The sequence below is a fragment of the Paenibacillus arenosi genome (genome assembly GCF_014841135.1).
GTDB classification, from domain to species: Bacteria; Bacillota; Bacilli; order Paenibacillales; family Paenibacillaceae; genus Paenibacillus_B; species Paenibacillus_B arenosi.
Genome location: NZ_JACYTN010000031.1, coordinates 1 through 44,307, shown reverse-complemented (window position 1 = coordinate 44,307; position 44,307 = coordinate 1). Strand labels below are relative to the sequence as shown.

44 protein-coding genes are annotated in these 44,307 nt (G+C 42.0%); 32 read left to right on the top strand and 12 right to left on the bottom strand.

Annotated elements, in window-relative coordinates:
* Positions 1–355: 355 nt before the first annotated feature.
* Complete coding sequence (locus tag IFO66_RS21850) at positions 356–538, top strand: GapA-binding peptide SR1P (RefSeq protein WP_192027150.1); 183 nt, start codon at positions 356–358, stop codon at positions 536–538.
* Positions 539–595: 57 nt separating this feature from the next.
* Positions 596–2,152 carry a phosphoenolpyruvate carboxykinase (ATP) gene (gene pckA, locus IFO66_RS21845; protein WP_192027157.1) on the top strand — a complete coding sequence of 519 codons (1,557 nt, stop codon included), beginning with the start codon at positions 596–598 and terminating at the stop codon, positions 2,150–2,152.
* A 101-nt stretch (positions 2,153–2,253) separates the two neighbouring features.
* Here pckA and IFO66_RS21840 read toward each other — a convergent pair whose 3' ends face one another.
* Positions 2,254–2,727: a DUF2975 domain-containing protein gene (locus IFO66_RS21840; protein ID WP_192027149.1), complete on the bottom strand. Its 474-nt coding sequence runs from the start codon at positions 2,725–2,727 to the stop codon at positions 2,254–2,256.
* A gap of 217 nt (positions 2,728–2,944) precedes the next feature.
* On the opposite strand from IFO66_RS21840, the gene IFO66_RS21835 reads away from it, so the two are divergent.
* The 7 genes from IFO66_RS21835 to IFO66_RS21805 all read left to right on the top strand — a co-directional run bounded on the left by IFO66_RS21835 (position 2,945) and on the right by IFO66_RS21805 (position 10,735).
* Positions 2,945–3,613: a M48 family metallopeptidase gene (locus IFO66_RS21835; RefSeq protein WP_420488692.1), complete on the top strand. Its 669-nt coding sequence runs from the start codon at positions 2,945–2,947 to the stop codon at positions 3,611–3,613.
* A gap of 158 nt (positions 3,614–3,771) precedes the next feature.
* Positions 3,772–4,362, top strand: a complete 591-nt coding sequence (locus IFO66_RS21830; protein ID WP_192027148.1) for a sigma-70 family RNA polymerase sigma factor — start codon at positions 3,772–3,774, stop codon at positions 4,360–4,362.
* Complete coding sequence (locus IFO66_RS21825; protein ID WP_192027147.1) at positions 4,337–5,410, top strand: hypothetical protein; 1,074 nt, start codon at positions 4,337–4,339, stop codon at positions 5,408–5,410. Before IFO66_RS21830 ends, IFO66_RS21825 begins: the two co-directional genes overlap by 26 nt.
* Positions 5,411–5,674: 264 nt before the next feature.
* A complete protein-coding gene (locus tag IFO66_RS21820) occupies positions 5,675–6,361 on the top strand; it encodes a response regulator transcription factor (protein ID WP_192027146.1) in 687 nt (228 codons plus the stop codon).
* Positions 6,354–7,355 carry a sensor histidine kinase gene (locus IFO66_RS21815; protein WP_192027145.1) on the top strand — a complete coding sequence of 334 codons (1,002 nt, stop codon included), beginning with the start codon at positions 6,354–6,356 and terminating at the stop codon, positions 7,353–7,355. Before IFO66_RS21820 ends, IFO66_RS21815 begins: the two co-directional genes overlap by 8 nt.
* 87 nt (positions 7,356–7,442) lie before the next feature.
* Entirely contained in the window at positions 7,443–8,126 is a 684-nt protein-coding gene (locus IFO66_RS21810; RefSeq protein WP_192027144.1) for an ABC transporter ATP-binding protein, read from the top strand.
* On the top strand, positions 8,123–10,735 hold the full coding sequence (locus IFO66_RS21805) for an FtsX-like permease family protein (RefSeq protein WP_192027143.1): 2,613 nt from the start codon (positions 8,123–8,125) through the stop codon (positions 10,733–10,735). The genes IFO66_RS21810 and IFO66_RS21805 overlap by 4 nt, the downstream gene beginning before the upstream one ends.
* Positions 10,736–10,880: 145 nt before the next feature.
* Here IFO66_RS21805 and IFO66_RS21800 read toward each other — a convergent pair whose 3' ends face one another.
* The 6 genes from IFO66_RS21800 to IFO66_RS21780 all read right to left on the bottom strand — a co-directional run bounded on the left by IFO66_RS21800 (position 10,881) and on the right by IFO66_RS21780 (position 14,892).
* Positions 10,881–11,456: a cupin domain-containing protein gene (locus IFO66_RS21800; RefSeq protein ID WP_192027142.1), complete on the bottom strand. Its 576-nt coding sequence runs from the start codon at positions 11,454–11,456 to the stop codon at positions 10,881–10,883.
* Between the two features lie 203 nt (positions 11,457–11,659).
* A complete protein-coding gene (locus tag IFO66_RS21795) occupies positions 11,660–12,202 on the bottom strand; it encodes a DUF6022 family protein (RefSeq protein WP_192027141.1) in 543 nt (180 codons plus the stop codon).
* Positions 12,203–12,389: 187 nt separating this feature from the next.
* A complete protein-coding gene (locus IFO66_RS21790) occupies positions 12,390–12,854 on the bottom strand; it encodes a DinB family protein (RefSeq protein ID WP_192027140.1) in 465 nt (154 codons plus the stop codon).
* 103 nt (positions 12,855–12,957) lie between these two features.
* Complete coding sequence (locus IFO66_RS24270; RefSeq protein ID WP_337913551.1) at positions 12,958–13,143, bottom strand: hypothetical protein; 186 nt, start codon at positions 13,141–13,143, stop codon at positions 12,958–12,960.
* Between the two features lie 237 nt (positions 13,144–13,380).
* Positions 13,381–13,878: a DUF2165 family protein gene (locus IFO66_RS21785; RefSeq protein WP_192027139.1), complete on the bottom strand. Its 498-nt coding sequence runs from the start codon at positions 13,876–13,878 to the stop codon at positions 13,381–13,383.
* Positions 13,879–14,043: 165 nt separating this feature from the next.
* Complete coding sequence (locus IFO66_RS21780; protein WP_192027138.1) at positions 14,044–14,892, bottom strand: SDR family NAD(P)-dependent oxidoreductase; 849 nt, start codon at positions 14,890–14,892, stop codon at positions 14,044–14,046.
* Positions 14,893–15,110: 218 nt separating this feature from the next.
* Between IFO66_RS21780 and IFO66_RS21775 the strand changes: the two genes are divergently transcribed.
* The 8 genes from IFO66_RS21775 (at position 15,111) to IFO66_RS21745 (ending at position 20,786) form a co-directional block, all read left to right on the top strand.
* Entirely contained in the window at positions 15,111–15,662 is a 552-nt protein-coding gene (locus IFO66_RS21775) for a TetR/AcrR family transcriptional regulator (protein ID WP_225445977.1), read from the top strand.
* Positions 15,663–15,955: 293 nt separating this feature from the next.
* Positions 15,956–17,236 carry a helix-turn-helix domain-containing protein gene (locus tag IFO66_RS21770; RefSeq protein ID WP_192027136.1) on the top strand — a complete coding sequence of 427 codons (1,281 nt, stop codon included), beginning with the start codon at positions 15,956–15,958 and terminating at the stop codon, positions 17,234–17,236.
* 18 nt (positions 17,237–17,254) lie between these two features.
* Entirely contained in the window at positions 17,255–17,380 is a 126-nt protein-coding gene (locus tag IFO66_RS24155) for a hypothetical protein (protein WP_273015781.1), read from the top strand.
* Positions 17,381–17,615: 235 nt separating this feature from the next.
* A complete protein-coding gene (locus IFO66_RS24415; protein WP_420488691.1) occupies positions 17,616–17,804 on the top strand; it encodes an aspartyl-phosphate phosphatase Spo0E family protein in 189 nt (62 codons plus the stop codon).
* 379 nt (positions 17,805–18,183) lie between these two features.
* Entirely contained in the window at positions 18,184–18,672 is a 489-nt protein-coding gene (locus IFO66_RS21760) for a hypothetical protein (RefSeq protein WP_192027134.1), read from the top strand.
* A gap of 247 nt (positions 18,673–18,919) precedes the next feature.
* Positions 18,920–19,339 carry a MarR family winged helix-turn-helix transcriptional regulator gene (locus IFO66_RS21755; RefSeq protein ID WP_337913549.1) on the top strand — a complete coding sequence of 140 codons (420 nt, stop codon included), beginning with the start codon at positions 18,920–18,922 and terminating at the stop codon, positions 19,337–19,339.
* 205 nt (positions 19,340–19,544) lie between these two features.
* Positions 19,545–20,159 (top strand): hypothetical protein, encoded by a 615-nt coding sequence (locus IFO66_RS21750; protein WP_192027133.1) that lies wholly within the window; start codon positions 19,545–19,547, stop codon positions 20,157–20,159.
* A gap of 78 nt (positions 20,160–20,237) precedes the next feature.
* Complete coding sequence (locus tag IFO66_RS21745; protein WP_192027132.1) at positions 20,238–20,786, top strand: hypothetical protein; 549 nt, start codon at positions 20,238–20,240, stop codon at positions 20,784–20,786.
* 185 nt (positions 20,787–20,971) lie between these two features.
* On the opposite strand, the gene IFO66_RS21740 is transcribed toward IFO66_RS21745, so the two are convergent.
* Positions 20,972–21,400 (bottom strand): peptidase M56 BlaR1, encoded by a 429-nt coding sequence (locus tag IFO66_RS21740; protein ID WP_192027131.1) that lies wholly within the window; start codon positions 21,398–21,400, stop codon positions 20,972–20,974.
* 856 nt (positions 21,401–22,256) lie between these two features.
* On the opposite strand from IFO66_RS21740, the gene IFO66_RS21735 reads away from it, so the two are divergent.
* A complete protein-coding gene (locus IFO66_RS21735) occupies positions 22,257–23,705 on the top strand; it encodes an aryl-sulfate sulfotransferase (protein ID WP_192027130.1) in 1,449 nt (482 codons plus the stop codon).
* Positions 23,706–23,725: 20 nt separating this feature from the next.
* Here the strand turns inward: IFO66_RS21735 and IFO66_RS21730 are convergent, their stop codons facing one another.
* Positions 23,726–24,685 carry a reverse transcriptase domain-containing protein gene (locus tag IFO66_RS21730; protein ID WP_192027129.1) on the bottom strand — a complete coding sequence of 320 codons (960 nt, stop codon included), beginning with the start codon at positions 24,683–24,685 and terminating at the stop codon, positions 23,726–23,728.
* A 994-nt stretch (positions 24,686–25,679) separates the two neighbouring features.
* Between IFO66_RS21730 and IFO66_RS21725 the strand changes: the two genes are divergently transcribed.
* The gene (locus tag IFO66_RS21725) at positions 25,680–27,503 is read left to right on the top strand and encodes a glycoside hydrolase family 3 protein (protein ID WP_192027128.1); all 1,824 of its coding nucleotides are present in this window, start codon (positions 25,680–25,682) and stop codon (positions 27,501–27,503) included.
* Between the two features lie 362 nt (positions 27,504–27,865).
* On the opposite strand, the gene IFO66_RS21720 is transcribed toward IFO66_RS21725, so the two are convergent.
* Positions 27,866–28,321 (bottom strand): class I SAM-dependent methyltransferase, encoded by a 456-nt coding sequence (locus IFO66_RS21720; RefSeq protein WP_225445976.1) that lies wholly within the window; start codon positions 28,319–28,321, stop codon positions 27,866–27,868.
* A gap of 376 nt (positions 28,322–28,697) precedes the next feature.
* Here IFO66_RS21720 and IFO66_RS21715 point away from each other — a divergent pair, with 376 nt between their 5' ends.
* The 7 genes from IFO66_RS21715 (at position 28,698) to IFO66_RS21685 (ending at position 35,513) form a co-directional block, all read left to right on the top strand.
* Positions 28,698–29,762: a FecCD family ABC transporter permease gene (locus IFO66_RS21715; protein ID WP_192027127.1), complete on the top strand. Its 1,065-nt coding sequence runs from the start codon at positions 28,698–28,700 to the stop codon at positions 29,760–29,762.
* A gap of 21 nt (positions 29,763–29,783) precedes the next feature.
* Entirely contained in the window at positions 29,784–30,803 is a 1,020-nt protein-coding gene (locus IFO66_RS21710; RefSeq protein WP_420488694.1) for a FecCD family ABC transporter permease, read from the top strand.
* Between the two features lie 147 nt (positions 30,804–30,950).
* On the top strand, positions 30,951–32,912 hold the full coding sequence (locus tag IFO66_RS21705; protein ID WP_192027125.1) for an AraC family transcriptional regulator: 1,962 nt from the start codon (positions 30,951–30,953) through the stop codon (positions 32,910–32,912).
* A 27-nt stretch (positions 32,913–32,939) separates the two neighbouring features.
* Positions 32,940–33,692: an alpha/beta hydrolase gene (locus tag IFO66_RS21700; RefSeq protein ID WP_192027124.1), complete on the top strand. Its 753-nt coding sequence runs from the start codon at positions 32,940–32,942 to the stop codon at positions 33,690–33,692.
* A 274-nt stretch (positions 33,693–33,966) separates the two neighbouring features.
* The gene (locus IFO66_RS21695) at positions 33,967–34,302 is read left to right on the top strand and encodes an ArsR/SmtB family transcription factor (protein ID WP_225445975.1); all 336 of its coding nucleotides are present in this window, start codon (positions 33,967–33,969) and stop codon (positions 34,300–34,302) included.
* Positions 34,303–34,440: 138 nt separating this feature from the next.
* Positions 34,441–34,938, top strand: a complete 498-nt coding sequence (locus IFO66_RS21690; RefSeq protein ID WP_225445974.1) for an SRPBCC domain-containing protein — start codon at positions 34,441–34,443, stop codon at positions 34,936–34,938.
* 107 nt (positions 34,939–35,045) lie between these two features.
* Positions 35,046–35,513 carry a hypothetical protein gene (locus tag IFO66_RS21685; RefSeq protein ID WP_225445973.1) on the top strand — a complete coding sequence of 156 codons (468 nt, stop codon included), beginning with the start codon at positions 35,046–35,048 and terminating at the stop codon, positions 35,511–35,513.
* A 238-nt stretch (positions 35,514–35,751) separates the two neighbouring features.
* Here the strand turns inward: IFO66_RS21685 and IFO66_RS24410 are convergent, their stop codons facing one another.
* Positions 35,752–35,982: a GNAT family N-acetyltransferase gene (locus IFO66_RS24410; protein ID WP_420488693.1), complete on the bottom strand. Its 231-nt coding sequence runs from the start codon at positions 35,980–35,982 to the stop codon at positions 35,752–35,754.
* A 116-nt stretch (positions 35,983–36,098) separates the two neighbouring features.
* On the opposite strand from IFO66_RS24410, the gene IFO66_RS21675 reads away from it, so the two are divergent.
* Both IFO66_RS21675 and sigJ read left to right on the top strand, forming a co-directional pair.
* Complete coding sequence (locus tag IFO66_RS21675) at positions 36,099–37,277, top strand: NAD(P)/FAD-dependent oxidoreductase (RefSeq protein WP_192027123.1); 1,179 nt, start codon at positions 36,099–36,101, stop codon at positions 37,275–37,277.
* A gap of 131 nt (positions 37,278–37,408) precedes the next feature.
* Positions 37,409–38,278 carry an RNA polymerase sigma factor SigJ gene (gene sigJ / locus IFO66_RS21670; RefSeq protein WP_192027122.1) on the top strand — a complete coding sequence of 290 codons (870 nt, stop codon included), beginning with the start codon at positions 37,409–37,411 and terminating at the stop codon, positions 38,276–38,278.
* A 704-nt stretch (positions 38,279–38,982) separates the two neighbouring features.
* On the opposite strand, the gene IFO66_RS21665 is transcribed toward sigJ, so the two are convergent.
* Complete coding sequence (locus tag IFO66_RS21665; protein ID WP_192027121.1) at positions 38,983–39,783, bottom strand: arylamine N-acetyltransferase family protein; 801 nt, start codon at positions 39,781–39,783, stop codon at positions 38,983–38,985.
* Positions 39,784–40,173: 390 nt separating this feature from the next.
* Here IFO66_RS21665 and IFO66_RS21660 point away from each other — a divergent pair, with 390 nt between their 5' ends.
* From IFO66_RS21660 to IFO66_RS21645, 4 genes are all read left to right on the top strand, one after another.
* Positions 40,174–41,067 (top strand): helix-turn-helix transcriptional regulator, encoded by an 894-nt coding sequence (locus tag IFO66_RS21660; protein ID WP_192027120.1) that lies wholly within the window; start codon positions 40,174–40,176, stop codon positions 41,065–41,067.
* A gap of 127 nt (positions 41,068–41,194) precedes the next feature.
* Positions 41,195–42,013, top strand: a complete 819-nt coding sequence (locus IFO66_RS21655; RefSeq protein WP_192027119.1) for an NAD(P)H-binding protein — start codon at positions 41,195–41,197, stop codon at positions 42,011–42,013.
* A gap of 168 nt (positions 42,014–42,181) precedes the next feature.
* Positions 42,182–43,135: an ATP-binding cassette domain-containing protein gene (locus tag IFO66_RS21650; protein ID WP_192027118.1), complete on the top strand. Its 954-nt coding sequence runs from the start codon at positions 42,182–42,184 to the stop codon at positions 43,133–43,135.
* Positions 43,132–43,971: an ABC transporter permease gene (locus IFO66_RS21645; protein ID WP_192027117.1), complete on the top strand. Its 840-nt coding sequence runs from the start codon at positions 43,132–43,134 to the stop codon at positions 43,969–43,971. Before IFO66_RS21650 ends, IFO66_RS21645 begins: the two co-directional genes overlap by 4 nt.
* Positions 43,972–44,307: the final 336 nt, after the last annotated feature.

The window sequence follows — 44,307 nt, the reverse complement described above, 5'->3', positions numbered from 1 at the left end:
CAATTTTTAAAGCGGCAATTCTATCCGCTTAGTTTGTTGTGCGCATTTTTCCTTGCTTGCACAAAAAAACAACGGCATAGGGAACTTCACCATGCCGTTTTAGATAATATTTTCTTTTAAGATTTAGTTTATGAGTTTAACTTAATGACATTGCTGTAATGGGAGGTCTTTTTCTGTCGGAATTAGCATGAACAATATGAACATTATGTAATTAAAAAAACAAAAAGATATAATAAAAAAACTTTATGACCAAAAAACCATTATATATTGCGCATCATTAAAAAATGATGTACATTATTTCCACAACAGTCTGCATATAAAATATATTATACGTTATAGGGAGGATGAATGAAGCATGAACGAATCCATGAACGAATTGAACGTAAATATGGGTGTCATCATTTGCAAGCATTGTAACTCTCAAGTAGAAACGTTGAATACGAACAGAATGGTTGTTTATTATGGTGTATGTGATCAACCGGAGTGCCGCCAATTGCACAGAAGTCTCGATGTACCCGTAAATATGTACGCTGAATAATAAGAAGCTGAGGCAAATATAGGAGGAATTACCGTGACCGCGAATAGCAGGGCAAACATGCATGTTGCTGATTTAGATGTAGATACGATGCAAAGGAACTTGCCGGTTGTGAAGCTAGTAGAATCCGCACTTCTTCATGGCGAAGGGCATCTGACGTCAGCTGGCGCGCTGCAAGTCGAGACAGGCAAATTTACAGGCCGCTCTCCGAAGGACAAATTCATCGTGAAAGAAGAGCAGACGATTAATCATATTGCATGGGGTGGCGTGAATCAATCACTGACTCCTGAACAATTTGATCTGCTTCATGAAAAAGCGATCGATTATATGGCCAATCGTAAGCTTTATATTTTCGATGGTTATGCAGGCGCAGATAAAGACTATCGTTTGCCAATCCGAGTAATCAACGAATATGCATGGCAAAATCTATTCGTACATCAGTTATTTATTCGTCCTACCACAGAAGAATTACTGTCACACAAGGCAGAATTCACTGTTATTACATTACCAGGTTTGAAAGCGGATCCAATTACAGATGGAACCAACTCAGAGACCTTTATCGCGATATCTTTTTCTAAAAAAATCGTGCTTATCGGCGGAACTCATTACGCGGGTGAGATGAAAAAATCGATCTTTAGTGTGCTAAATTACTTATTGCCATTCCAAGATGTTATGCCGATGCATTGTTCGGCTAATGTTGGTGAAGCTGGGGATACGGCTTTGTTCTTCGGTTTATCGGGAACAGGAAAGACGACATTATCAGCGGATCCAGAGCGCAGATTAATCGGTGATGATGAGCATGGTTGGTCTGATGCAGGGGTGTTTAATTTCGAAGGTGGCTGCTATGCGAAGTGCATTGGGCTGACTGAGAAGAAAGAGCCACAAATTTGGAATGCGATTCGATTTGGCTCGGTGCTTGAAAATGTGTCTATCGATGCCGCGTCTGGTGAAGCAGATTACAGCAGCAACGAACTAACTGAAAATACACGTGCTGCATACCCGATTGATTACATCGAGGACTCCGTTATTCCTGGAGTAGCGGGTCATCCGAACGTCATTATTTTCTTAACAGCCGATGCGTATGGTGTGCTGCCTCCTGTTTCTAAGTTGACGAAGGAGCAAGCGATGTATCACTTCCTATCCGGCTACACGTCCAAGTTGGCTGGAACGGAGCGGGGCGTTACAGAGCCAGAAGCGACGTTCTCTGCATGCTTCGGCGGACCATTTCTTCCGTTAAAACCAAGCGTGTATGCAGAAATGCTAGGTGACAAGATTACGAAGCACAATGCTCGTGTCTATCTCGTCAATACAGGCTGGGGCGGTGGTGCATATGGCACTGGTAAACGGATAGATTTGGCTTATACAAGGGCTATGATTACAGCCATTATTAATGGAAGTATCGAGGATGCTCAGTTTACGCCGCACCCGATATTTGGGACACATATCCCTGACACAATCCCGCATGTACCTAGTGAGCTGCTCGATCCAAGACAGGTATGGGCGGACAAAGAGGACTATGATCGTCAGGCTAAGCAACACGCACAGCGCTTCCAGCACAATTTCGAGAAGTTCAGTGATGCATCTGAGGCGATACGCGCAGCGGGCCCACAACTATAGAAGGAAGCATGTTCTAGAGGGATTTAGGATGTGTGAGGAAAAGGCAGCCTATGGGCTGCCTTTTTGTGTTAGATATTTTCGTGATGGGGCACTTCGACTTCTTAAACCGTAAGTTCATTTTCTAATTTGAGATGAATGGCGTTTTGCAACAATCGCTCCAGCAGAGCACCGAATACAGCAACGACAAACGAGGCGAGGGCTATAACCAACCCAATCACAACCAGCCCTGGCGCCTCCTCTTCTATAGCCATCATGTACAACACGGGTTCCATTGCCACAAAAATAATGCCTATACTGATGCCGCAGTATTTGATTTTCTGTAATGCGCGGACGGACAGCTCAGAAAAAGCGATATTTTTATCAATATAGCCGAGTAATGTAAATGCCTGATACAGTGCGATGAAATAAGGAATTACGGCTGCGAAATAAACGATATCGACTGCATAAAGTTTGCCTGGAAATTGATCGTTAGTTTCTCGAAACAAAGAGAGAAGCGCCAGTACGCAGACAGCAAGCGCTGGCAAAGCCATTAGAAATACGCAAATCTTTAAAAATAAAGTGGATGCACGTTTCATCCTTAAACACCTCATTTACTTGAAATCAATGTTATTATAATACATTATTTATTGTTTAACAATATATATAGGTTGTTTTAGAATAAAAATATCTTGTTTCATATAAAGGAATCTACTTCTAAACGGTTATGGTAAAATAAATACAGGATATCTGCTCTACTGCTTGGAGCGCAAACAGTGGATGGGCAGTCATCTATCCTAACAAAAGTAGATAGAGATGATGGTGAATATGCAAGTTCAAATAGATAATCAAATCATACATGTTGATGTACAATACGGGCGCAGAAAGAAAACCACGATTCATATGGATTCGTTCGGTCGTGTTTCGATCAAAGTGCCTAAAGAGATGACGGAAGAAACGATACGAAGTGCGGTTGAACAATATAGCAAGTGGATCAGTGAAAATTTGCGGAAAATAGAAGCGGCTAAAGCGGGGCCAACCAAGTGGAGGGAGTACGACGATGCGGGAACCTTTCTTCATTTAGGCAAAGAATACTTGCTGCATGAATTAATAGATATGGACGGTTTATCAGAAGAGGAACTTAAGCTAAAGCTCAAGAAGTTCTACTTCGCTAGCTGTAAAAAAATAATCGGGGAACGGATTAAAATCTATCAAAATGATTTGAAGGTGAAGCCGAAATCCTTCGAAATTGTGGAGTCTAGAACGAAGTGGGGCACCTGCAGTTCTGATAAAAAGTTAACTTTTAATTATCGTCTGGCAATGGCGCCTATTGAAGTGATTGATTATGTAGTCATTCATGAATTATGCCATTTGCATCATATGAATCACGATCGATCCTTCTGGCGGCGCGTAGGTAGCATCATGCCAGACTATAAGGAGAAGGAACAGTATCTAGCAAGACATGGTCAAGCGATGACGTTTTAAGCAACTAACACCCTATCGGTAGAATGAGTAGTTATTAGCTGGGCTAATAAGGAAGATTCTAGCGGGGGTGTTTTTTTGTACTTTTAAATAAAAGTACCGAACCTTTTTTCGAGACAGCGACAATATAGGGTGTAAGCTTATTCAGGAGGGCCCTCTGAATGGAAAGTAAATATTTGTACCAATTGCTTCAACAAATGATAGACGGAGATCAAGAGGCGTTTCAGACCATGTATGAGGCCACCTATCGAGATGTTTATCGAACCGTCTCCTTTCTGGTGGATCATAAGCAGGATCGGGAAGATATTATGAACGAAATTTATATGCAAATGTGGACTTCACTGGTGAACTATGATACGAGTCGTCCTTTCCAGTTCTGGTTGCACGGCCTTGTCATTCGTCAAGTGCAACGATTTCGGGTTAAGCGTTGGAGGAGATTCCGGATTTTTGAACGCATCCGTATTTTCTCCCGGGAAGAGCATCATTGGGATAAGCCCGCTGTGATGACAGAGGGAATGGAACAGGAGATATCGCAGGCAATTCAGTCACTTACTGACAAACAGCGAGCAGTCATTATCCTCCGCTTTTTTCATGACTATGCGCTTGAAGAAATTGCGACTCTGCTCGATATTCCGTTGGGTACCGTTAAATCTAGATATCATGCTGCCATGCAGGCACTTCGAAAACACGTAGGAAATCTCCCGCTGGAAAGGATGGAAACGATCAATGCCTATGGAACACAAAATCCGTGAATATCTGCACAAAGAGGCTGGATCGATGGAGTGCCCCCCGGCGCTTACCCAACGAATTGAACAATCATATTCTAAACACCTACAACGAAAAAGGAGCGATATATTTATGAAAAAACGTTTACTTGGTGGAATGATTGCTGCTGCAATTTTGATTCCGAGTGCAGTCTTCGCTGCACCTCCGTTAATTGAGCTGCTAACAAGAACGCCAATGACAGATGAACAAGTCAAGCTTGATAAAGTCAGTAAAGAAGCCCTAGAGAAGCTGTATGACGCATTTCCCGAAACAAAATCATTTAACATTATTGAAGCAAGCCGCGTTGAAGGAGATGCCGCAAATTCAAAGGATAAGAAAGCGATCCAAACGAGTCTTGTTCTACAGGAAAAGGGCGCTTCCGGTAAAAAAATTAGACTTGATATTGGTGTAGCGGGTGCAATTGATCACATTGATCAAGTAAATTGGGAGCCTCAGGCAAAGCCAGTTGTTTCTTTAACGGAAAAAGAAATGAAGGCGAAAGTAGATACGCTTATTGATAAAATGTATGGTGACAGTGAGAACTACGAGTTTAGAATGGAGCAAATGGAAAATTCGGATAATAAAACGTTTATGTTGAACTACACGAAAAAGGGTGAAGATATAGCGTTCTTCCAGGTCTTCGTTCATAGCAACACGATCAGTCTTTCGCTTGCCGGAGGTGGAACTGCACCTGCTGTAGACGGTTTCTTCTCCTTGGATGGAAAGCCAGATAAGACAGCGGATTATTTTTTAAATGACGAAAACCTGTTTGCTTTACTTGACATGAGTGCAGCGGAATTAAAGCAGGAAATAGCTAAAGGTAAAACGGTAGTCGAGATTGCGGCAGCTAAAAAGGTGTCTAAGCAGCAAGTCGTTGATGTAATTGCAACGACACAGGCTAAAAAGCAAATTCAAGGTGACGAAAAGGAAGGAAGTTCTGTAGATAAGGATACATTACGGCTTATGAAAAAAGCTGTTGAACCAAAGGTAGTACACATAATTGAACATAAAACAGAAACACCGTGGAAAAAATAACGGATTGCTCCGAATGAATCAATGAACAGGAAAAACAGTGTAGTCCAGGACTTTAGTAGTCCAAGATTACGCTGTTTTTATTTTTGTTCAGACTCAACCCTTGAGGCGTGGCACAATTGCGACCGACTTTGTCTAAACAATGAAAGTAGATTATGATAGTTTGCGATACGTATCTCATTTATGATTTACTTTATCCATTACATATCATGAGAAGAATCATTAGCGAAATAGTACCCCATTATATGCAATTGGAGGAAACAAGACATGAAAGTACTAATCGTAGAAGATGACAAAACGATTGCCGATGGATTGCATTATTCGCTTACTAGCGAAGGTTATGAAGTATTTATTTGTGAAAATAAGCAAATGGCATTGGAAACAATCAGATTACAGCATTTTGATATTTATTTACTTGATTTAACTTTGCCGGATGGCAGTGGCTATGAGGTGTGCGAGTATATTAAAGATAATCAGGAAGCTCCTGTTATTTTTCTGACGGCATGCGATGATGAGATCAACGTCGTTCGCGGATTAGATATGGGGGCGGACGATTATATTACCAAACCATTTCGTATTCGAGAATTAACTAGCAGAATGAAATCAGCAATTAAGCATTATACAAAGGCATACGCTTCGAATGATGTGGTGAAGGTTGGAAATATTGTTGTAAATACAAAGCAGGCTAAAGTATACAGAGGGACTGAGGAAGTAGTGTTAACCGCTTTGGAATATCGCTTACTATTAACATTTATGAATAATAAAGGACAAGCTTTAACCAGAAATCAGCTGTTAGAAGGTATTTGGGATTTGGATGGCAGCTTTATAAATGACAATACGCTTTCTGTTTACATTAAGCGATTGCGAGATAAGCTAGAGGATAGCAACCAAAATTCCAAAGTCATCGAAACCGTGCGCGGACTAGGCTATCGTATGGGTGGAAATCATGATTAGAAATAAGAGCATATGGGCATTATTCACTTTTTGCGTAGTTATATCTATTATTGGCACTTCGGTTATCTGGATGATGGACTGGAAAGCAGGAGTTGTAGCCATGGCTACGTTATCCCTGCTCTTTTTCTGTTTCTTTCTGTTTACTCTTAAACGTTTTCGAGACATCAAAAAGTTATCTGACTATTTGGCTTCTGTTTATTCTGGTCAACCCACTATGGATATACGAGACAACAGAGAAGGCGAATTAAGTATATTGAAAAATGATATTTACAAAGTCACGTTAACGTTATCGGAACTGTCTGTTCATTTGAAAAAGGATAAATTATATTTGGCCGAAACGTTGTCTAATATTTCGCATCAATTAAAGACACCTCTCACCTCCATGTTTGTCATGGCAGATTTGTTAAACAACCCTAGTCTACCTCCTGAGAAAAGGGAAGAGTTCGTAGGCAACATACTCAATCAATTGAAGCGTATTGAATGGCTCGTAACTTCATTGCTTAAGCTATCCAAAATTGATGTGCAACGTGTTACGTTCAAAAAGGAGCCTGTATCTGTCAAGAAACTAGTAGACAAAGCATTGGAGCCGCTTCTTATCCCTATGGAATTAAAAAATCAACAGCTTACGATTTCCTGTGATCCAAATCTTATGGTGTCGGTAGATGAAAACTGGACCGTCGAAGCGATCTTGAACGTCATTAAAAATGGGATCGAGCATACGCCAGTCGGAGGCAGGATTACGATTGCTTGTGAAGAGACACCTTTGTATACGCGAATGATTATTACCGACAGTGGTGAGGGCATTGGCCGAGAAGATGCCCCGTACATTTTTGAACGATTTTATAAAGGGAAAAACGCGGGTCCTGACAGTATTGGAATAGGCTTGGCAATGTCTAAATCGATTCTGCAAAGTCAAAGTGCCGATATCGTCATGGAAAGTCAGCTTGGTGCGGGCACAACGTTTACCATCAAATTTTTCAAACAAATGGTTTAGTGACTAAATTGTAAGATAGAATGTCACCGACAAGACATCTTAGCCAAGTAAATTAAAGGTAACAACAAACAATCTAGGAGGTTCAAGATGGAGATTTTACGAGTAGAAAACTTGTCGAAAACATACGGTGACGGTGAGACAGCCGTAACTGCACTAAACCATATTTCTTTTTCCGTACAAAAAGGAGAGTTTGTGGCCATTATTGGCCCATCAGGTTCAGGCAAGTCTACACTCTTGCATATATTGGGGGGCGTTGATATGCCCACATCGGGTAAGGTAGTGGTTGATAACACCGATATATACGCCATGAATGAAACGGCTCTGGCCATATTTAGACGTAGGCAAATCGGGCTTATCTATCAATTCTTCAACCTGATTCCTGTACTTAATGTGGAGGAAAACATCACATTGCCTTTGCTATTAGACGGTAGAGAAGTAAATCAAGATAACCTTTCTAACATTGTAGAAATTTTAGGCCTTCAACAGCGATTAAAGCATTTGCCCAACCAGCTGTCTGGTGGCCAACAGCAGCGTGTTTCTATCGGTCGTGCCTTGATTAACAGTCCAGCTATCGTACTGGCAGATGAGCCAACCGGTAATCTGGATAGCAAAAACAGTGCTGATGTGATAAGCCTTTTGAAAAAGTTACACAAAGAGCGAAATCAAACACTTATTATTATCACCCATGATGAAAACATAGCTATGCAAGCAGACCGGATTATTTCCATTCAGGATGGCATGATTTCAAAAGACGAGGTGATCCGACGGTGAATATCATCAATCAGCTCACCTTGCGTTATATGAAACATAATAAAAGCCGCACGATTGTTACCATCATTGGGGTAATTATTTCGGTGGCCATGCTTACAGCCGTATTTACGATTAAGGCTTCTTTTATGGATATGATGCAAAGAGAAGCTATTCATTTTAGTGGCAAATGGAATGCTGCATTTCTTGATGTTGCAGGGGAAGATGTAGACCGTATTACAAATAAGGAAGAAATTGAAGGGTATGATATAGAAAACGAGCTAGGTGTTGCACGGCTTGCAAACGCTAAAAATAGCAAAAAGCCCTACTTATATATTACGGAACATAGTAATCACGATTTGCTAGCGGTGAGCACCATTGAAGGCCGCTTGCCTAAAACGGAAGATGAACTGGTTATTTCAAAGCAATTTACGCAGACCTCCGGTGTTCGATGGAAGGTCGGTGATGTAGTTACATTGGAATTTGGTGAGCGCAGCAGAACGGAAGAAGGAAAGAAATTAACATTAGATAACAATTATTCCCACTCCATAGATGAAGTTTTTACGCCCGCAAGCCGCAAAACCTACACGATTACCGGCATTGTTCAAGCACCTGCACGAGAGTATGAAGCAGCAGCTGCTTACCGTGCATTTAGCGGCCTTTCTGAGAAGCATTTGAAGGCAGGTTCCCCTTACACCGTAAGCGTTGAATATAAGGATTATAAAAAATGGGGGACCGACGTCTATAAGGTTAGTGACAATATCGCCAGCAACGTACATCGAGTAAAAGACCAAGTGAAATCAAAAGGAGTAAAAATCGAGTATCATCGCAACCTTCTGCTATATTCCGGGATTTCGAATGACGCTAGATTTGTTACAACTATGTATCTGGCTGTTATCACGATTGGTACGATTATTATGATTGGCTCGATATCGCTTATATATAACGCGTTCGCAATCTCGCTATCAGAGCGTAGTCGTGCTCTAGGGATGCTCTCCAGTGTAGGGGCAACCAAACAACAAAAGAGAGCTTCTGTATTTTTTGAGGCGACAGTAATTGGCTTATTCGCCATACCGGTTGGATTGCTATTTGGTTCAATAGGTATTGGTGTTACCTTTGAGCTACTTAGTCCGTTTATTCAAAAAATGTTTTCAGTCAGTGAGCCAATTCGTCTAATACTAGAACCGTTTACCATCATTGCTGTGATCTTGGTTTCTATTGTAACGCTTTTCATTTCGGCATGGTTGCCAGCCGTTAGAGCATCTAGAATTACTACGATAAGCGCGATTAGACAGAACAAAGATATTGAAATGAAAAGTAATGATGTTCGTACATCAAAAGTAACTCGTAAGTGGTTTGGATTTGAAGCGGAGCTTGGATTAAAAAATATAAAGAGAAACAAACATCACTATCGTACAACTGTCTTTTCTCTTGCTATCAGTGTCATTTTATTTTTAGCAGCCTCTTCTTTTTCGCTTTATTTAGAGAAATCTTATAACATGGCACAAGCACCAGTTCCATACGATGTATCCGTCTACGTAAGCGGCGATGATTTGGCAGGAGTGAAGTCATTAACAAACGAATTGATGACTGTCAAACATGTTTCAAGTAAAGTAAAGACTCAAACACTTTCTGCAGCACTAAACCTTAAAGAAGATCAAGTTGCGATGGACATTGCTAAGCGACTAGCACCATACGAGGGTGCTTACACTTTGAATGCCGACATTGTTTCGCTCGATGACACCTCTTTTACAAACTATCTACAAACGATAGGTATAAATAATAATAAGCTCGAGGATGCTAACATCCAGGCAGTACTTGTAAATCGGTTCACCTTGAAAGAAAAACGGATTTTTACAGACATCACTCAATTGAACGTTAGCGAAGGAACGGAACTGCCTTTAAGTATTAATGAAGATGGATCGGAGGTGAAATGGAACATCCGGATCGCATCCATTACGGATAAACGTCCACCATTTATGTATCACTACCAGGAAAGTCCTTCTACTGTAACGCTTGTTGTTTCAGAGCATGGATTTGACAGCATGCTTCAACAAATGGGTAATGTTCATCTGGCTAACTATTTGAACAGCGAGGTTCAATTTACAACCGAACAGTCTACTGCTTTGGAGAATGAAATTGTGCCTATTACAAATGGCTATCCTAGTGTAGATGCCTTTACGAACAATCTGATCGAGCAACGGCAATCTGAGTTGGATCGGGCTACGGTCATATCCGTGTTCTTATATGGCTTTGTCATTCTCATAGGGCTTATATGTACGGCAACCATAATTAATACGATTTCAACAGGCATGGCTTTAAGAAAAAGAGAGTTCGCCATGTTAACTTCGGTTGGCATGACTCCAAAGAGCATGAAACAAATGATACGCTTTGAAGGATTATTTTATGCCATGAAGTCGCTGCTTTACGGGTTGCCTATTAGCTTAGGTGTAATCTATATCATCTATAAGATTTTAAGCCGTAATTTCTCCTTTGATTTTACGCTACCTTGGGTGGATATGATCCTAGCAGTAGTGGGCGTGTTCTTTATTGTAGGCTTGACCATAATCTATGCGACTAGAAAACATAAAGGACAAAATATTGTTGAAGCATTGAAGAACGAAAATATTTAATTCAAATGATGCTATTAAATACGCTAATTTCAACACGTCGATTTCCTAGCAAATGCCACCCTGGAGCGGGTGGCATTTTTTGAAAGGTGAATGACTATACATCAACATCAACATCGAATTCAGTCCTGTATTTTGGAAAGTGAATTTAATACTGGAAAGGAACCCCTTGCTGTAATTGGGCTTGAGTAGCATCCGGCGGACCAATAATGACAGTCTGATTAATCGGCTTAAGTACTTCAGCAAGCTGTGCAGCATTTACGCCGTAAATAATCTGGAACACTTCTGGCGGCGTCTTGCGAAATACATCTGAGCCGAATACCGTTTGCGCAGCATGATTATCGAAAATAGCTAACAAGTGGGTACGATCCGTAAGCGCGATTTCCCAGTGCCACCAGCCCATAGGGATATATACGGTTTGGGGCGGTTTGACGCGATAGGTAAGTACTTGCAGCGTAAAGGGATTAAGTACGGAGACAATCGCTTCTCCTTGTATAACGTATACAAGCTCAGCTGCATTCGGATGCCAATGGGCCTCAACACTGTTTCCTTTGCCCAGGTAAATGTCGAGTAAGCCTAAATTTTGCATCACGGGCAGCTGCTTGGCGAATTGCTGAAGAATAAAGTTTTGGGCATTTTTTTGATAAAATGGCGCTGATCTTAAGTCAAAGGATAAGTTCAAAGAAGGAGAGCTAAGCAAGGCTGTTGTGCTATCGGTAGACATGGGCAATATCCCGCCTTTCTAAAGTGGGTGATTGCCTACTATATTCATGTGCCCACATCGTTGTGATTTGTCCGATATTTGAAATCATTGAGAAGGGAAAGCCGCTGAACACATGAGTGTTGGGCGGCTTTTTCTATGATGGAATGAAGATTACATAAGCCTTTTTAGACTGTAGGAACGGTCATTTGCCATTCCGATTAAGCTTATTCAAGACTTTTCAAGTACAGCTCATACTCAACTGTAAACTCTGGCGCTTGGGCAAATTGAGGGGAGTGAGCGGACAAAACTTCTACTACAGCTTCTTTGCCAACTTCGGTTAATGCTAAAATTTCCGGCTGTTGTGGAACTCGATATTGGGTATGGTCATGATAGATGATCGTGACAATTGTACCAATTGGCTCTTGTTGCGGACCATATACCGTACTCCACATCCAACGCTGTTGATGAGTTTCCTGTTCGTTGCCCCATTCTCGTGAAATCTCAAATTCTCCAGGAAATCTAGGCTCAGGTGTGATGCCAGCCTCTTTTAATTGCCGGTGAACAGGAAGAAACAGCAAATTCAAATACGTGCCATAGGCTGCATCGCCAGCTTCTTCATAGGCTTTTTGCAGCTTCTCCTGATTGTTTACAAGCACGTCCTCCCAATGTTGTGCAACATGCTCCTCTATGAAGCGGGCGATTCCTTTGATGCGAGCCTCTCCGCTCTCCTTCAATATGTCTACTAGACTGCTCGATGATTTTGTCATAATTCTCATCCTTTCACTTCCAACTTTTCATTACCCCCTGATCTTATAACATTCATGCAAATTACAAGGTTATAAGAAATAACAAGCTTTAATGCTTCTAAATAAGCACCTGACATTAGATAGTACTTTAACCTTTTAGCCCAAGTTTAAAATCATTCCATTACTATCAATTGCTCGCTTTGACAACTTATTCAAACAACATGACCTTCGGGTCTTTGTTATAACAGTGAACGAGCATCGCGTGCAATTGCCCTCTATGATGATAGAGATGTGCAATGATTTCTAGCAGCCATTCATATCTGGTGTATGTATTTCCCCAATAGGAAGTCGTTTCCGTAAGCAGCTGTTCATCAGTTAAATTCATATAGTTATGTTTAAGTGCTGCGAAGTTATCAAGTACGCCAGCTTTTATCGAATCTAAAGTAGGGTAAGAAACGCTAGAATAGAAGTCTTCCATTTCAGCTAGCGTCGCCCCTTGAGAGATGCGCCAATCCGCAGCGCAAATGACAGCGATATGCTCCAGCAGCTCACCGATAGAGTGTTTGTCAGGTGTGGGTCTTTTCTGCAAGTCTTCATCTGTTAACGTATCGCATATTTGGATGACGGTTGATACAGCTACTTCGATCTGATGCAGTACACTTGTGCAATTCATAGGAACCTCCTGGATAAGTAAATGAAATGGGCAACTGTCGAGACGCTTAGACATGCATAAAAAAATGCAACTGATATAGTCAGTCGCATAAAGTTTATTTATTTCAAACAATCTCACATTTTAAGGTGTTTCGATTGACTATGATATATTCACCTGTTGATTTATTCATTACTTGTGACACATGCTTGGTATGCGTTATCTCAAACCAATCATTTTGTATATCCACCAATATGTTAATTTCCACTGCATTTTCTCCATACTTTAAACCACTATAAGATAATTTCGTCATCGTCATCATTCCCTGCCTAATGATTAATAGGTTATCAAATAGGAGTATTCAATGTCCTATTTTTGTATCACCTACTTCAATTATACTATACATGAATGAAAATGATAAAATGCAACGATCTTACCTAAAACAGCCAAACAAAAACACCATACTCGGCATGAGCCCATGTGAATGGGTTGATGAACGATACGGTGTTTGATTTCAAATTTTTAGCCGTGGAAGAAGAACAAATACTTCTTACTCGTCATTTTTAAGGGATAGGAAGATAAGCACCCCGAAAATATAACTTACGATGCGATCAGCTGCGCCTAACCCGTTCCATTCGGAAGACATCCACATGGCAAACCATTCTCCACCCACGGTCGTAAACCCGAAAAACCAGATAGTGATAGCGAGACCGAGTGAAACATACGCCCAGCTTTTCGAATTTTGATAAATAGCTCCGCCATTCTTTGCATACTTAAGCAGCTTTACGCCACCAATCCAAGCGGTCACGGCAACTGCAACTTCCGCGATAATAATGATAATATATCCGATATGATGGAAGAGTGGGTTCGTAATCGCGCGGTACATAAGCGTGTTTCCTTCGAACGTAGTATCCATGCTTAATACGTGTTTGACGAACTGGAAGTTGGTGTTGTAATCGGTTATATTTCCGAATGCAATGAGGGAAACAAAGACGGCGAAGAATAGTACAAATGCGGCTTTTAAATAACGAATGATTACGGTATTCATGGCAGAAACCCCTTTCGTTCTTGTGGTTAAAATTGTAAATGAGGAAAACCACATTCAGCGTATATAGATTGCGTAAGATTGTCAATACGCGCGCAAGAACAAAAGAATAAGGGCGTAAAATATTTTGTGTGAATAGATAAATAGAGGCCTAATAATGATCATTACTCATCGCTTCTTAACCTCTTCCAATAATAGAATTGTATCTCTGTAGAGTTTCTGAGCGTTGTCTCTGTCAAACGTTTTCTTCGTCAGACTTACTTTTTTTCGCTGGATATATGCCGTCAAATGAGGCTCTGGTGGCGTGTCCAACAACTCAATAATTGGAATGATGGCTTGCTCAACTGGTCTACCAATTATTTTGAACAAGAATTTCGTGAACAGCCTAAGAATTGGGTTTTCAATTCTCTCCAGCACACCGGTAGTTTGTACAGCCCACGGGTTAAATAGGACATATTTAATCTTTTTGATCGTGTCCATTTCGGCAAAAGCAACGCCGAGCAAATCGTTCAATCGGCTGTTGTGGTTGCGGGCTTTAGAACCGTGATAATTGTTCTTTCTTTGGATATCATTTAGATGAACTGCACTGCTCATACCTGGTGCACAAACATTAACGATGACGGGAGCATCCGCTTGCTCTAAGAGCTCTTTAAAACCGAAACTAAGCACAAATCTGCTCAGATAAGCCAACCCGAAGTTAAACTCCAATCCTTCTTCCGTTTCCGTATATGCGGGTCTAATTATGTGACTGGTCGCAGATAAAACAATCATATCCAACGTAAGAAATTTGCTTTTTACTTCTTGAATGATTCGTTTGTTCTCTTTAACTAAACTTAAATCTGCTTTAAGAAAAAATGCTCTTCCTTCTGTTCCTAATTGTTTAGCTTCTTGTAAGAATAGGTTCCCTTTTACAGCTGAGCTACCTACAGCGATAACGCGATCCCCTTTCTTTAAGTAATGTGTGGCAATTCCTTTTCCGATTCCATCTGTTCCACCTGTAATCAATATTGTTTTCATATTTTGTTCCCTTCATGTTAAACGTGTTATATTAAACTAACATGTGTTGTTTTAATAAACATACAATTATCTTTTTCGTCGAACAACCAACAATGAGACAGGGAATGTTGCTATAGCAACAGTATTGATACATTGTCAGGTTAGGAAAGATGTTAACTTGATTCAAATAAGCTAGTAAGGAAGTGAATGAAGTGGGGACAAAAGTAAGGAATATTCGGATGACTTCAACTAAGCAATCTCTGATTCAAGCATTTGTTAATTTAGTAAATGAAAAGGATTTTGAGAAAATTACAATTGCTGATCTTACAAAAGGGGCTCATGTGAATCGTGCAACCTTTTATGCGCACTTTAATGATAAATATGAACTATTGGATTATATCGTGAGGGAATATATATCGACTGCTATCATAAATCGAACGAAAGGCGAAGTGACATTCGATCAACAGGGCATTGCTAAACTTGTATTGGCCTTATGCGATTTCTATCAACAGCCGAGCATGAATTGTCGCAGCAGCTATATAGCATTAGTCGTACCGCAGTTGACAGACAAAGCGATCATAGAGCTGAGAGCTTACTTGTTAAAGGGACTAGAATCCCTCTGTTCAGCGGAGGAAGTTGCTTTTTATGCACCAATCTTTGCACAAGTGATTCATGAAAGTGCACTACAATGGGCGACGGGGAAAGTTACCTTGGATAAAGAGAAAATGGCCGAAAGAACCGCAGTATTAGTGGTTAACGGATTTCATTCTTCGGTGAGTTCGTTAAGCTAACGGAGAACGTTCGTTCATTTTTCAGGGTCAGTCTAATCTTTTATTTTCTGATGACATGTATAGTTGTACCCCTATATGTTCATTATTAATTCAGCGTGTATAACTAAATGGATATGCATTGACTGCTGGTAAAATTATGCTATAATGAATTTTCAGTTAAGGTTTCCTCGTGATTCAAAAAGAGAAATCCCCCGAAACGATTTTCTATAGATTTGTAATTAAATATCCCTTCTGAGACATTCATAATTCCTATATAGTATTTGATTTATAATGATAAAGGATGTGAAAGTGAGATGATTGTTACTTTTGCAGACATGATCAGACACCGTAGGTCAAATTTAGAATTGACAATGGACAAGTTAGCTGAGAAGGCGAGTATACGCAAAAGCACGATCTCCAAAATTGAAAACGGAGAAGTCAGAAAGCCTGAGTATAAGACAATAAAATCGCTTGCAGAGGCATTGGATATATCTTATGATGATTACATAGGGATTTACATCTCTTTGGAGCGCAATGCAGAGGTCATGCTGGATATACTCCAAGAAGCTATTTCAACTTCTAAGTCTATTTTCCTCATCACAGATATTGCTACAAAGTACTTAGAACTTCCTCACTTAGATAGCTATGACGCTATTAAGCAAATGTTTATCACAGCAAACCATGTAAATGATACTTCCATTAGATTTGCATTATTTAAGACAATAACTAAATATTCGCGTAGTCATGGGGTTATGCCTTTTATTGCACAAGGTATGTATAAGACTTATATGATTGAGCGAAATGATTTTACTCAGCTAGAGAACTCTTATCAAACAGGCAAAAGTGTACTATCCTATGCTGATTTTTTGAATGAAGATGATCAAATAATTTTCTACTTTTCTTTAGCAAATCATTCTTATAGTCTTCTAAGATACAACGACTGTCTTGATTATTGTAAGATTGTTAGTGAAATTGACCAAACCAATAGTCAGTATAGGGCACATGTTACGTTTCTTATGTGTAACTGTCATTATTATTTAAAAAATTATGAAACAAGCAAAATGTTTCTTGCTGAATACAATAATTATTCATTTGAGTTTGTCCAGGGCAATGTTAATTTTATGACGGGCTGTATCAATGGGAGATCTGGTAAAGTAGACCTAGGAATACAGCAACTAGAGCAATATTTAAAAGTTACATCGGAATTTAATCTCGTATATGTTGTTACCATGCTATTGGAATTATACTTAATAAAATGTGATCTTGGTGCCTCTAGAAGACTTCTTGAGTACGAAGTGGCAATGAAAGACTCGTTAATTGACAAGTATACGACACCTGATAAAAAGGCTAGAATGGCTTATTTCTACCAATTGGCTGGAAATGCATTAGTAAGTCAGGATGTAGAAGTTGCTTTTGATTTTTACCTAAAAAGTGCTTCGAAATATATGGAAATAGGATTATACGACAATGCTTTGAAAAGTGTTGTTTTAATAAATGAGGCCATTCTTGAGGATCATTCACGGCTCAGTATTGAGGTTGTAAGAAAAATGAATGAGATCTACAAACAAATAATTAGTAAAAAAATTAATGAATAATAGAAAGGATTGGTTTGCGTGAAAAGAAAATTATTAAAAGCGCCGATTCTTTTAGTCTTAACATTACTTTCAGTAGGGTTTATTCATACGGATGATATGATTACGCCCTTTGGTGGAGGTGTTCCTTGGATTATAGATAAATGAGTCAGTTTTTTTAGAAGGATTAGTTTAATTAGAAATATTAATATCTAAATTACCAATTCTTTTTAAAGAGGCTTTCAAAAAGTAGATGCTGAATTCAGTGTCTACTTTTTTTCTTTTTGTTTCCATACTTTCCATTAGAAGAATGACGTTGGAAACAAAAGATATATTCATTTCAAGGGGAGACCTTGACACATGTGGTGGATGAATTAGGGGGTTCATCCATTACATAGTTACTATGCAAGGACTGATGAGAATGCTTGAAGAGATCGAATTCTTACGGTTCCGAATAAATGAAGCATATCAAAAAGGTTTAGAATTGACCGATGGCAGAATGGTTGAAATGAGTCAAGATTTAGACAAGTTGTTGTTAAAGTACCAAAGGGAGTGTACTTCAAATGATATTAAGATTGAAGTATCTACGTAATGATACATTTGTGGAGGAAAACAAATGTCTTGTACGTAAGTTGGTGGGAGAAGAGATAAATGACGTAGACACAACTAATAAAGCTCATTATTACACTGGGTGTGGTTGTATTTATAAAAAATCTTATTACAAGCGTTTTGACTTCAAGGAAACATTTATTGATGTTTTTGCTTGTTCGTGTGGTGTGTGGATAGTTAATCAAATGAAATGTTGGTAGATTAAGAATGTTTTATAAATATGAAAGAATCTATATTTATACGGGCATGATAAAGGGTGTCCATTCATCATGTACACCTTGCACCAATACTTACGGAGTAATGTCCTTCACATTGGTGGTCATTCATTTTTCCAGACTAATAGGATAGGATGGTAATCAATCATGCAGCAACTCCTCGGAAAGTTTCTAGAAAAACAATTTCCATTAGAATATAAGCTCCATGTAGTTGATGATTTTTTAAGGAGCAGGTATGACGCTACTGAAATCCCGAAGTCCTCAATGGAAGAGTTACAAACAGACCCTCAAGTAAATTTCACTCAAATATATAGATGCTATGATATTAATAACCGCGATATCCTTAATCGCTTATACTCTGATTTTGAAAAATCAATGCAAGAAGAATACAGGCAATCCCACTCAATTACTTACGCCAACAGCGAATGGGAAAAGATACAATCTGGCCAACTCATTCGAGTAATACTGGAAAGCAATAATAATGACACTCTTACCAACTTTACGGTCCAAGGTATGTGTATGACTATAGTACATGATCTCACTATTTTAAAAGGGATACCGTCTTCCTACGTTCATGTAGATAATCTTTATTTCACTCAGTACTTGCAGATATTAAAGGCACGAGGTTATTTATAATTTCTACTGCTAAACATAAAGAGGGTTACTATTTATTATGAGTAGTAATCCTTTTTTTTGCTTAGTATTTTTCATTAAACTGAGCCCTTAGTCCGGAAATGTTTTAAGCACAAAAAAGACTTTCCGCCAACTTGGAGATGTCATCAAATAGTTAGACCAAGAGTGTATTTGACTTGACTGTAACATATTCGTTCTATATATTTTAATGAATAAAATATATGATTATTAAAATATAGGAGGATGTCCAGTGGCGGATAACCATAAAGAGTTTGTAGATATACAAGCCATCATGATGGACATGCGTCTCGTGCAGCAAAAATCAAAAGCTTTCATCGATATACTGACGAGTAATGATGTGTTGTCGCAAAATCATATTACATTGCTGATGGATTTGAAATTGAATGGGAGCATGCGCATTACGGAAATAGCTGAACGTTTCATTATTACAGCTGGTGCGGCAACTTCCATGTGCGACAAGCTAGAAGAACAGCAATTGGTATGCAGAATTCGTTCAAAGGAAGACCGTAGAGTGGTTATGGTGGCTTTAACGAAAGCAGGAGAAGAGAAGGTATATGAGATTTTCACAAGAATTCCAGCTCAAAAACTGCGTACGATCTCCCATGTGTTCAGACAAGTGAATGAACTCATGGCCCAAATTATCGATTAAAGGTAGGCTGCTGCATAGTGATGTGGCAGTTTCCGTATAAATAGGTCAGCCAAAGAGTTGTGGTTGGCCTATTTTTTTGTGTGCATGCTTTATGGGGGTTATTGACAATATAATCTTTTGAAATTATATTAATTATTATATATTTTAATAGTTAAAACATTTATCTTCTAAAATAATCGCAGAGATACTTATGGGGGCGAGTGTAGTGGAGACAGCAGAACATATACGTATTAATGGAGCAGGAACGTATCGTCAAGATATTCAATCCAAAAGCGTACATATAGCAGGTCATGGTCGATTTGAGGGCAGTATTAGCACAGAAAGTTTCAAAAGCTCGGGTTCTTGTCATGTAAAAGGCCATTGCAGTACCAAGCAGATGTCTAGTAATGGTCATGGGCATTTTAACTCCATAACTGCGGATCGAATCGACTGTTCGGGCTCATTTAAAGCTGATCAATCGGTGAATTCACAATCTTTCTCTGCAAAAGGCTTCGTTATGATTGGGGATACGCTGACATCGGGAGATGTACATATCCGATTTCAAGGGGGGACTCCTTCTATAAAACACCTCATAGCGGGGGAAACGATCGATATCGGCAGAGAGAAACTCTTCTTTTTGAATTTACTTTCTTTGGGGAGAAAGAAGTTAATGTGCTCTAGTCTTACGGGGCGTAGAATTAAAATTGACCATGTGGAAGCAGATCTGATCGTTGGTGAGGATATTCGAATTGGCCCGAACTGCAAGATTGGTGAAGTTCGATACACGAATCAGCTGGCTATCGATCCGAGCTCGGTAGTAGAACGTACAGTACAAATTTAAAATGTAGAAATAACTCAAATTTTTATAATTTATAATACTGGATGTTGTATGATGATTACTACTGAAAGGGGAGCAGATATGAACGCAATTGTCCTACTTATTATTGCTTGTGAAGTTGCATTCTGGATCGTGATCGGTGCTGGATTAGTTACCCGTTATTTGTTGAAAAAGGAGCGTTTAGGGTTATTTTTGTTAGCCTTAACACCTGTTGTAGACGTCATCTTGCTTGTAGCTACAAGCATTGATCTTTACCAAGGGGCAACAGCGACAACCGCGCATGCGATCGCAGCCATCTATATTGGTGTATCGATTGCTTTTGGTAAGAGCATGATTGATTGGGCCGATGAGAACTTTCGCTACTATATTACGAAGCAAGGTGAGAAGCCGATCAAAAGATATGGGATGGAGCATGCGAAGCATTACGTGAAGAGTTTCGTTCGTCATGTTGTTGCCTTTATCATTGGTGCGGGACTATTAGTCGGGATGATTTACTACGTGAACGATACAAGCAGAACAGAAGCTTTAATGGGAACGCTTCGAATATGGGGCATTGTAATCGGTATAGATTTATTGATTACGCTTAGTTATTTTATATGGCCAAGAGAAAATAAGAAGTTGGCGAAGTAAAAAGAAGATTATCTTTTAAAAATGGATGGGCCTTTCATTAAAAGTTGATTTGTGATTTTTCTTGTGAACCGTAAATTAAACGATTCCAGTTGGATACGTGATCAGCTCTGGACACCAACAAAACTCCCACTACATGTAGTGGGAGTTTTGTTGGTGATGGTAGAACAGTATAATCGTTTTAAGTTTTATTTGTTATTTGGTGCTCCAGTAATAGCAAATTGGCCTATAATCGTCTTTCCATCTAAATCATAAAGTGGAACAGTACGAACAACTACCGCTTTCCCATCAAAACTTTTGGCCAATAAAGCTTTTTTATGATCTTTCGTGATTGCAACGGCCTCTTCAGGCGTTTTAGGCATCTCTTCTTGAAGATCCTTAGAATAAACATAACCTTTAATACCATCTATGCCCACAGCAGATATTAAATCAGGTTCTGTTTCAACAGAAACGGCATTGGCTGCAGAACCGTAAGTTAATCCACTCTCATTCACAGAATATACAGGAGGTTGCTCAAGACCTCGGTTCCGCAAACTAGATCCAAATACAGGTACTGCCGCTGCACTTATTGTCAAACCTATAATAAATGTTATGGCAGAAATCTTTCTGGTTTTCATAGTTTACCTCCTATCCGTTTTGTTTTGGGCTTTTAAATGTATAATATTGTGAATATCCATTACCATTATATGCAGCCGTGATCCCATACCCATAATACGCTGTTCTCGAAACTGCGGGGTTACGAGTAGCAATGCGGCTATCTAGAACATACGTTGTCTTGTCATTGTATACCCAGGAAGTTTCTGCAATTAATTCATCGTTTCCATTGAATAATCTTGCCTTAGAACCCATATAACCGGCGGGTACATTGTTAGATGAAGATGCAGGGTATGTTTGAACTGTAGACCATGAGTTTGCAAAGGAAGTACCATTAATAGTATCTGTAGCAATAACTGAGTTGTTAGAATAGTTCTTTGAGTTAACAGTAAAATACCCAGTTGAACTAGTAGCGTATCCAGCAAAAACTGTTAAGGAAAATACCGGGAGAACTAATCCCATCGTAAGTGAAGCAACCGGGATTCCGATTCTTGTTAATAGTCTTCCTTTTTTTTCTCAAAAAAATCATCCCTTCTTTGTTATTGTAAATTTTTGTGCGATATACCACTTGAGTATACATTCAATCTATTTATATGTAAACATTTGGATTTTATATAGCTAATTAGCAAACGTAAGCTTTTTTGCTAATGATATTTTCGAGATCACAAAGAGAGGAGAACTTCAAACTCATTGTAAACTGTGAAGTGAAACAATTCAAACTTGACTACTCGGAATAATGTGGATAATATAATTCCAATACATTTTACATAGGCAACAGCCGATTGGATCACCAAAGGCTCATGTATCTTTTACAGCTTTCCAGCTGCTAGAGAGGCATGAGTCTTTTTTATTTCCTGACAAATGAAAGGAGTATGAGATATGGGACACCCTACGATTTATCCAACGGGAACAACGGTGTACAAGCCAGAGCAGGCATGGAGCGGGTACACACTGTATCAAGCAGCAGATACGGGAGCGCTCCTGATTGATATGAATGGCCGAGAGGTTCATCTTTGGAAAGGGCTGCGTGGATTTCCAAACAAGCTGCTGCCTGGTGGTTATGTGCTAGGAAGTACGGCGCAGCGTGATACTAGATACGGGTTTCAAGATGAGAAAAATCTGGTTCAAGTTGATTGGGATGGCAATATCGTGTGGAAGTTCGACCGTTATGAATGGATTGAAGATCCAGACAATCCGCCGCAATGGATGGCACGCCAGCATCATGATTACCAACGTGAAGGCAATCCTGTCGGTTATTATGTACCGGGTCAGGAACCGGAGGTAGATTCAGGGCGTACGCTGCTGCTTGTCCATAAAAATGTAACTTGTCCGAACATTTCGGATAAGCTGCTGTTGGACGATGTGCTTATTGAGGTGGACTGGGAAGGGAATATCCTCTGGGAGTGGGCGTGCAGTGATCATTTCGATGAACTAGGCTTTGATGAGCAGGCGAAGGAAGTACTGTATCGTGATCCGAACACGAGATTTTTTGGTGCAAATGCAGGGGATTGGATGCATATTAATTCCGCTTCCGTCTTAGGGCCGAATAAGTTCTACGATGCGGGCGATGAGCGTTTTCATCCAGACAATATTATATGGGATGCTCGTGAATCTAACATTATTGCTATTATAGACAAGCAAACTGGCAAGATTGTGTGGAAGCTGGGGCCGAATTACGATACAGAGGTAACGAAGCATCTCGGCTGGATTATCGGACAGCATCATGCCCATCTTATTCCGAGAGGATTGCCGGGTGAAGGGAATCTGCTTGTATTTGATAACGGGGGCTGGGCAGGATATGGTGCGCCAAATCCGGAGTCAGCGGACGGATTAAGGGTGGCTCGGCGGGATCATTCTCGTATTTTAGAAATCAATCCTGTAACGCTAGAGATTGAATGGCAGTATACACCGACCGAAGCGGGATTTCAGGCACCGCTCGATTCTTATCGTTTTTATAGTCCGTATATTAGCTCAGCGCAGCGGCTTCCTAATGGTAATACGCTAATTACGGAAGGGGCAGACGGTAGAATTTTCGAGGTGACTCGGGAGCATGAACTCGTGTGGGAATATATTTCTCCCTATAAAAATCAACGAAATGCGAATATGGTCTATCGTGCCTATCGTGTGCCTTATGAGTGGGTGCCGCAGTTAGAACATCCAGAGGAGGTTGCTATTTTGCCGATAGATGTGGCTGATTTCCGCTTGCCGGGAGCGGCACCGCGAGGAGCGGTAAGCACAGTTGAAGTGGAAGGAACGGTAGCAGAATATGTGGAAGGAGCGCTATGCGTGGCAAGAATCGATGAGACTCAGCGTAAGGAAAATAGTTGAATTAAAAATAAATGTAACGGCTACGTTCTCCTGATTGCAGGTAAAGCGTAGTCATTTGTTTTTGGTCCGAAACGAGCGGTGTAGCTGCCGGAGCCGGTTTTGATTTTCTGCGCACAGAAAGTTGTGCCTAGAAAATCGAAATCAACATGAGCATAGTTTCCTTTACGGCTATCATCTTTGCAATATACGATTTTCGTTTTTTCTGGATGAGGAGTAAGCCTGTACCTGGAGAATCTTTGCTGCAGTTGGGCGAGCAGATTTTTTGCGTTCGTTTCATTTTTACAATGGCAAATGATATCATCCGTGTAGCGCTCGAAAGGGATGTCAGGATGTTTCTGCTGCATCCACTCGTCAAAAATATGATGCAAATACACATTGCCTAGTAAAATATTGAGTTTGCTTCCTTGGGCGAGTCCTCTTTTTGATTTGACTATAGTTCCGTCTTTCATTTGAATAGGTGCGATCATCATGCGATGGGTGTATAACAATGCCCATTTGCTTCGAATATGTGTGTTCAACATGTCCATAAGCAGCCGATGGTTAATGTTCTCTCCGAATTTTTTAATATCCATAACAAGTGCCCAATCGTATCGCAAACAACGTTCACCTGCTAGGCGTACGGCATCGTCCCGAGCGGGTCTTTTTTGCTTATAGCCATATGAATTGGGATGAAATAGACGCTCGAATTCAGGGGCAAGTTCATTTTTTAACAGTGTCTGTACAATAAAATCTTTTACCGTTGGAATGCCCATCGGCCGCCATCCACCGCTTTTCTTGGGGATTACGATTCTTCGAACGGGAGAAGGAACATAGCTGCCAGTGTTAAGCTCCATCCACAATTCATGCAGCAGTTTGATTCGATTTTGCTTAAAATCCTCAATGGTCTGACCGTCTATGCCTACAACTTTCGTCTTTTCAGATTGTCGGAATGCTTCCCCCAGAACACTTTTCGGTATGTGAAAGCGCCTCGTCTTCTCCATCGTATCCCCCTTTTCATGTCCGAACAAATGGAATGTTTCAGTTTATGAAAAGGTGCTTATTTCTGCTTGTACGGTCGTCCATTTGGACGAGATGTTTTGTTTTCCGAATACTGTATTTTAAGAAACGATCAATTTGTAGATGATTATCCAAACATGTACGATTTTTTGCGAAAAATATCTCAGGCTACACTGCACTATGGAGGATCTAAGCCAATCAAATTCCGCTAACGAGCGCCATGGACGTTATTTTCGTAAAATGGTTCATTTCAGAGTGCTAACGGTTGTGGTCAGGCTTATTTTAGCAATGATACCGATTGATACCGGTCACACAGACAAATAAGCTCACTGACACTCGTTACATTTCAACATCCATGGATAATCACGGAATAGCCTCCGTGGCAATCGTTAGCGCATCTTTACCTTGCTACGCTGTATCTGGCTGGCTACGCCTTGCCTCGCTTTGCTCTGCTATGCTACGCTTTCCTGCTGCACTTTGCTCGCAGTGCTTTGCCTTGCTACGCTGTATCTGGCTACGCCGCGCTTTCCTCTGCTCTGCTACGCCGGACTTTGCTCGCTGTGCTCTGCCTTGCTTTACTAGGCCACGCCGCACTTTGCTCGCAGTGCTCTGCCTTGCTACGCCTTGCTTTACTAGGCCACGCTGCGCATTGCATTGGCTCTAGGGCATCGACTCTCGCTATAAATCAAGCCGCTGCTACTTTTTTATCTAGGCTGTTCACCTTCTTGTAGGTAGCTATCGAAAAATATAAGGACGAGCTCATAATCATAGGTTCGAAGTGTTTCTATTTTCTGAAAATGTAAAATAACTAGAAATGAATCTCCTAAATCATGGATAAGTATAACAAATAATTGATGTATTATATTGTAAATCTCTTCTCTTCATGATAGTCTACTTCGCAGATCGCAACAACATATAGCATGACAGACAGCAGCAGTATGTATGGCGACCTAAATGAGCGATAAGGAGAAGATTACGATGAACAAGAAAGTCGCTAGTATCATGATGTGCCTCTTAGTATTCACAGCAGTTATTTCGAACGCCTGGAATGTGAGCAGTGCTAGTCCGAATGTTAGCCCTATCCCTCTAGCAGGTAATCAGTCGGAAACGGTGAAAAATGTAACGGTAGAGGCTATTGTTGGCAGCAATATGCCAATCGAGGAGAAGGCAAAAAAGATTGTCACTCTTATGAACGATAAGGAAAAGATCGGCCAGCTCGTCATGTATACCCCTACGAATCAAGCAGATCCCTTCTCTGAGAAGATGATCAAGGAATATAACGTGGGCAGCGCTCTAATAACTGCCATTATGAGAAATACAGTAGAGACAGCAAAGTTCACGAACGACTTACAGGCATTGGCATCGCAATCCCGCCTAGGTATTCCATTATTTATTTCTGGTGATATGGAAAATGGAACGGCGCAGCGAGTTCCTGCTACCGGTATTATTTTACCTAGACAGATGGCGATTGGAGCGACGCGCAGTATAGAGTATGCGGAACAAGCAGCTCGCATAACGGCTAAGGAAGCAAAAGCGATGGGTTTTCAATGGAGCTACTCACCAGTCGTAGATGTAAACTCAAATATGGAGAATCCGGTTATTGGCGTTCGTTCATTTGGAGAGCAGACACAAATGGTTAGTGATATGGCTGTAGCACAATTGAAAGGGTATCAAAGCGAAGGTGTCCTATCCAGTGCGAAGCATTTCCCTGGACACGGGGATACAGATTTTGACACACATACAACGTTATCCAAAGTATCTTACAGTGAAGATGTATTGAGACAAGTGCATCTCCCTCCATTCAAGGCTGTTATCGATCAAGGGATCGAATCGATTATGACCTCCCACATTATTATTGAAGCGATAGATCCTACATTACCAGCAACGTTATCGAAAAAAGTTCTAACCGGATTATTGCGTGAAGATCTAGGGTTTAAAGGGATGATTATTACCGATGCGATGGTTATGGACGCGATATCTAAAAACTGGGGAGCTGGCGAAGCCGCTGTTATGGCGATTAATGCAGGTGCAGATATTGTCATGGCCAATGGCTCTGCAGCAGATCAAATCGAGACGCTGGATGCTCTATATAGCGCACTTCAAGCTGGGAAAATAGAAAAGAGCCGTGTGGATGATGCGGTAACACGGATTATTACTTACAAATTAAAGATGAAGACGTTCGACAACCGTTATGTTGACGTGAATCAAGCTGTAAAAATAGTAGGTAATGAAGATCATTGGAATCGTTCCTACCAGATGGCTTTGGACTCAATTACATTGCTCAAAAATGACAGTGTGCTGCCGTTTAATCCTAGATCTGATGAGAAAACACTTGTCGTAAGTATGGCCTATGCGGAGCGGATCGCAAAGATGGTTAGGGCCGTAAGCAAAGGTGAAGTATTGGCCTATCAGGCGGCACCAGCTATGGGAGAGCCATTGGATGCCACGGAAGAAGCCATTCAAGGCGCTCTTGCAAAGGCGAAGCTAGTAGATCGTATCATTGTGTTTACACAGTCAGATCGCAAAATTCCAAAAGGACAAATTGATCTTGTAAACCAGTTAATCGCGACTGGTAAGCCTGTAGTAACGGTTGCTCTCGGCAACCCTAGCGATATCGTAAGTTTGCCAAATGCGAAGGCTTATATAGCGGCTTATGCGGCAGATACTTGGTATTGGACTACTCCTGTTCCGATTTCTTGGAACGCATCTATCGAAGTCATTTTCGGTACGAACCCTAAAGGGAAACTACCTGTAACTTTAAGCAAAGAGTATCCGAGAGATTTTGGATTGAGCTATCGTTAACTAGATAAAAACGAGTCAAGCATTCGCAGCTTATCGTGTTCATTCAAAGCAGCCTAATTGCAGGCTGCTTTTTCTTATTTGGTTCAGTGTGGCGTGTTTACGATGAAAGATAATTTCCATATGTGAGGTGTTTATTTTCTAGCAAACAAAACAACGAAGTTAAAATATTTATACACACAATCTACTTCTGAAAACCCGATTTTTTGCAGCCAATCGAGCTGTGTTTGCAGCGGGGACATTTTATCGAGTTTCGTTCTTTCATATGCAGCATCCATCTCTTGTCTGGATAATCCGCTCGCTTCCACTTTTTCATTCCAGTCGGTTGTATAAAGAGATTGAATAAACGGAGTATGCCCTAGAACTTAATCAGCGTTAATAAATATACCGCTCGGCTTCAAATGTAAATATATATTTTTATATAAAGTTTGTTTATCGGCATCTGTTAAATGGTGTATCGATAGGCTTGAAATGATAATGTCATATTTCTCAGGTGAAATGAAGTTCGTATAATCATCCACGATGTAAGTGACGTTGGTTGATCCTTTGAATCTTACCTTTGCGATATCTAGCATTTTCTCAGACAAGTCGATAAGGGTGAGATTAGCGTCGGGATACTTTTGCATCATTAGTGACGAGAACAAGCCGGTTCCGGCGCCTAGGTCTAATAGGATCGGAGAACTTGTTGCTGAACTTGCAAGCGATACGGATATACGGTAAAAGTCGTCAAAGCAGGGGATAAGCATTTTTCGTTGCTGATCATACTGTTGAGCAGCTTCATCGAACTGAGACTTCACTTTATGTTGTCCATGTTCATTCATACGTCCACCTCCACGTTTCTGACCCTATCATAGTTTAAGTTTGTTTATCCGTTAAATATATAGAATCTATTTGTGTAATAGAGCTGACCTATAACGTTGGTGAGGAACAGAAATATCTTCTAACGATCATAGAAAAATACAAGAAAGACAATCGATATGTCTATTGTTTTAAAGTCAGATCCTTATTATCGTGATACGTGATGGCTGCATAGTAGCTATTCATATAAAAAATAGCTTCGTGTAAGCTGGACTTTGCAGAATCCATATATGATAATGATAATTATTATCAACAATTCAATAATTAATGAGCAACGATTAAGCGAGTAATGATCCATCATCTATAAAATGAAATCTCGTTACTATTGAGGGAGGCAGCATGGCGTCAGTCGAACAAACGAGTGTTCAAAATGAATTACGTGAATTGTCAGTGAAGCCGATACATAGGAGTCGTCCATGGACTGCTACTGCAATTTTAGTTGGTGGTCCGATATTGATAGCAATCGGGCTTGTTATCGCGGTATCATTTGGTGCTAGAGATATACATTTTTCGGATATATGGGATGCCATCTTTCACTTTAATCCGAAGGTGGCGAATCATCATATTATTCAGGAGCTTAGGCTGCCGCGTGTGCTTGGAGGTGCGATGGTAGGGGCCTCTTTTGCTGTGGCTGGGGCCGTTATGCAGGGCATGACACGCAATCCGTTGGCAGATTCAGGTTTGCTGGGCATAAATGCTGGAGCGGGATTTGCTTTGGCGCTTTGCTTCGCCTTTTTTCCACAGCTGCCGTTCATGTATGTCATTCTCTATTCCTTTCTTGGTGCTGGCCTAGGAGCAGGCCTGGTGTACGGAATTGGAGCCATGGCAAGGGGAGGTCTTACTCCACTCCGCTTGGTGCTTGCTGGAGCTGCGTTAACCGCCTTATTGGGGGCGTTAAGTGAGGGAATTGCGTTGTATTTTGATATCGGTCAAGAGTTGGCCTTTTGGTATGCCGGAGCGCTTGCCGGAACGACATGGGCTCAGTTGGAAGTGATGTTTCCGTGGATAGCAGTGGCGTTCGTTATGTCCGTAGCGTTATCTCGTTCGGTTACGATGCTTAGTATGGGCGATGAAGTTGCAAGGGGATTAGGGCTGCGCATTGGACTTGTAAAAGGGCTATGTGCGGTCGTTGTACTTATTCTTGCAGGCGCAGCTGTCTCGATTGTAGGTGCAGTTGGCTTTGTAGGGCTTATGATTCCACATTTGACCCGCAAATTGGTCGGGGTTGATTATCGCTGGATTATCCCTTGTTCTGCTGTGCTCGGGAGCTTGCTAGTTGTGTTTGCTGATCTAGCTGCGAGAATGGTCAATCCTCCAGCCGAAACGCCTGTCGGCTCGATTATCGCGCTCATCGGTGTACCGTTCTTCCTCTATTTAGCTCGTAAAGAATGGAGGGAGCTGTAGATGGAACTGTTGAAAGTCACCATGGAAAGTTTGGATAGACAGAGAAGGAATCGTAGTATGATGATTATGGGCATTTTGACGATGCTCATTTTTATTGTACTTGTTGTAAGCATGAATACAGGATACGCACGTTTGTCGCCGCTTGAGGTGTTATCTACTTTGTTCGGCTACGGATCAGCCAAGCAGGAGCTTATTTTATTTGAATTTCGTTTGCCTCGAATTATTATCTCTGTATGGATAGGAGCGGGTCTTGCTGTCTCCGGCTGTATTATGCAAGGGGTTTCACGCAATGCGTTAGCAGACCCCGGTATTTTGGGCATTCATGCAGGTGCAGGATTAGCGATTATGTTATTCCTAACGTTTTTTCCAACGACTGCCGCGGCTCCAATTTTTGTGCTGCCTGTGCTTGCCTTTATCGGTGCGGGCTTAACGGCTGTTCTTATTTATGTGTTGGCCTATAAACGTTATAAAGGACTATCACCTACTCGTCTGCTGCTGACAGGTATCGCTGTGGCGGCTGGAATAAGTGCTGCGATGATTGTGTTGACGGTGCGACTCGCTCCCGATAAATTTCAATTTTTAGCGACATGGATGGCAGGGAGTATTTGGGGGACGGATTGGAAGCATGTATGGGCCTTGCTTCCGTGGCTGCTCGTTCTGCTCCCATATGTATTTATGAAGGCGCAAACGATGAATATTTTGAACTTAGGCTATGAACCATCCTTAGGGTTAGGTATTGATGTGTCACGAGAACAGCTTAAGCTGCTTGCGGCAGGCGTCGCCTTAGCTGCGTCCTGTGTAGCCGTTAGCGGTGGAATCGGTTTTGTAGGACTCATAGGACCGCATCTTGCTCGTCGGTTAGTAGGTCCCAGACATCAATTTCTGCTGCCTGTATCGGCATTGACTGGTGGGCTGCTTATTGTCGTGGCAGACACGCTAGGGAGATCGCTGTTTGCACCAGTGGAAATTCCTACGGGAATCATTACGGCTGTCATTGGAGCGCCTTACTTCCTCTACTTGATGGCACGTACTAAGGTATAGCGCGGATAGGACGAACCTAATACAGTGAGTTTGCAAAATGTGATGAATGGCTGTCTTACTCGCGTGATTCGTACGTGATGAAGGCAGCCTCGTTTCACGATGTCGGACGATTAGAGCTTTTATTTTCTAAATAAGGAGGTATGAGTGATGATGGTAAACGAGTATGCGGCACTATGGAGTCATAGTACGCCAAACGTAGTAGATATACGTCATCTTACGTTGGCTCCTGGGGAGTGTATACGATCATACAAGCTGCCTTCTATGATGTTTTTTCTTAGCGTGAGAGGCTCTGCTCACTTGCATGTGAACGGGAGACATTCGACAATGAACGGATTCTTTCTTATGCATGGGGATAAAGGGCATATTCTTCAAATAGATAAAGTGGAGTATGAGCTTGAATGTTACTTAATCTACTATAAGCCTAATGTACAAGCTCATTTTGAGAGGGAGGGCAATGAGTTGGTCTTTGCCTTTGAACCTCGTAATCCATTAGTGCTTCTGGAGAGAATGGAACAGCTCCAGCGCGTATGGCAAGCGAAAGGGGAGGAAGCGACTCGTCTTCTGAGCGTCCAATCACAGTACTATGCGTGGACAGTCGAGGTATTGCGGCAGCTTCAAGATTGGCAAGATCAACTCGCCAAACCTGATATTGTAGAAGGGGCAAAGGCCTATATTCATCAACATTTTGCAAGAGCCATTACCTTGGAAGAAATAGCAGAGGCATTAAATTACAGCGTTCCACACTTGTCGAAGCAATTCAAACAGCGTGTTGGACGTAGTCCGATTGAGTATTTAATTGGTGTACGGATCGATAAGGCACAGGAATGGCTGAGTAAGACAGATGCGGCGCTGCAAGAGGTGGCAGCAGCAGTAGGCTACACGGACATTTCTTATTTTACAAAGTCGTTTAAGAAACATACTGGATTAACGCCTGGTCAATTCAAATCGTATGTGAAGAACATGGATAAAAGATTAGATCGTTACAAAAATCCGATAGCATTCCCCATTGTTGATCGAAGCAGGAGCAGCTACAATACAAATAATAATGAAAATCATTATCATTTAAAGGTGACTGAAGGAGAGAATGCAGAAATGTTGAGGTTGGCTGCAAAAAGTAGATTGGCAATGGTGATGCTGGGACTGACTTTCATGCTTGGTGCCTGTTCAGGAGCGAGCGTTGGAACGAGTGCGACTCAATCAGCAGGGACGTCGGAGGTTGTGAACAAGCCAACGAATGGGGAATCAAGTCCGACTGAGCAATCTGCTAAGTGGCCTAGAACGTATAAAGATGGAACGGGGAAAGAGGTAGTCATTGAGAAGCAGCCGGAGCGTGTGGTTACAGGGCATTTCGCGATGATGGAATATTTCTTTGCCTTAGGTACGCCGCCGATAGCATCCCCCTTATCAGAAAGTATCCTTGCCAAGTTCGAGACGTTAAAGCCGTATGTCGGGCAGACCAAGGTAGCAGATATCGGTCAAGTAAGAACACCGAACTTGGAGTTGATGATCGAGCTTGATCCTGATCTTATTGTAGCCTTTGCAGGAACACATAATGATGTGTTCGAGGATTTGAATAAAATTTCAACGGTTGTGATGATGGATAACACGGAATGGGATTGGAAGAAAACGCTCCGTGAATACGCCTTTTTACTAGGGAAAGAAGACGTAGCTGAAACGTACATTACGAAGCTGGATGGGTTGATGAAAGAAGCGAGGGATAAGCTGCAAGTACATAAGGACAAAACCGTAACGTTCTTGCGTCCAACTGGCAATGGGAACACCTTCTATGTACTTGATGATAACTCTGTGTCGTATATGTATGATGCACAAAATGGTCTTGGGTTAACGGCGCCGGGTGAATACAAGCTGGAAGAGGAAATTGTGTCGTTGGAAGGGGTTGTGACGCTGAATCCAGATGTTATTTTTATCGTTGATTATTTGGCTGATATCGATACGCAGCTGGCACAATTGGATAAGAGTAACGTATGGAAATCGCTGAAGGCCGTGCAAGGTGACAACGTATTTCCTTTGGATGTCTCTATTGATACAGGTGGGCCGCTTGCGATTCAGCATGCGACTGAGCAAGTGCTTCATTTTATGAGCAAGTAAATGGATAGGGGAGTCGGTGGTGATACGATGACGATGATTATACATGAGAAGTTTGGTGACCGTGAATTAACGATTTATTTGCCAGAAGGTTACGAGGAGAGTATGGATAGGTATCCAGTTATTTATTTGCAGGACAATGGGGACTTAGTTGATCCCGAGGATAGTGATTCTCTTTCGCTCATTCGTACCCTTACTGCTAACGGAGAGCTGCCAGCATTCCTATTTGTCGGCATTAAGCCATTCGATCGGAACAATGAATATACACCATTTGTGTCTACCAATGTATTTGAGTCTGGGGAAAAAAAGTTTGGCGGTCAGGCGGCGCAATACGCTGCATATTTGGCTCATGAATTGAAGCCGTATATCGACAGCCGCTATCGAACATTGCGAGATGGCGAGCATACGGGAATTATGGGATTCTCTTTTGGCGGACTCATCTCGCTGTATACGGCATTGCTCTACCCTGATGTATTTGGCAAAATAGGTAGCTTCTCGGGTTCGTTCTGGTTCCCAGGCATTGTAGATTGGGTGGATCAGCTGCCTGCGTGCAGTCATGGACAGCGGCTCTTTATGAATGTTGGACATGGTGAAGGTGCAGGGCGAACGAATGGGCAGCAGTGGATGGTGCCTAACAACTTGGTAGTCTATGAAATATTGCTGGGCAAAGGCTTCACGGCACATACAGCGAAGCAGATCATCTTTGAAAGTGACTCGCATAACTTCGAGAAAGGTGTTTACTATTTGCCTGAAGCGTTGAAATGGTTGTATGTGACGGCGTAGCTGTCTTTCTGAGCTTAGGTGTGTATATGTTAGAATGCGATTAATGAGCAGTTCCTCTTTTGAGATGAGGGAACTGCTCTTTTTCACATTTAGCTGGGCATGCTCGTGGCAGTAGTATGAAGCACAAATTGACCTCGTATTTCGGAAGTGTGAAGGATTTGGAGGGGGCTGTGAGAGAAAGGGATTCCTATGAAAATGGTGCACATTGTGAAAGAAATCAAAAAGCAATAAATATACGTTGACGCATATATACACTTTGGTGTATATATTAATTATGAAAACATTACCAATGCAGATGTTGTTATTTACAATCGCAGAGCCCAACCGATTTAACATTGTAGAGTTGTTAAAGAAAAGGCCGCATTCGGTTGGGGAAATTGTAGAAGAGCTTCATATCGGTCAACCGCAAGTGTCACGGCATTTGCGAATTTTGGGTGAAGCTGGACTGGTAGGTGTCCAGCATAAGGGTCAGCAGCGGATATATAGTCTGGAAGCGAGACCATTTCAGGAGCTGGATGCTTGGTTCGATACCTTTAGCCAGCTATGGGAAGAACGGCTTGATCAGTTCGAAGACTATATGCTCGACATTTATAGGAAGGAGGAGCAGTGACAGCAGCGCGTAATCGAAGATTAGTAACGGAATAGAACAATGATGAACAGCGTGAGTACTTTTATCGTGAAATCATTGTGTTACGGCCAGATGAACATAGATTGTCTATGAACGACGCGATTGCCATTGTGGAGGTATATGATGAACAGGAAGACGACCATTATTAAAAATCATGAGCGGCGGGAACTTATCGTAGAACGGCTTGTAGCTATCCCTCGTACGATTGCTTGGCAAGGTTGGACGAAGCCTGAACATATTACGCATTGGTGGGGACCTCGGAACTGGACGGCTACGGTGTATGAAATGGATGTCCGCCCTCAAGGTGTGTGGCGCTATCGTTTGGATGCTAATGATGGAACGGGTACGGTATTTTGCCAAGCTGTTTATAGCGAAGTCGTTGAGCTTTCTAAGCTTGTCTATGTGGACTCAATGACAGATGAGAATTGGAATGCTATGGACGGCAGTGATATGTTAACGACGGTTACGTTTAGCGATACGGAACAGGGCACGAAAGTTTCAATTACGACCCATTTTGCAAGTGTGAAGCAGCTTGAAGAAGCTGAGGCAATGGGTATGATTGAAGGCTACACAGATACGTTGGAGCGATTAGAAGAGTATTTGCAACTGCATCAATAGGATTTGCGATTCGCAATGATCACATGATGGTTCAGACATAGATACAGAACGGGAACAGCTATATCGAAATGTTACTCATTCACGTAAATATAAGGAGGAATCGTCTTATGACAGATAATCTTATGGAGACAGGTGCATATACAGCGCCAACACCAAATCCTGATATGCAATCGTTGAATCGCTTAGTTGGAAGCTGGAAGGTGAGCGGTGGTGTAGAAGGCATCGTCACTTACAGATGGATGGAAGGCGAATTTTTTCTTATCCAAGATGTTCAGTTGAAACAGTACGGTCAAGATGTGAAAGGGATCGAGATTATCGGTCACGTGCAGCCATTTGGCGAGGAGCCGAGCAAGGACATTAAGTCGCGTTACTATGACAGCATGGGCAATACGTTGGATTATGTGTACGAAATAGATGGTGACACGCTGATGATTTGGGGCGGTGAAAAGGGATCTCCTGCTTATTTCAAAGGCGAGTTCAGTGCTGATGGAAATGTCAATTCAGGCAGATGGGTGTATCCGGATGGCGGAGGATATGAGTCTACAATGACGAGAATCGAGATTGGTGCAGAGTAATTAGGAGTAGTTCAGTAATTCGCAGCATACGCTTTCGTTATTGCATGGCAAGGTTTAATGAATCTGTATTTGAAAAATAGCAGGCATCTCTTATGTTAAAGCCTGAAATGAGGAAACCACCTACGATGGAAAAAGTTCCATGGCAGGTGGTTTTTCGTTTGTTAAATCATTCAATTAATCAATTAATCAATTAATCTATACATCTGTTCATCATGCAGTCATGTAATGGTTCTACGATCTACAACAACTCCCCAACATAGTATTGGAATTCAGATGTAATCGTAAAGCCAGCATGCTGGTAAAGCTGTAATGCACGTTTATTGTCAGTAACTACACTGAGTCGGATGACTGTACACTGTTCTATCAACAGTCTCCTCACCATTTGTATGAGCATGTCCAGTCCAAAACCTTTTCCCTGCTGTGAGGGCAGAACGCAAAAATCATGAATAACAGCGGTAGTCGCATCGATGTAATATTTACTGCTGTAAGGGGGAATTCATGTTCCAATTTCTTTTGAACACGAGGTGTCACAAAAATGAACCCTTTCTCGTTCTATTGTCAAACACGAAAAGGGAGAGGATTGGAATGAAAGAATTGACTTGTGTTGTTGTTGGCGGAGGTTTCGCTGGGATTCATGCAATAAAGGCGATACGTAAAGCATTTCAGGAAAAAGAAGTGGATCGGAAGCTTCGACTGATTTTATTGGACCCACATCCTTATCATGTACGGAAGGTACTGTTGTTCCGTCCGGCTGTGTCCAATGAGCCGATTACGATTCCATGGAAACAGGTTCTTCAAGATGATGCGCAGATCGTTCAAGGGGCGCTGCAGCATGTGGAGAGCGAGAAGAAATGGCTGATGTACAAAGATGCGGAAGGACAGGATCGTCGTGTTCATTATGATCTGCTCGTCGTAGCCATTGGCAGTGTCGCACGTCAGCCGGAACCGGATCAAGGAGGTATTTCGCTAAACGATATTCATACCGCAGAGCGTATGCGGGAGCAGTGGTATACCAATATGAAGCTTGCCGCTGTGACAGGGGAACAAGAACAGGAGCGATTACTAACTGCAGCGGTGGCAGGAGCGGGTATAACGGGAATCGAGACAGCAGCCGAGCTGGCCCACGCGATGCGAACGGAAGCTGTCAACATGGGCATCGATCATGCGAAGGTGAAGGTGCATTTATTGAATGCTCAGGATCGACTATTTAAGGAAGGGCCTGCCAAGGCTTCGCGCAAACTGGAAAGCACGTTGGCTGAAATAGGTGTTATCGTTCATCACCGCGAGAAAGCGATACGCGAAGTAGATAGTCATCTTATTTTGGCCAGCGGTGCCAAACTACCTGTTGGTTTAACGATTTGGGCGCTGGGTCTTATCGCAAATCCAGCTTTGCGCCATATGTCACTGCCTCTTACGAAGGATGGTAAAATTATCGTAGATGAATGCTATCGGGTACCGTCAGCACCAGGCATTTATGCCGTTGGTGATTGTGCGCACATTGTGGATATGGAGAGCGGCAAGGCGGATCAAATGACGTGTAAAGAGGCTATTCCGCAAGCGAAGCGTTTAGGGAAAATTATGTTTGCAGATTTGACGGGGCGCCAAGCTCCTCAGCACAAAAGGGTGCTAGATTCTTACTCGATCGGTCTTGGACCAGACCGTGGCTTATTATGGACCCATAAATGGGGACTTGATATAATCCTCACAGGTAAGTTAGCTTATAAGACGAAGAAAACATTATGGGATTATGTCAGTATGGTGTGAGAACGGTTGATGCTTCATCAATGCTTCATCGAGGTGTAAGTTTAAGCTCTAATTGCCAAGTACCAAGTAGCAAGTATCAAGTGTTAAGTACTAAGTGCCAAGTTCTGAGTTCTCATCAAAGGAGGCAGCCTATGATTGAGCTTTATGAACAATATCGGGGCCTAATGTTTCGTCTTGCCTACCAATTAACCGGTTCTGCCGCTGATGCGGAAGATGTCGTTCAAGATGTGTTCGTCAAAGTACAAAGCGTCGACCCCGATCGATTAAAGGAACCGAAAGCTTATTTGTGCAAAATGATTACGAACCGTTGTCTGGATCTGCTTCGTTCAGCGAGAAAGCGCCGCGAGCAGTATGTTGGCCCATGGCTGCCAGAGCCGATCCCGACGATGGATGATGATAGCTTCGAGGCAGTCGTTCGCAATGACCTGCTCTCCTATGCAATTCTAGCGCTTCTTGAGCGATTGTCGGCAGCTGAGCGGGCCGTATTTGTCCTTAGGGAAGCGATGGGGTTTGATTATCCTACTATTGCTGGGTTAATTGACAAGAGTGAATTAAACTGCCGCAAGTTGATGAGCCGTGCAAGAGGGAAGATGGGCGTTTCGGAAGAGGAACTCATCGGCAAAGGCTGCATCGGAGAAGAATGGGTGCAGCAGTTTCTTGCTGCACTCTCGCTCGGCAAAGTCGATAAAGTATTGTCTATGCTTGCTGATGATGCGGTGCTCTTATCTGATGGAGGCGGTAAAGTAACCGCTGCGATTCACCCAATCGTGACAAGTGATCGCGTCGCTCGCTTCTTGTTAGGGATTCGGCGAAATTGGCCGCAGAACGCAGAAGGGGAAGGTGGCTTTGCAGTGGAGCTGGCACCCATTAGCGGCCAGACTGGAATTGTCATTCGGAGCAATGGAGTTGTACAATCGGTGTTCTTCTTGGATATGAGACAAGGGAAAGTGCAAAACATCTATATTGTTCGCAATCCTGACAAGCTGACACGTATTTCGTAGCGGGAAGGAGCGAACGTAGGGCAGCATTTGTATTGCTATATGACAGGGGGGCCTTTATATAGCCGCTGTTTAACGGGAGATCGATTCTGGAGATCGATACTCTCGATATTTTCGATGATCTCAACAGTCTCAATGATCGGCAAATACGTTAAATGATCTCTCTAACGGTCGTCATAGACGTTATTTTGACGAAATTGGCTCTTGTACAATTCTAATGGTCGTCAGTGAGCTTATTTACGGCAAAATAGCTCAATTCAAGGTTTAATCTAGTAAATAAGCGCTGTGGAAACCGTTACATTTTCAAATAAGCAAATATAGGCTGAATAGCCTCTATGACAACCGTTAGCGTAATGGGGGAGCAGCGAGATATCCTTTTTCCCTCTTTATGCATAACAGAAAAGATGCAATACAGAAGTGAAGATGCATCTCAGATAAGAAATCGATAAAAAACGCTTGGAGATGTCCAAGCGTTTTTTGCGTAACGATGCATTTACACCGCATTTACTCTGCGTGTTCACTCGTATGAACGGTGATTATATGTTGACAATTGTCCACCCTTTTCAAATTCGTGAAACTGGTATAGCCATGATTCCGTGTATGAGGCCTGCGTGAGGTAGTGTAGCGGATTGAATCGATAGAATCCCGACCGCTAGAACCTGAATCTAGCGCGTGTATAGCTTGGTGGCTGGTTGTTCCAATGACAGTCATTGTTTCAATCCAAAATGCTCTTGTAGTAATTTCGAGAATGACTCATCATCGATCTTATCCTTCGTAACGACTCCATTCTCCCATTTTGTAAAGGAACTGCCTGTTAAGGTAACATTGCCTGTACTCGTTAACTTCGTAATGAGTGGGCCTTTGTTAAAATGTGAATCGGGATGTTCGACTACAATTTGCTGTACTTCCGTACATTCAGCTAAGTCAGACAACAGCATAGTAGAATCGAAAATATAATTGATGTGCCAATCGGTATCTTTATGTTTTAACTTAATTTCATATACACAGTCGCCGAGTTCATGTTCAACTTTTGTAACCCGAAACTCACCATTCGTAGACGTAACTGTTTCTCCAGTCAGTGGGACAGGATTCAATGGCACATTCCCGCCGACGCCTGCATCTACCAGATATGTTTGCCCTTCATGTTTAAGTAGAATCGTTACATGTGTTCGACCCCACGCAATGTATTCTTTCGCTTCATTATCGTAAATAATGGCTCTTGTGAATGCGGCATCGAATCCGTTATCGATCAAAAATAAATAAAACAGTGCGTTCAGCTCATAACATATGCCGCCTTCGTTATGGATGAGAATATCTTCAATTAAATGCTCTCTCGTAATATCTCTTGTGCGATTCGTTAATACGCGTAAATTCTCGAAAGGGATTGAAGTCGATGCTAACTCGAGGATCCGGGGCAACTTTTCAAAGGTAATCGTTTCATGTTGGCCTTGCTCAGTGGTGCTGGTATAGCCGATTCTGTTAAGAAATAACGCAGTAAGATTACTCATTCATCATTCCTCCTTGAGTAGAACATGGTGACGAACTCGTGATGTTTGCGTTTCTATTTACCATCATAGATCCAATACACGAACTTCACAACAGATGGTCGTTCGAAGAATGGCGATACGTGTTTCGAGCTCGGGTGGTTAATTTCCGTAATTAAGGTTGCGCGGGTATGTGTGAATTACGGTATGTAAGCTAAACAAATTTAATTTAATCATATCTGAACTAATCCAAGAGGGTAATCCTGTGTTCGTAAGCAGGTAGGGAACCTTTTTTAAATTTTTGTTGTCCATTTTTAAAAGTCGTGATTTAATCCTGACATACAAGATGTCAGGGTTCGTATATTATGATGCCATTATCAGGTGTGAGGATGGCGGTGATGAGGAGAGAGGTTCATGAGACTGGATCGATTGCTTGGCATTACGATGGAGCTAATGTCAAAGAAAAGAGTAACCGCAACCGAGCTATCTGCTCGGTTTGAGGTATCGATTCGCACGATTTATCGGGATATAGAGCTTATTAATCAATCAGGTATCCCTGTTGTTTCATTTGCGGGCACAGATGGCGGCTTCGAGTTAATGGAAGGTTTCTTTTTAACGAAGCAGCATTTTTCGATGCAGGACTTTGCGGTCATTTATAACCTCTTAAAGGGCATGGAGGGGGCATTCGGAGATCAAATCACCTCCTTAGTGAACAAGCTGGGCAGCTTACAGCCTGCGCTGCTTAGTCAAGGCGAGCATGAAAAGCTGATCTTCGCGTTAAACGCCTCAGAAGGTGAGAAAGAAATCATTCAAGCTTTGCACCAAGCGGTCAATGAGCGTAAGATTATTCATTTTTTGTATACGAATGCGACAGGTGAAAGTACGAACAGACAATTGGAACCCGTTCATTTGTATTGGGAGCGTGGGTACTGGTATCTGGAAGGTTATTGCCTCAGTCGCCAGGCGAAGCGATTGTTCCGAGTGTCGCGAATGGAACAAGTAGAGGTCACGGATGTGATGTTCCAACCGAGGGAATTGGTTGATTCCCCTGATGTGGAAGAAGTTCGGGGAACAGTGGCGCATTTACGATTCGATTTATCCGCTCAGCCGCGTGTAACCGAACAGTTTCGAGACGACTGCATTCATCTTGGTACGCACATCGATGTCCATAAGGAATTTTACCTAAGAGAGTATGCAATCTCTGTCATTCTCAGCTATGGCTCCAAAGTTGAAATCCTATCACCTGAAGATTTGAAAATCGAGCTACTGGAAGAGATTAAAAAGATTCAACAACGTTATGAAAAGTAAGGAAAAATTAATTTGTCAGGAACATAGTCTTCGTCTATTGCTAGTTGATCGTGCGGCGAATGGATGATTGAAATGAACGATGGAATATGAGACAACACAAAAACGATTTAAGCGGGAGGAATTTATAATGACAATTTTAGTGACAGGTGCTACAGGTACAGTGGGAAGACATATTGTGAGTCAGTTAGTAGAAAAAGGTGAACCAGTGCGCGCCTTGTCGCGCAACCCAGAGAAAGCGAATCTCCCTGCAGGTGTAGAGGTAGTAGCAGGCGATCTGAATGCACCTGAGACGCTGCAAGCTGCATTGGAAGGTGTTACGGGGCTACACGTCATTACGTCGAGCTTGAGTGCAGATGGTTATTTGCAAATGAATCCTGCCCTGATCGAAATGGCGGAGCAAGCTGGTGTGCGCCGAGTAACGGTATTAGTAGGTTATGAAGGTGAAGTAGAAGAAGCGGTTCAACGCAGCAGCATGGAATGGACGTTCCTTAAGCCAGTGGAAGTGATGGCGAATACACTAATCGACTGGACAGACTCCATTCGCACGGAAGGCGTTGTACGTGAGCCATTCGGTAATGTACCGAGCTCCAGAGTGCATGAAGCGGATATTGCAAGTGTAGCTGTCGCAGCCTTATTAGATGACGGTCACCATAAGCAAAGCTATTTTATTACGGGCCCAGAAGTGCTTACTCGTATCGAAGCGGTGCAAGTAATTAGTGAAGTGATTGGTAAGGAAATTCAATTTATAGAGCTAACGGAAGAGCAAGCTCGTGATCGTTGGAGAGAGCAAGGCTATGAAGAAGGCGATATCGATTTCTTTGTAGAGATGGGCAAAAATCCACCTGAAGTTGGATATACGGTATTGCCAACTGTGGAGCATGTTGTTGGGCGACGCGGCAAGACGTTTGCAGAGTGGGCAACTGAACATAAAGATCGTTTTGTATAAAGGATAAAAGCTAGAACCAAGATATTCGAAGGCTAAAGCGAGTTGAGGCATGCCTCGAACGGTTCGATAACGCAGCCGTTATTTGCTTGTTCGAATGTTTAAGGCAGTCGGCAGTTTAATGGGGAAATAAGGTTTGATTGGTCAATTACAAAGGGGAGGTGGGCGGACATGTCACTTGCTATCGAGGTGAACGGGCTGAGGAAGGCATACAACGGCGTTGAAGTCGTTAAAGGCATAGAATTGCAAGTTGAAAAAGGCGAGTTGTTGGCTCTGCTTGGTCCAAATGGAGCGGGGAAAACGACGATTGTGAATATGCTCAGTACACTTATAAAGCCTGACGGAGGCAAGGCTCTCATTGCAGGATACGATGCTGCGATACAAGCGCATGAAGTACGCCAGAACATAAGCTTGACGGGGCAGTTTGCGGCACTTGATGAGGGGCTGACGGGGCATCAGAACATCGTTATGATTGCGCGGTTGTATGGCTATTCGTCTAAAGATGCATGTGCATTAGCAGATGAGTTGATAGAATCTTTCGGGCTATCAGATGCGAAAGATAGAATCGTACAAACCTACTCAGGCGGCATGCGGAGACGATTGGATATTCTAGCGAGTGTAATCAACCAACCGGAAATCATTTTTCTAGATGAGCCTACAACAGGGCTAGATCTGCAAAGTCGCATGCAAGTATGGGATGTCGTACGAATGCTGCTGAAGCGGGGAACGACGGTGCTCTTAACGACACAGTATTTAGAAGAAGCGGATCAACTGGCAGATCGGGTTGTTATTATCGATAAAGGAAGTATTGTGGCCGAAGGTACACCAAGTCAGTTGAAGGCCTCTACTGGAGGTAAGACGTTGTCAATTCAACTGCAGAATCCGTATCAGGTGAATGCTATCGATATCGAACAATTGCTTGCTAGCCATCATCTTACCTTGCTTCAAGATACAGATCCTTTGTTATTTAAAATACCCGTTACAGAGGCGAGACGTGCGAATCAAATCATTCAGCTTCTACTAGACAATGATATGCAGATTGCTCATTTTTCGCTTAGTGATCCGAGTATGGATGAGGTATTTCTAACTTTGCTTCAATCCTCAAGCAAGGAGGCTGCTTCATGAACAAAACAAACGCGTTGCCACCAACCGCTCCAGACCATTCTCTGTTTTCACGGGAATCGAAGAGTTTAGCAAGCCCTAATGCGGTTACAGCCGTTCGCATCTTTGTATGGAGAACGTGGAAGCACACGAGCAACAATTTGTTTGCCTATGGGATGGATGTGGTTCTGTCTCCAGTTCTCACTCTGTTCATCTTTACTTATTTGTTTGGAGGAGCGATTGCAGGCTCTACGACCGAGTATCTCCAATATTTTTTGCCAGGCTTTCTTCTGCTAACGATACTCCCAATGACGGTTTATAGTGGAACAACGTTATGCCAGGATATTGTGAAAGGAGTCTACAATCGATTCCGCACCATGCCTTTCTGGCAGCCAGCTACGATGATAGGTTCTGTCGTGATGGACAGTTTAAGATATACGAGCGCTGCACTTGTTTCCTTTGGAGTGGGGATGCTGTTGGGGTTTCGACCAGAGGGGGGCGCGTTAGGCGCAATGATGGCGTTGCTGTTTATTGTTTGTTTTGCCTTTAGTGTAAGTTGGATTTTCTCGATGATGGGCGTGTTGGTCAAGAAGCCTGAAACGGTATCCGGCACGAGTATGATGCTGATGTATCCGCTGCTGTTTGCGAGCAATATTTTAGTAGATTCGGATACGATGCCGGATTGGATGGGCGTTATTGTCGAGCTGAATCCGATTAGTATTGCGGCGACGACAGCAAGGGGATTGATGCACGGTACTGCTTCGACCGGCGATATTGCAGCTGGAGTTGGGGTATGTCTGTTATTGCTTCTTCTATTTGTGCCGTTAACGATTCATTTCTATATGAAAAAAGTGAAATGACAGTCTATTATCTAATGGTGGAAACTAGGCAGAACTCGACGATATGAGTGACCAGTCCAGATTTGAATTTTGGACAATTATGCAGTTATTTTATCTGTAAATGTGCATTTCTGGGTCATTATCGGCAAAAATGCAGTTATTTTGGCTCCTTTTCCCTGTTGAGCGCCTAATTGAGGAAAATAACTGCACATTTGTCCTAATCGAGTAGAAAATGGGTCAAGTCCATATTTATGTGTAAATTCCTCGTCGTCAAAATGGTTACTATTTGGTTTGAGGACGTCGCCAAGTATGGTACGCATTGAGATCTACGTACTTTTTCCCTGTCGTCCATTTGTC

Bases quoted from the DNA above. Each gene is read 5' to 3' on its own strand.
- IFO66_RS21840 (WP_192027149.1), bottom strand. From the start codon at position 2,727: ATGAAACGTGCATCCACTTTATTTTTAAAGATTTGCGTATTTCTAATG.
- IFO66_RS21645 (WP_192027117.1), top strand. From the start codon at position 43,132: ATGAACAAAACAAACGCGTTGCCACCAACCGCTCCAGACCATTCTCTG.
- IFO66_RS21770 (WP_192027136.1), top strand. From the start codon at position 15,956: ATGATTGTTACTTTTGCAGACATGATCAGACACCGTAGGTCAAATTTA.
- IFO66_RS21685 (WP_225445973.1), top strand. From the start codon at position 35,046: ATGACAGATAATCTTATGGAGACAGGTGCATATACAGCGCCAACACCA.
- IFO66_RS21740 (WP_192027131.1), bottom strand. From the start codon at position 21,400: ATGAAAACCAGAAAGATTTCTGCCATAACATTTATTATAGGTTTGACA.
- IFO66_RS21725 (WP_192027128.1), top strand. From the start codon at position 25,680: ATGAACAAGAAAGTCGCTAGTATCATGATGTGCCTCTTAGTATTCACA.
- IFO66_RS21665 (WP_192027121.1), bottom strand. From the start codon at position 39,783: ATGAGTAATCTTACTGCGTTATTTCTTAACAGAATCGGCTATACCAGC.
- IFO66_RS21825 (WP_192027147.1), top strand. From the start codon at position 4,337: ATGCCTATGGAACACAAAATCCGTGAATATCTGCACAAAGAGGCTGGA.
- IFO66_RS21655 (WP_192027119.1), top strand. From the start codon at position 41,195: ATGACAATTTTAGTGACAGGTGCTACAGGTACAGTGGGAAGACATATT.
- IFO66_RS21800 (WP_192027142.1), bottom strand. From the start codon at position 11,456: ATGTCTACCGATAGCACAACAGCCTTGCTTAGCTCTCCTTCTTTGAAC.
- IFO66_RS21745 (WP_192027132.1), top strand. From the start codon at position 20,238: ATGAACGCAATTGTCCTACTTATTATTGCTTGTGAAGTTGCATTCTGG.
- IFO66_RS21760 (WP_192027134.1), top strand. From the start codon at position 18,184: ATGCAGCAACTCCTCGGAAAGTTTCTAGAAAAACAATTTCCATTAGAA.
- IFO66_RS21780 (WP_192027138.1), bottom strand. From the start codon at position 14,892: ATGAAAACAATATTGATTACAGGTGGAACAGATGGAATCGGAAAAGGA.
- IFO66_RS21675 (WP_192027123.1), top strand. From the start codon at position 36,099: ATGAAAGAATTGACTTGTGTTGTTGTTGGCGGAGGTTTCGCTGGGATT.
- IFO66_RS21650 (WP_192027118.1), top strand. From the start codon at position 42,182: ATGTCACTTGCTATCGAGGTGAACGGGCTGAGGAAGGCATACAACGGC.
- IFO66_RS21785 (WP_192027139.1), bottom strand. From the start codon at position 13,878: ATGAATACCGTAATCATTCGTTATTTAAAAGCCGCATTTGTACTATTC.
- IFO66_RS21790 (WP_192027140.1), bottom strand. From the start codon at position 12,854: ATGAATTGCACAAGTGTACTGCATCAGATCGAAGTAGCTGTATCAACC.
- IFO66_RS21815 (WP_192027145.1), top strand. From the start codon at position 6,354: ATGATTAGAAATAAGAGCATATGGGCATTATTCACTTTTTGCGTAGTT.
- IFO66_RS21730 (WP_192027129.1), bottom strand. From the start codon at position 24,685: ATGGAGAAGACGAGGCGCTTTCACATACCGAAAAGTGTTCTGGGGGAA.
- IFO66_RS24270 (WP_337913551.1), bottom strand. From the start codon at position 13,143: ATGACGAAATTATCTTATAGTGGTTTAAAGTATGGAGAAAATGCAGTG.
- IFO66_RS21700 (WP_192027124.1), top strand. From the start codon at position 32,940: ATGACGATGATTATACATGAGAAGTTTGGTGACCGTGAATTAACGATT.
- IFO66_RS21705 (WP_192027125.1), top strand. From the start codon at position 30,951: ATGATGGTAAACGAGTATGCGGCACTATGGAGTCATAGTACGCCAAAC.
- IFO66_RS21795 (WP_192027141.1), bottom strand. From the start codon at position 12,202: ATGACAAAATCATCGAGCAGTCTAGTAGACATATTGAAGGAGAGCGGA.
- IFO66_RS21735 (WP_192027130.1), top strand. From the start codon at position 22,257: ATGGGACACCCTACGATTTATCCAACGGGAACAACGGTGTACAAGCCA.
- IFO66_RS21695 (WP_225445975.1), top strand. From the start codon at position 33,967: ATGAAAACATTACCAATGCAGATGTTGTTATTTACAATCGCAGAGCCC.
- IFO66_RS21850 (WP_192027150.1), top strand. From the start codon at position 356: ATGAACGAATCCATGAACGAATTGAACGTAAATATGGGTGTCATCATT.
- IFO66_RS21720 (WP_225445976.1), bottom strand. From the start codon at position 28,321: ATGAATGAACATGGACAACATAAAGTGAAGTCTCAGTTCGATGAAGCT.
- IFO66_RS21775 (WP_225445977.1), top strand. From the start codon at position 15,111: ATGACTTCAACTAAGCAATCTCTGATTCAAGCATTTGTTAATTTAGTA.
- IFO66_RS21830 (WP_192027148.1), top strand. From the start codon at position 3,772: ATGGAAAGTAAATATTTGTACCAATTGCTTCAACAAATGATAGACGGA.
- sigJ (WP_192027122.1), top strand. From the start codon at position 37,409: ATGATTGAGCTTTATGAACAATATCGGGGCCTAATGTTTCGTCTTGCC.
- IFO66_RS21835 (WP_420488692.1), top strand. From the start codon at position 2,945: ATGATGGTGAATATGCAAGTTCAAATAGATAATCAAATCATACATGTT.
- IFO66_RS21690 (WP_225445974.1), top strand. From the start codon at position 34,441: ATGATGAACAGGAAGACGACCATTATTAAAAATCATGAGCGGCGGGAA.
- IFO66_RS24415 (WP_420488691.1), top strand. From the start codon at position 17,616: ATGCAAGGACTGATGAGAATGCTTGAAGAGATCGAATTCTTACGGTTC.
- pckA (WP_192027157.1), top strand. From the start codon at position 596: ATGCATGTTGCTGATTTAGATGTAGATACGATGCAAAGGAACTTGCCG.
- IFO66_RS21710 (WP_420488694.1), top strand. From the start codon at position 29,784: ATGGAAAGTTTGGATAGACAGAGAAGGAATCGTAGTATGATGATTATG.
- IFO66_RS21820 (WP_192027146.1), top strand. From the start codon at position 5,675: ATGAAAGTACTAATCGTAGAAGATGACAAAACGATTGCCGATGGATTG.
- IFO66_RS21810 (WP_192027144.1), top strand. From the start codon at position 7,443: ATGGAGATTTTACGAGTAGAAAACTTGTCGAAAACATACGGTGACGGT.
- IFO66_RS21715 (WP_192027127.1), top strand. From the start codon at position 28,698: ATGGCGTCAGTCGAACAAACGAGTGTTCAAAATGAATTACGTGAATTG.
- IFO66_RS21660 (WP_192027120.1), top strand. From the start codon at position 40,174: ATGAGACTGGATCGATTGCTTGGCATTACGATGGAGCTAATGTCAAAG.